Raw genomic sequence first — 57,671 nt, 5'->3', positions numbered from 1 at the left:
GGTTGCTCTTGAGCGCCTGGTCGAGCCGTTGGCCGGTGACCTTCTCGACGATCTTGCCGGCGGTCATGAGCCCGACGCTGGAATAGCGGAACGTCGTGCCGGGCACGGCGCCCGAGACCAACGGCGTGGTGAGCACGGCGTTCCACCGGGCCGCGTTGTCCGGTAGGCCGGTGACCTTGGCGCCGACGGGGAGGCCGCTGGTGTGGGTGAGCAGCATCTCGACGGTGATCCGCTCCTTGCCGGTGCCGGTGAAGGCGGGCAGATAGTCGCGAACCGGAGCACCGAGATCGACACGCCCCTTGTCGACCTGCTGCAACAACAGGATGGCCGTGTACACCTTGGTCACCGAGGCGAGGTCGAAGATGGAGTCCTGGCGCATCGCCACGCGTTGGTTGGCCGGGAGCAGCTTCGGGCCGGCGCCGTAGCGCAGTGCCTCTCCGACCGCGGTGTGCACCGTCATTTTGCCGTTGACCAGCACGAGCGCGACCGCGCCGGGGAAGCCCTTGTGCTGCACGGTCTGCGGGGTGGCGGGCAGGTGTTTACGGAGCAGGGCGGTCACCTGCTGCGCGTAGCCGGCCTGACCGGCTGGCGCGGCACCGCCGCTCGGGGGCGCGGTGACGCCCGGTGCGCCGGACGGCAGATTCCCTGCCGAGCCGAAGCCCACCCGATTCCCGGCGGCGTCGGTCGCGGCCAGCGCGTCGCCGGGGCCGGCCGGGCCGGGGTCCGCGGCGCCGTTGTCGCCGCAACCGGTGAGGGCGGAGGTCGCGGCGGCCAGTCCAGCCCCGAGCAGGGTACGACGCGCAATGGGCATGCCGAAGATCGTGACAGTCGGTCCGCACCCGCGCCACCTGAGTCGTCCGAACGTCGGTCTCGTTCGGCTCATTGGCCAACAGATGGTCATCTGGCGGACACAGCCGGTAGACGTTCCGGCGGTTGTGCGACGATCGGCGGGCATCACGTCGATCGACCGTCCACCGGTCTGCCCGCGCGCGGTCGCGGACAGTAACCGGGGAGGGCACACACCTCGTTACCCCTTGGAGAGCACGATGTCCCTCTCCCCGTCCCGGGTCTTCGTAGAGCTGAACGCTGCTCGACCCCCTGACCAGGCCTCCCCGATGATGGGCACGGCTGTCGTGGTCGGCGGCAGTGTCGCCGGTCTGCTGGCCGCCCGGGTGCTGTCCGACTACGCCGACACCGTCGTCATCATCGACCGGGACGACCCGCAGGTGAGCGGCGCGCGGCCCGGCGTACCCCAGGGGACCCAGCTGCACGCGCTGCTGCCCGGCGGTCTCTTCCAACTGGAGCGACTGTTTCCCGGGTTCCGCGACGAGGCGCTGGCGCGCGGGGCGGTCGAGGCGCCGCCCGCGGCCCGGCGCAACTACCTCGACGGCCGGCTGAAGGTCGTCGTCCCCGACGACGCCGACAGCCTGGCGGGCAGCCGGCCGCTGCTGGAGGGCCTGATCCGTCAGCAGGTGCTTCGACTGCCCAATGTCAAGACGGTCACCGCCCGGGCCACCGGCCTCGTGTTCGACGGCGCCGCGGTCGCCGGAGTCCGCTGCGACGTCGGTGGGGTGCCCGGTGTCGAGCGCGCCGACCTGGTGGTGGATGCCATGGGGCGGTCCAGCAAACTGTCCGACTGGCTGGAGCAGGCCGACTGGGACCGACCGGTCACCCGACGGATGACCGTGCATCTCAACTACGCGACCGCCCTGTTTCGCCGCGCGGAGGTCGCGCCGGCCACGACGGTCGTGTTGGCGCTGCACACCCCGAAGATGGCGATGGACGTGGCCGGCGCCGCGTTCTTCGCCATCGAGGACGGCCGGTGGATGGCCATGATGGCCGGTTACGGCAACGACCGCCCGGGGCGCACCGCGCAGGACTTCGTCCGCCGGCTGCGGGAGCAGTTCCCACCGGAGTTCGGTGCGGTCGCCGACCAGGAGATGCTCGGCGACGTCCAGACCTATCACCACTCCGACAGTCGACGACGGGACTTCCACGCGCTGAAGCGGTTCCCGGCCGGGCTGGTCAGCGTCGGTGACGCCGTCGCGTCGTTCAACCCGGTGTACGGGCAGGGCATGACGGCGGCGGCCCTGCACGCGGCCTGCCTGTCGACGTACCTGCGCTCCGGCCCGGACCTGCGGGCGCCCGCGCGTCACTACCTCGCGCTCCAGAAGGTCGTGGTCGACGCCGCGTGGTCGATCTCGACCTCCGCGGACCTGGCGTTGCCCCACGTCCAGGGCCCCTACCCGCGCGGCTACCGGCTTTCCAGCTGGGCCAGCCGGCAGGTCATCGCGGCGACCGTCACGGACGTGACGACCGCCCGCCGGTTCAACGATGTCGTCTCGATGCGCGAGCACCCGCGTTCGCTGGCCCGGCCCGGCGTGCTTCTGGGCGCCCTGCGCGCCAACCGCCGCGCCCGCTGAGCGGGCAGCCCCCGGCGGCCTCGTCCCGAGGCCGCCGGGCCGGTCCTAGGAGTCCTCTACCAGAAGGCAACCTGCGCGGCCGTCCGCGGACAGAAACGCGAGGGCCACCGGAGCGGCACCGAGGTTGAGATAGAACGGCGTCCAGTTCGTCGCCAGACGCAGAAGTGGCCGCCACGGCCCGCCCGCGGGCCAGTCGTCCGGGTCGAGCGGCAGGACCGTTCCGCCGATCTTGTCGTAGTCGATCGCCTGGGCGTAGCGGTCCTGATCCTCGGACGACAGCGCCAGGTAAGCGTCGGACAAGAGTGGTTCGGGATCCTCGTCGCGAACCAGGTCGACGGTGTACTCCGCGGGTGATCCATCGTCGTGGTAGAGCGTCGGGCCGCTGGCCAGCGGGACGGTTGGCCCGGCGAAGGCGCCGGGCTGGACGACCACGGCGTTCTCGCCTCCGTCAGCGAGGATGACGTCCGGGTCGAACTCGTCGGCATCGCGTCCGTGGTCCCCGTGCGTGACGAAGACATAGGCGAGCCGTCCCGGGCCGTCGCCGACGAGCTCGGGCTCGAGCGTGATCTGGCACAGGAAGCGCATCGGCGTGCCCCAGGCCGCGCTGACCGGCCACTGCGGTGGCCCGAGCCAGGTGGGCTGACCGCCGAACTTGGTGATCGGCTCGGTCACGGGCGTCTCCGCTCGCCGGTAGTCCCCGATTCGCCACACGGCAACCATGGCGCAGGTATGCCCGCTCTAGCGGGGGAGCTTGCGGAGAATGTCGACGACGAAGCGGTGGTCGTCCAGCTGGGGTAGCCCGGAGACACCGACCCAGCCCACCACGCCGGTGCCGCGCACCCGCAGTGGCACCGCGCCCCCGGCCGCCGCGTACCGCGAGGCCGGCAGGCCGAACCGCTCGGCCAGCGTCACCTGCTTGTCCTGGCACAACCGGGCCATGTAGAGCGAGGAATGCTCGAACCGCATCACCACCCGACCCTTGCGGCGCAGCCAGGCGTCGTTGTCCGCCGTCGACCCGGGCAGGCCACAGTGGAACAGCTGCCGCCCGGCCCGCCACACGCCCACCGACACCGGCAGGCGCTGCTCGGTGGCGGCGGCGACCGCGAGCATCCCCAACTCGTACGCGTCGGTCTCGGACAGGCCGGCGAGCTCCAGCTCGCTCTCCTCGCGCAACAGCTCGTCCAGCGTCGGCCACGGTTCACGGTCAACTGACATGTTTTTCTCCTCGTTCAACGGTGGCAATCTCGGTCACCAGGCGCAGGGCGCGTAGTCCTTCAGGAAGCAGCCGTACAGGTCCTCGCCCTGCTCGCCGCGGACGATCGGGTCGTACACCCGGGCCGCGCCGTCGACCAGGTCCAGCGGGGCGTGGAAGCCCTCGTCGGCCAGCCGCATCTTCGTCGGGTGGGGGCGTTCGTCGGTGATCCAGCCGGTGTCGACGCTGGTCATCAGGATCCCGTCGGTCAACATCTCCTGGGCGCTGGTGCGGGTCAGCATGTTCAGCGCGGCCTTGGCCATGTTGGTGTGCGGGTGCCCCGGCCCCTTGTAGCCGCGGCCGAACTGGCCCTCCATCGCCGACACGTTCACCACGTACTTGCGCCGGGCCGGCGCGGCGGCCATCGCCGACCGCAGCCGGCTGACCAGCACGAACGGTGCGGTGACGTTGCACAGTTGCACTTCGAGCAACTCGACCGGGTCCACCTCCTGCACCCGCTGGACCCAGCTGTTGACCGAGTCGAGGTCGGGCACGAGACCCCCGGCGTCGATGGCCGTCGCCGCCGCGATCCGCTCCGGCGAGGCGGAACCGCTGGTGAGGGCCAGCGCGGTCAGCGCGTGCGGGGTGAGTGCGGTCGACTGCGGCCCGGCGCTCAGGCTGCCCACCGGCGTGCCCTGCCCGTCCGGCTTGGCGAACGTGATCAGCTCCGGCAGGGGGCCGTCCGGCAGGGCCGCGGCCTCCGCGGCGATGAGCTGCGCGTACGCCCCGGGGGACCGGCGGACGGTCTGCGCCGCGTTGTTGATCAGGATGTCGAGCGGGCCCTGGCTGCTAACCGAGTCGGCGAGAGCGATCACCTGGGCCGGGTCGCGCAGGTCGATCCCGACGATGCGCAGCCGGTGCAGCCAGTCCCGGCTGTCGGGCATCGCGGCGAACCGGCGGACCGCGTCGTGCGGGAACCGCGTCGTCACCGTCGTGTGCGCGCCGTCGCGCAGCAGCCGCAGCGCGATGTACATGCCGATCTTGGCCCGGCCGCCGGTGAGCAGCGCGCGCCGGCCGGTCAGGTCGGTACGGGCGTCCCGACGCTCCCGGTTGAGCGCGGCGCAGGACGGGCAGAGCTGGTGGTAGAAGGCGTCCACCTCGCGGTAGCGCTGCTTGCAGACGTAGCAGCCGCGCGGGTTGTGCAGGAAGCCCGCCGTCTCGCCCGCCACCGAGGAGGCCAGCGGGATGCCCTGCGTCTCGTCGTCGATCCGCCCCGGAGCGCCGGTGGCGGTGGCCTCGGTCACCGCGCGGTCGGCGGCGAGGATGGCCTCTCGCCGTTCCTCGCGCCGCCGCTGTTTGATCACCTTGTAGAGCCGGGCGGTGGCCCGCTGCACCCGCACCACGTCGGGGTGGTCCGAGGGCAGCGCCTCCAACGCCTCGAAGACGCTGAGGCAGTCCTCCAGCCGGCTTCGGTCAATGCCGCCTTGACCGTTTTCGGTAATGTTGTCCACCGTCATGCGTCGTTGTCTCGTCCCGTATCCCGTGCCGGATCCAGCCGGCCCGCCCCAAGTCCGACCCGAAACGGTACGCGCCCCACGCCCACCGACGCACCTCGCGGCTCTCCGGCTGGGTGTGCGCCGCGCGACGCGGTCAGTCGGCGTCGGCCTGGCCGAGACGCCAGTAGCCCATGAAGGCCACCGCCCGCCGGTCCAGCCCCCGCTCGGCGACCAGGTGCCGGCGCAGGGTACGGATGACGCCAGCCTCCCCGGCCAGCCACGCGTACAGCGGCGCCGCGGCCACCTCCTCCGGCACCTCCCACAGGATCTCGGTGTCCACGTCCACGTTCGGCACGGGCTGGGCGGCCGTCGACGCACCGGGGGCCAGCAACTCGCCGGCCGCGGCGACGACGGCGGGCACCAGCCGGCTGCCGTACCCGTCGGCGCCCCGGGGCAACCAGCGGACCTCGATCCCGGGGGGCGCGACCAGCGGCAACACGTCGGCGGCGTCGGGCACCTCCAGCACGACCGTGCCCCGGGCGTCGAGGGGGAGCCGCTCGCAGATGCTGCCGATCGCCGGCACGGCCGTCTCGTCCCCGGCCAACAGCAGGGTGCCGCCGGCCGAGTGTCGAAACTCGACCCCGCCGTGGTTGCCGTTGTAGCCGGCGTCCGGGCCGACCAGGGCGATCTCGTCGCCGACGCTGACCCGTCGAGCCCAGCGCGTCGCCGGGCCGCTGTCGCCGTGCAGCACCAGGTCGACGTCCACCTCGGCCAGGTGCGGTCGAACAGCCCGCACGGTGTAGGTGCGCACCGGGTTGCGCAGGTGCGCCGGCAGGGCCCGCCACCTCACGTACCAGTCCGCGCCACCCGGGAGGTTCACCCCGCGCTGACCGGGCAGCGGCAGCGCCAGTTTGATCCGCTGGTCGTAACCGTTGTCGGCGAATCGGTCGAGGTCCGCCCCGGTGAAGGTGACCCGGGTGAAGGACGGGCTGAGTCGGCGTACCGCGCGGACGGTGACGGCGAAAACGCGCCACGGGGCAATGGGCAGGGTCTCGGTCATGGTGCCTCTCTCGGCTCGGCCGGTGTCTACCGGGTGGTGCTCGCCACGGCGCGGGACCGCCACAGCAGCCAGACGAAGTACGGGGCGCCGATCATGGCGGTGACCAGGCCGGCGGGGATCTGGGCCGGAGCGATGATCGTCCGTCCGAGGGTGTCGGCGATGCTGACCAGGGCCGCGCCGAGCAGGGCGGCCACCGGGAGCACCCGGGAGTGCCGCCCGCCGACGAGGGCCCGGGCCGCGTGCGGTGCGACCAGGCCGACGAAGCCGATGACCCCGACCGCCGAGACCGCGGTGGAGGTGAGCAGCGCCGCCGCGCCGAGCGCGACCAACCGGGTGCGTTCCAGGCGGACGCCCAGCACCCGGGGGGTGTCGTCGTCCAGCGCCATCAGGTCGAGTTCGCGGCGGGCGGCGACGACGGCCGGGGTGAGCACCAGCAGGGCGATCAGCACCGGCAGCACCTGGGTGGGCATCCGGCCGTAGGTCGAGCCGGACAGCCAGGTCAACGCCTTCCCGGTGTTCCACGGGTCGAAGGCGACGACCAGGTAGGTGATGACCGCCAGGCCGCCCTGCCAGGCGCCGAAACCGATCAGCACGAGACGGTCGGAGCTCAGTCCGCCGCGCCAGGCCAGGCCGTACACCAGCGCGAACGCCACCATCGCGCCGAGCCCGGCGACGCCGGAGACGGCCCACACCCCGGCCAGTGGCACGAACGTGAGCAGGGAGACGGCCCCGAGCCCGGCGCCGGCGGTGATGCCGAGGATGCCGGGCTCGGCCAGCGGATTGCGGCAGACGGCCTGCACGGTGGTGCCGGCGATCGCGAGCGCCGCGCCGGCCAGCACCGCTGCGGCGACACGCGGCCACCGCTGGTCCAGCACAAAGGTGTACGCGGGCCCGGTGCTGCCGTTGATCCAGTTGGCCAGGTCACCGAGCAGCACCCAGGTGTCGCCGGCGAGCATGCCGACCGCCACGGCCGTGACGGTCACCACGGCGGTGACGGCGAGAACGCCTCGGTGGAAGGCGGCGGAGCGGACGGCCGCGTGCCCGCCGGGCGGACGGCGGGTGGGGCCCGCGTCGCGGTGCCGGCGGGCCAGCCAGATGAGGATCGCCGCGCCGAACAGGGTGGTGACCACGCCGGTGGGGATGTCGACCCCGGCCTGCCCGCCCAGCACGGCCCGCAGCAGCACGTCGGAGCCGAGCACGATGATGACCCCGGCGATGCCGGACAGCGGCAGCAGGATGCGGTGCCGGTGCACCCCCGGCACCACGGGGGCGAGCAGTCGGACGATCACCGGGGCGCACAGGCCGACGAAGCCGACCGGTCCGGTGAGGGTGACGGCCGCGGCGGAGAGCAGCACAGCGAGGACCATGACGGTGAGCCGGGTGCGCCGCACGTCGAGGCCGAGCACGGTGGCGGTGTCGTCGCCGAGGGCGAGGATGTCGAGGCGGTGCCCGAGCAGCACCAGCGCGACGACGGCACCGACGATCACCGGGGCGAGTTGGGTCAGCGCGGTGAGGTCGCTCTGCACCAGCGAGCCGTTCCCCCAGGCGAACAGACCGATGGTGGCCTGCTCGAACAGGAGCAGCAGCAGGGTGGTCACCGATCCGAGCGCCAGCGCGGTCGCCGAGCCGGCGAGGATCAGCCGGGTGGTGCCGGCCTGCCCGCCGGAGGACATCGCCATCACCAGGCCGGCGGCGGCCAGCCCTCCGCAGAAGGCGAGGCCGCCGGCGGGCAGCGCGGGCAGCGAGACGCCGAACGCGGCGACGGCGACGATCGCCAGGTGGGCGCCCGCGTTGACCGCGAGAGTGTCGGGGGAGGCGAGCGGGTTGCGGGCGATCGACTGCAACGCCGCCCCGGCGAACCCGAGCGCCACGCCGATGGCCAGCCCGGCGAGCAGCCGGGGCAACCGGGAGGCGATCAGGACGCGGGCCGCCTCGTCGTCGGCGCCGGTCGCGAGCCGCAGCAGGTCGAGGGCGCCGACGTTCGAGGTGCCCTGGGTGAGGTGCACCGCGCCCACCACGAGCAGCAGCAGGATCGCGGCGACGAAGACACCGGCGACGCGGGGCACGGCCTGGCGTCCGCCCGGAGCCGGCCGGGTGGCCGGCTCCGGGCGTGGGGGTGCGCTCAGCACGCTCACACCGCGTACGTCTTGACGAGTTCGTCGATGTACTGCTTGCCGGAGAGCGGACCGCCGAAGGTCCAGATGCCGTTGGGCATCTTGTGCAGGTTGCCCTTCTGCACGAAGGGCAGCGACTTCCAGATGGCGTTGCTGGCCAGCCCGTCGGCGAACACGTCGTCACCGTCGGAGGCGTTGTAGAAGAGGCGCAGGTTCGGATCCTTGAGGACCGTCATGCCCTCGACGTCGGTCTGACCGAGGCCCCACACCTCGTCGGTCTTGCCGGTCCAGGCGTTGGTGAGGCCGAGCTGGATGCCGATCTGGGAGACGAGGGCGCCCGGTCCGAACATCCGGATGCTGACGGTGCTGCCCTCCTTCCAGCCGTCGGCGATGGCGAACGGGCGGCCGGTGGCTCCCGCGTCGGCGATCTTCTTCTTGCCGTCGGCGATGGCCGCGTCGAAGTCGGCGAGCAGCTTCTCCGCCTCGGTGGTCTTGCCGACGGCCTTCGCGATCATGTTGAGGTCCGTGCGCATCCGGCCGAGGTTGTCGGTGGCGTCACTGCCCTTGGCCACCACGACCGGGGCGTACTTCTCCAGCTGACTGACCATGTTCGCGCCCCGGTCGTCCTCCATCACGATGAGGTCGGGCTGGAGGGCGACGATCGAGTCGACGCTGGGCTCGCCACGGTTGCCGACATCCTTGACGCCCGGGTCGAGCTTCGCGGAGGTGACCCAGGTGCCGTAGCCCTTCGGGTCGGCCACGCCGACGGGCATGACGCCCAGGCTGACCAGCATCTCGACCTCGCCCCACTCGAGCCCGACGACCTTGGTCGCCGGGGCCTTGAGGGTGATCTCCTTGCCCCGACTGTCGGTGACGGTGACCGGGCCGCCGGCCGTCGAGGCGGAGGTGTCGGGGGCTGCGGCGTTCTCGGTGGTGCCGCAGGCGCCGAGCGTCAGCGCGGCCACGACGGCGATGAGGGCGGTGAAACGGGTACGGGTCATGACGGTCTTTCTCTGCTGTGGATGGGGGTGTTCAGACCAGGGCGCGGATCTGGTGCCGCCCGACGGGGCGGGTGGTGACCAGTCCGCTGACCGGATCGGTGGTCACCTCGATGCGGATCCCGTAGGTCTCGGTGAGGGCGTCCTCGGTGAACACCGTTGCCGGGGTGCCGGTGGCGCGGACCCGACCCTGGTGCAACAGGACCACCTCGTCCGCGACGGCGGCTGCCTGGTTGAGGTCGTGCAGCACGACGCCCACGGCGACGCCGTGGTCGTTCGCGAGGTCACGGACCAGGTCGAGGATCTCTACCTGGTAGCGCAGGTCGAGAAACGTGGTGGGTTCGTCGAGCAGCAACACCGGAGTGTCCTGGGCCAGGCAGGTGGCCAGCCAGACCCGCTGCAACTCTCCTCCGGAGAGTTCGTCGACGGGACGCTCGGCCATCGCGGCGACACCGGTGACGTCCATGGCGCGGTCGATGGCGGCGGGTCCGTCCGGATCCTCGGTGCGCCAACGCCCCCGGTAGGGGTGTCGGCCGTAGCTCACGACATCACGGACGGTGACCCCGCTGGGCACCGGCCGGCTCTGGGCGAGCAGCGTGACCCGGCGGGCGAACTCGCGGGCCGCAAGGCTCGCGGCCGTGACGCCGTCGGCGAGGTGAACCGTGCCCGCCTCGATCGGATGCAGCCGGGCCAGGGCCCGCAGCAGCGTGGACTTGCCGCTGCCGTTGGGCCCCACGAGCGCGGTCACCGCGCCCGCACGGAGGTTGATCACGGCACCGTGCACCACCGGCACCCCGTGATAGCCCAGACGGAGGTCGACGCCGGACAGGCTGCGCTCCCCGTTGACCGACGCCAACTCGCTCTGCATGAGGTTAGGCTAACCTAACTGATTGGCGGCCTGTCAAGCCGGTCACGCAGCCCTGACCGGCCGCTAGGACCGGCGGTCGTCGAGTCCGCAGCCGGGTGGGGGATGCTAAGTCCGTGCAGATCGCGACCCTCGGCCCACTCGCCGTCGACGGCCAACCCGTTCGGGGTGAACGGCTCGCGGCGGTGCTCCGCGCGCTCATCGACGCGCGCGGGCGGGTGGTCTCCGTGAGCCTGCTCGTGGACGCCGTCTGGGACGGCGCGCCGCCCGACGACGCGACCGGCGCCGTCCAGGCGCTCGTGTCCAGAGTGCGCCGTCTCGGGTTACCCGTGGTCTCGGTGCCGGGCGGATACCGGCTGCCCGCCGAGGAGATCACCGTCGACGCGGTCGAGGCGCGCGCGCTCGTCGACCGGGCGCGCGGCGTGCTCCAGTGCCGTGACGTCCGGGGCGCCCGCGGCCTGGCCGATCAGGCACGTGCCCTGTTCCCCGAGGTGCCAGAGCTGGTCACCGTCGAGGACACCCGCCTGTTCGCGGAGGTCACCGCGCTGCGCGCGCAGGCGGCACTCGCCGGCGTGGGCCCGTTCGACGAGGCCGACCTGCGGCGACTCGTCGCGCGTACACCGCCGGACGAGCCGTCCGCCGCCCTGCTCGTCCGGGTGCTCGCCGCCCAGGGGCGGGAGGCCGAGGCGCTGGACCTGGTCGAGCGACTGCGCGCCGACCTGGCCGACCGGTACGGCGCCGACCCGTCACCCGTGATCACCGACGTTCACCTGGCGCTGCTGCGCGGCGAACTCACCGCCCCACCCGTCGCGGCACCGCCCCGGCCACCGGCGCGGATCACGCTGCCCGCCGCGTGGCGTCGTCCCATGGCCGCCCTCGTCGGACGGGAGCGCGACGTCGAGGCCGTCACCGACGCCCTCGCCGAGACACCTGTGGTGACGATCGTGGCGACCGGCGGGGCGGGCAAGACCCGCCTCGCCGCCGAGGTGGCGAGGCGCACGGCGGCGGCCGGTCAGGCGGTACGCGTGATCGAACTCGCTGGCCTGCGCTCGCCCGACGAGGTGCTGCCCACCGTGCTCGCCGCGCTCGGCGGTGCGGACACCACCGCGACCGGTGCCAACCTCGGTCTGGAACGACGGGTCCTCAGCCCCGAGGAGCGGCTGCGCGCCGTGGCGCCGGACCTGGACGGGCTGGTGGTGCTGGACAACTGCGAGCACGTGCTCGACGCGGTGGCCGTCGTCGTCGCCGACCTGGTCGCGGTGGCCTCGCCGGAGGTCGCGGTGCTCGCGACGAGCCGCGCCCCACTGGGCCTGGTCGGCGAACTGGTGCACCGCCTGACCGCGCTGCCGGACGCCGACGCGCTCGCGCTGGTCGAGTCCCGGGCGCGGGCCGGTGGTGCGGTGCCGACCTGGGACACCGAGCGGGCGCTCGCCCTGTGCCACCGGCTCGACAACCTGCCGTTGGCGCTCGAACTGGCCGCCGCGCGACTGCGGCACATGCCGATCGACGACGTGCTCGCCGGGCTGACCGACCGGTTCGCGCTGCTCGACGACGCCCTGCGCGGCCTGCCCGAGCGGCACGCGAGCCTGTGGGCGTTGGTCGACTGGAGCCGGGAACTGCTCGCCGAGGACGACCGCGAGCTGCTGCAGCGGGTCGCGGTCATTCCCGCGCCGTTCACCGCGGACCTCGCCGCCGCCGTCGCGCAGACTTCGGACGTGCGTCGCGGCCTGGCGACCCTCGTGGAACAGTCGCTGTTGACCCTGGTCGAGGGGGACGGTCCGCCGCGCTACCGGATGCTCGAAACGGTCCGGGAGTACGGCGAGGCCCGGCTGGACGCCGTCGGCGCCCGGGGTCAGGCGATGGCCGGCCTGGTCAGGTGGGCGCGGGAGCAGGCCGTGGCACTCGTCAGCCGCTTCATCGGCCCCGAACAGGTCGAGGCACTGCACCGCTGCGCGGCCGAGCAGGACAACCTGGTCGCCGGCCTGCGGTGGGCAATGGGAGAGGACGACGAGCCCGCCTCGGTCGACGTCGCCACCGCGCTGTTCCACCTCTGGTCGGTGCGCGGCCTGCACCTTGAGGTCCTCGCCTGGGCGCGCGGGCTGCTGCACATCGACAACCCGCAGCTGCGGCTGCGGTCGGCGATCCTGCGCGGCGGTGCCAGCGGCCGACCACTGCCCAACGCCGACCGACTCGCCTGGACGTGTGTGGTGATCAGCGTGAACGCCGGCATCAGCGCCGACCTGCGGCCTGCCGTGCTCGCCCGCCGGGCCCTGCGGACGCTCCAGGCCGAACGGCCCGCCGAGGTGTCGCCCCGGCTGACCGCTCTCGCGTCGGCGTTGCCCGGCTTCGACGCGTCCGATCTGGAGCAGAGCTTGAAGAGCGCGACCGACTTGGTCGCACACCCGGACCCGTACGTGCAGGGGCTCGGGCTGTTCGCGCGCGCGGCGGTACGGGAGAACGGCGGCCAGCCGGAGGCGTCGATCAGTGACGCCGAGCAGGCGTACCACCGCTTCGAGGTTGTCGGCGACCACTGGGGCATGGCGATGGCGGCAGGTGCCGTCGGGCAGTTCCTGGTCCCGGGCGCAGATGCCCGGTCGGCCGAGTGGCTGACCCGCAGCGTACAACACATGGAACTGGTCGGCGCCGCGCAGGACGCGCGGTCGATCCGGCTCCGGCTGGACGTGCAGCTCGCCCTCGCCGGGGACGCGGAGGCGGAACGGCGACTGGGCGAGACGGCCACACCGGGCCAGGCCGAGCAGGTGGACGCAGCGCAGGCGCTGCTCGGCCTGGCGCACCTCGCCTGGCAGCGCGGGCGCTACGACGAGGCGCTCGCCCACATCGACGAGATGACCCGGATCCTCGCCGGCTGGGCTGGGCCGCAGCCACAGCCGCGCGTGATGCTCCGGGCCGCGGCGGCGGTCCTCTGCCTGCGGGTGGCCCAGGCACGGCCGGTGCCGGGAAGCGACGCCGCCGGCCAGGCGGCCGCGATGCTGTCGCTCACCCGCGACGACGCGCTGACCTCACGGGACCTGCCGGTGATCGGGGCGTGGGCGTCGGGCGGCGCGGAACTCGCGGCGTACCGGGATGACGTCGGCACCGCCCGCGAACTGTCCGTACTCGCGAAGCGGATCGGCACCCACATCGAGATGTTCTTCCCCACCGGGAGCAGCGAACGGCTCAACGCCATCCTCGGCGACGAGGAAGAGCGTGAGCCGTTGCTGACCGTGTGGCGCGAGCGGCCGCCCGCCGCGGCCATCAGCCGGATCCGCGAGCTGATGGACGACCTGCTCGCCTGATTCAGATCTTCTTGCGGTACGCCCGCAGTGCCAGCGGCATGAACAGCGCCACGAAGCCGGCGCACCAGGCGAGCGTCCACCAGACGTGGTTGCCGAGCGGGGTGCCGAGGAACAGCCCGCGTACCGATGCCACCAGGTGCGTCATCGGGTTGACCTCCACGAACGCCTGCATCCAGCCCGGCAGGGTGTCGGCGCCGACGAACACGTTGGAGGCGAAGCTCAGCGGCATGATCAACGCGAACATCACACCCTGCACGGCACCCGCGGTCCGCACCTTCATCGACACGAGCACCGGCAGCCAGCTCAGGCAGAGCGCGAACAGCACCGCGAGCAGACACCCGGCGATCGCCCGGAACAGGTCGGTTTCGATCCGGAAACCCATCACGTAGCCGATCGCGAGGGTCGAGACGGTGACGATGACATACCGGACGACGTCGCCGAGGACCGCGCCGACAAGTGGTGCGGAGCGGGGGATCGGCAACGACCGGAACCGGTCGAAGATGCCCTTGGCGATGTCGGTGTTGAGGTTGACGCCGATCGCGATGGCGCCGGTCGCGATCGTCTGCGCCAGGATGCCGGGCAGGAGGAACTGCAGGTAGTCGTGGGTCGATCCGGCGACGGCGCCGCCGAAGACGTACACGAAGATGATGAGGAACAGCACCGGCTGCAGGGTGACGTCGATGAGCGCCTCGGGCGTACGCCAGGTTTTGATGAGGCTGCGCTTGGCGAGCGCCAACGAGTGCCGGACCAACCTGAACGGTCGGGGGTGCGGGGTGGTTGTCGACAGCCCGCGGTTTCTCGTCGGTGCCGTGTCGATCAGGGTGCTCATGCCGCGACCTCCGTGGGGCGGGTGGTGTCGTCTTCGGATGCCGTACGCCCGGTGAGGGTGAAGAACACCTCGTCGAGGCTCGGCAGGTGCAGGGAGAGTTCGGTGACCGCGATGCCGGCCGTGGCGAACCGGGCGACGCTCTCGGTCAGCGCCGTGTCGTCGGTGACCGGCACCGCCAGCACACCCTTGCGGATCTCGTCGGCCTGGGCGCCGGAGCCGACCTGGGTCAGGATCTCCGCCGTGCGGGGCAACTGCGCGGGATCGGACGGTCGGACCTCCAGGGTCTGCCCGCCGACCACCCGCTTGAGCCCCTCCGGGGTGTCGTGCGCGATGACCCGGCCGTGGTCGATCACCGTGATCGCGTCGGCGAGCGCCTCGGCCTCCTCCAGGTACTGCGTGGTGAGCAGCACCGTCGAGCCGTTGTTGACCAGTGAGCGGACGACGTCCCACATGTCCTCGCGCTTGGCCGGGTCGAGTCCGGTGGTCGGCTCGTCCAGGAAGATCACATCGGGCGAGCCGACGAGGCTGGCCGCCAGGTCCAGCCGCCGCCGCATGCCGCCGGAGTAGGTCTTGGCCGGCCGGTTCGCGGCGTCGGTCAGGTCGAACCAGTCGAGCAGTTCGGCGGCCCGCCGCCGGGATCCGACGCGCCCCAGCTCCAGCAGGGTGCCGAACAGCTCCAGGTTCTGCCGCCCGGTCAGGTCCTCGTCGACCGAGGCGTACTGGCCGGTGAGACCGATGCTCTGCCGGACGCGCTCGGCGTCCCGTACCACGTCGAAACCGCTGATTCGGGCGGTTCCGCCGTCCGGGGTGAGCAGGGTGGAGAGGATGCGAACGGCGGTGGTCTTGCCGGCGCCGTTGGGGCCGAGCACCCCGAGCACCGTCCCGCGCGGTACGGCGAGGTCCACGCCCTGTAGCGCCCTCGTCTTCCCAAACGTCTTCACGAGGCCCTCGGCCTCGATCACCAGGTCAGCTGTCATGCGCCCAGTCTGCTCGGGCCCGCTGACACCGCCCTGACACGCCACCGACACGGGCCGACACGGGCTACGAAATCCGTCTGGCTACGTCGGAAGCCACGATCCGCTCATGCGAGATGGATCAGGTAGTCCAGCTCAACGCGGTCAGACCGCATCACGATGTGCGCGACCTCGGCTACCCAGTCGTTCACGTAGGTCTGTCTGGTGATGACGATTACGGGCACTCCACCCGGGATGCGCAGCGCCTCGGTCTCGTCCGGGGTCGGCATCCTCCAGGCGGGACGTTCGCGAATGCTGGTGACGGTGTGCCCAAGACTGTAGAGCTGCGACGTGTTGCCACCAGGCCAAGGCTCATTCTCAGGGTCGGCTACTGGGGTGCCGGCGACCATGTCCAGCAACAGGCGTGAGACGGACATCTGTTGCGGAACGCCGTGGGTGCGGAAAAGGAAGTGACGTTCGAGGAGCATCGTCCCCGGCTCCACGTTGAACAGCTCGGCCACTGCCGCAGTGGCTGGCACCTCCCGGAAGTCCTTGTCCAAGGTGTAGGCCGACCACTTCACCTGCTGATCGGCCGTGAACGACGTGCCAAGCTCGCCACTCCGGACCTGCTCCAGCTCTTTGCGGTACCGCTCTGAGGCCACCCGGCGCACGGGCACGATCGGACGCGCGTAGGTGCCGCGTCCTACCTCCGTCAGCACCAAGCCTTCGGAGCGCAGCAACGCCAGAGCTTCACGAACGGTTCCACGGGCGACTGAGAAGTCAGCCATCAACGTCGACTCACTGGGCAGCAATGACCCAGGCGGGATAGCGCCAGCCTCGATGCGGCGACGTAGCTCGTCGGCCACCTGGCGATATCGACGGGGCTGCTGGTGCGGGGTAGGCACGTTCGTCACCGTACTCCCGATCTTGCCGGAACGTCCTCCGTGCCACGACACGACGGCACCTGTCTAGACAGGTTGCATAGACAGGGATAACGTAGCAGTGGGACCGGTACGGAGAGTGATCTAGGGGTAGGCGCCCGTGCCGGTCTCTCGAAACGAGGGAAGGCCCCCGTGCGCCGATGGAAGTGGTTCCAGCGACCTGATGAGCCGGTCGATGTGGTCGAACGCTCCGCTGCCCAGGCCGTAGCTTGCGGCTCTCCTGCACCGCCTCGGGAGCCGGAGGAGACGACCACCCGGAGACAGTTACTCAAGCGCCGCAACCGGCAGAGCGGCCGACATGATGCTTGAGCAGCCTCGTCCGGAACCCCCGTTCACCGTGATCATGGCTGGGTTCGTCGTCGACCTCCACAATCGCGCCACGTGCCCGCGCTGCCAGCCTGATGGCTGCCCGAAGCTGAGGGCTGCCGGGCTGACGTTGAAGGTGTGGCGTATTAGGAAGCCGGCATGAAGGCAGGTGACATGCTGCGGCTGGACCGCGCCGTCAGTGTTCAGTTCATCCGCCCCATCACCGTACGAGTCATCAGGGTTCTTGACTGGATCACCTACGACGGATGGGCCTGGATCGACTGCTACCAGCTCGGTCCGAGCGGTGACGCCGTCGCGCGGCGCGCGCTGTTCATCCAGCCGGCGCGAGTGCGGTACCTACCGCCTGCACTGGTCCAGGGGTGCCAGGCACGGACGCAGGCCGGCCGGGCTCCCTTGCGGGGAGCCCGGCCGGTGCGGTCGAGGCCGTCCTAGAGCTGCCCGGCGCGCAACGGGGGGCGTGCTGCGGCGGGGGAGGTACGAACGGCGCGACCGCGCTCCGCGCGGTGGTCCGCCTGCTCAGCTCGGTAGGCGGCCCCGCGTGGAGACGAAGTGGTACGACATGACGGCGAACCCGGGATCGCGGACCAGCCGCCGGAAGGCGTTCAGTTGACTGGGCGACAATCCCGCGGCCAACAGATCCGGCTCCAACTGGCGGGAGTTGGTCTCGTACAGGGACGTTCCGGTCGACCCACCGGCCCAGCTCTGCGAGTGGGTGATGGTGTCCACCTCGGTCAGACCGGCGAGGGCCATTTCGGTGTGCACGTCCTGCGCCCACCCGAGATCGGCGCCGTGGTCCTCCAGGACACCCATCATGGCGTCCATGACCTGCGCGAAGAGCTTCGCGGCATCGTCGGTGGGTGCGGTCAGCACCCGCTGCGGCGCGGTGCAGTCGAACTCCTCGACCACCAGCCACCCGCCGGGCGCCAGCGCGCCGGTGAGGGTGCGCAGGACCCGTCGTCGATCGGGGAGGTGCAGCAGCACCAGCCGGGCGTGGATCAGGTCGAACGCGTCCCCGGGCGGTGGTTCGGTGCGCACGTCGTGCTGGCGTACGTGCAGGTTGCCCTCGGCCACGAGGTGGGTGGGGTCGATGTCGGTGGCCAGCACGTGACCGTCGTCGCCGACCGCGCGGGCGATCCGCCGGGCCATCGAGCCGCCCCCCGCCCCGACCTCCCAGCAGGTCGCGCCCGGTTGCAGCACCGGGCGGGCCAGCCGACGCGTCGTGATCGGATCCAGGAAGGACTCCAGCGCGTGCATCTGGGGAACAGCGTCGGGTGCGCCGTTGTCGAACGTGTACGTGTCGTCGCTCGTCGCGGTTGCCATCGGTGTCTACCTCTCCGTGCAGGTCGGGTGACTACGGGGTGTCGGCCCAGAGCCGAGGTGTCGATCGGTTGGCCGGGGGCGGCGGGGCGGCGGCGACGCTCAACATCGCCGCCAGCGGGGCCGGGTCGCGGCGGGCCTCCGCGGTCGGCCGGTCGTAGACCACCCGGCCGTACTCCAGCACCGCCACCCGGTCGGCGATCTCGATGGCGTGCTGGAGTTGCTGCTCCACGAGCAGCACGGTCAGGCCGTCGGCGGCGAGACCAGTGACCAACTCGCGGACTCGCGCCGCCAGATCGGGCGAGAGGCCCTCACACGGCTCGTCGAGCAGCAACACCCGGGGCTGACCGAGCAGCGCCCGGGCTATCGCCAGCATCTGCTGCTCACCACCGGAGAGTTCGCAGCCACGGTGTCGCAGCCGCACCGCCAGCCGCGGCAACAACTCCAGGGTCCGGGCGACCGTCCAACCCGCACCGCTCGAGGTGGGTGCCCGCCACGGCGCGGCCGCCAGGTGCAGGTGCTCGGCCACTGTCAACCGGGAGAAGACCCGCCGGCCCTGCGGGACCAGACCGACACCGGACTGGGCGATGCGATGCGGTTGTCGGCCGGCCACCTGCACGCCACCGATCTCGATGCGACCGCTGGAGGCCCGCACCAGCCCGGCGATGGTGTGCACCAGCGTGCTCTTGCCCGCTCCGTTGCGGCCCACCACGGCCTGGATGCTGCCCGGGCGCACCCGCAGGCTGACGTCGTGCAGGACGATCCCCCCGGCGTAGCCGGCGCAGAGGCGATCCACGGTGAGCATTCAGACCACCCCGTCGGCGTAGGCCTGCCGCACCAGCGGCGAGCTACGGATCTCGTCGGGCGTGCCGGCGGCCAGTGTCTGACCGTCCCGCAGCACGGTGACCGTGTCGGAGAGGGCGTACACCAGGTCCAGTCGATGTTCGACCAGCAACACGGCGACCGACCTGGGTAACGCCTTGAGCAGCTCGACCAGCCGGCCGACCTCGATGGCGGACAGCCCGGCCGCCGGTTCGTCCAGGAGCAGCAGGCGGGGGCGACCGGCAAGGGCCATCGCGATCTCCAACTGGCGTCGTTGCCCGTGTGCGAGGTGCCCGGCGGGCACGGCCGCGACGGCACTGAGGCCCATCTGGTCCAGCAGTGGGCCCGCTCGGTGTTGCGCGGCGCGCCGTCGTCCGCCCGGCCGCCACCGGTGGCGTGGGATGACCCGCGGCAGCGCGGCCACCACGACGTTCTCCGTCGCGGTGAGCGTCGCAAAGACCGCAGGTCGTTGGTGGATCCGGTTGATGCCTCGCCGCGCCCGAGCCGCCGGCCCGAGCCGACCGAGATCCCGCCCGTCGAACCGCACCGTGCCGCGCTGTGGCTTCGTGGACCCGCCGATCACGTTGAGCAGGGTCGTCTTGCCGGCCCCGTTCGGGCCGATCAATGCGTGCCGCTGGCCGTCGTGGACGCACAGGTCCACGCCGTCGAGCGCGGCGAGCGAGCCGTACCGCACGCGGACATCCTGGGCGTCGAGCAGGCAGGTCATCGGCGTAGCTCCGGGACGGTGGCCTGATCATGGGTGGCTGGCGGGTCCGGCTGGTGCGCCGGGGTGCTCGGTGGGCGCAACCGGCCCCGGGCCCGGCCGACGCCGGTGGGCAGCAGGTAGACCGTCGCCACGAACAGCGCGCCCAGCACCAGCGGCGCGTGGCCGGGCAACACCCCGAACAGCCAGTCCCGGACGGCGATGACCAACGCCGCGCCGACCAGGGCGCCGCCCACCGAGGCGGTGCCGCCGATGACGACACCGAGCAGCAGCAGGGCGGATGTGTCGAAGCCGAAATCGGCGGGGGAGATGTACTGCTGGGCGACGACCAGGAGTGAGCCGGCCGCACCGGCGATCGCCCCGGCGGCGATGTACGCGCCGGACAGGTGCAGCGGCACCCGGTGACCGCTGGCGCGCAGTCGCGTCTCGTCGTCGCGGCCGGCCCGCAGCAGCAGCCCGGCCCGGGTACGCAGCAGCACCAGCACCGCGCCGACCAGCGTGGCCACGACGACCAGGGCGTACAGGTAGCGGGCCTGGTCGCTGGCCAGGGGCGGGAGCCCCCAGAACGGGCGGACCGCGGGGATGCCGGCCAACCCGTCCGTGCCGCCGGTCACCGATCGCCACCGACCGAGCAGGATGACGGCGAGTTCGCCGATGGCCAGGGTGATCATCAGGACGATCACCCCTCGGGCGTGCACGACCAGCGGCACGGTGAGCGCGGCCAGCACCGCCCCCGCGCCCGCCGCGACGACGAGCTGCACGACCCCGACGTCGGAGATCCGGCTGCCGACCACGGCACAGGCGTAGGCGCCCGCCGCGTACGGTGCGGTCTGACCGAGGGTGGGCATGCCGGCGACACCGGTGAGCAGGGCTACGCTCACCCCGACCAGGGCCAGCGCCAGCGTCCGGGCGAGGATCGACGTGGTGTAGTCGTCGACCGCCCACGGCGCCACGACCAGGCCGGCCAGCACGAGTGCCGCGATGCCGCCCCGCGCCCGTCGGATCACCTCGTCCCTCATGCCGCCCTCCAGCTGCCGAGCAGGCCGCGCGCCCGCACGGCCAGCACGGCCGCCATGGCGGCGAACAGCAGAAACGGTGCGGCGGACGGTAGTAGCGCCACGCCCAGCGTCTGGATCTCGCCGATCGCGAGCGCGGCCAGCAGGGTGCCCGCCATGGATCCGAGCCCACCGAGGACGACGACCACCAGGGACAGCAGCAGCACGGTGTCGGCGGTGTCCGTGCCGGGGCCGATGATGGGCGCACCCAGCACTCCGGCCGCGCCGGCCAGCGCACCGGCGGCGGCGAGCACGCCGGCCCGGATCCGCGCCGGACTCACCCCCAGACAGGCGACCATCTCCGGGTCGTCGACGGCCGCCCGGACCAGCATCCCGGCCCGGGTGCGTCGCACCACCAGGTAGAGCGCGGCGGCGAGCAGCGCGGCGACGACGATGAACACCAACCGGTACGCGGCGTAGCGGTGGCCGGCGACCAGCACCGATCCCTCCAGTGTGGCGGGCACCCGGACGTGCGGGTCGTCGGGCCCGAAGGCGGCGACGAGCAGACTGCCGCCGGCCAGGGCCACGCCGAACGTGAGCAGCGCCTGACTCAGGTGATTGCCGGTGGCGACCGGGGTGAGCAGGCCGGCCAGGAGCACCCCCGCCGCGGCGGCGGCCAACACACCGACCGCCAGCGCCAGCGCCACACTGGCCCAGCCGCCGTCGAGCAGCGCCGCGGCCGTGTACCCGCCGATCGCGTAGAGCAGGCCGTGCGCCAGGTTGAGGATGTTGGCGACGCCGAAACAGAAGACCAGACCCGACGCGGCGACGAACACGAGCAGCCCGTAGGCGACCCCGTCCAACGCCGGGATCAGGTACGGGTCGATCCGGTTCGTGCCGGCCGCCACCGCTATCACCGGCCGACGGTCGCGAGATCGCCCACGACGGTGTTGGACAGCGCCCGGCCGTCCTGGCGGACCTGCCGCAGGTACCACTTCTGCACCGGGGAGTGCGTCGTGGTGGAGAACTGCCAGGTGCCGCGCGGGCTGGCGATCTGGCCGAGTTGGCCGATGGCCGTGTTGATGGCCTCCGGGGTCGGGTCGCTTCCGGCGGCGCCGATCGCCCGGTCCAGCACCGCCGCGGCGTCGTACGAGGCGAGCGCGTAGGTCGTCGGCGAACCGTCGTGCTTGGCCTTCCACGCCGCCACGAAGGCGCGGTTCTCCGCGTTGTCGAGGTCGGGCGAGTAGTTGAGCACCGAGTAGATGCCCCGGGCCGCCTCGCCCTGCGCGTTGAGCACACCGCCCTCGGTGAGGAACCCGGCCGCGTACAGCGGAACGTCCTTGATCTCGGACTGCGCGTACTGCTTGACGAAGTCCACAGCGGCGCTGCCGGCGTAGAAGGTGTATACGGCCGCCGCGCCCGAGGCCTTGATGCGGGCGAAATACGGAAGGAAGTTGGTGGTGGCCGGGAACGGGGTGAACGTCGTCTTGCCGTCGGCGTTGGCGAGCTTCCCGCCGATCTTCCCGAACGCGTCGGTGAAGCCGCGCAGCTCGTCCCAACCGCCCTGGTAGTCCGGGCCGATCGCGTACACCGAGCCCTTCACGTTGTCGCGGACGTGCTGGGCGATCGCCGCCCCGGGCTCGTCGGAGAGGTACGAGGTGTGCCAGACCCGGGACACGTCCTTGAGCTCCGGTCGGCCGTTGGAGCCGACCAGCGGCACTTTGGTCTCGTTGAGCAGAGGGGTGACGCCGGCGACCGAGCCGCCACCGACGATGCCGGTGAGCGCGGACACCCGGTCCTGCTTGAGCAGTTTGGTCGCCGCCGGGACCGCGGTCTGTGCCCCGTTGCCCTCGTCGGCGACGACGAGGTCGACCTGTCGACCGCCGAGCTTGCCGTCGTGGGTGTCCAGGTAGAGCTGGAAGCCGTCACGGATCTCCGTACCGACCGCCTGGTACGTCCCGGACAGCGACGCGAGCAGGCCGATCTTTATCGTGCCGCCGGCGCTCGTGCCCGCAGCGTCGTCACCGCAGGCCGTGCCGGTGGTCAGCACGGCCGCGAGCAGCGCTGCGGTGAGGGCACGGCTGCGCCAAGGGGTGGTGAGAGGCATCTCTTACTCCAGGGGAAGGGGAAGGGGTCTCCGGCGTGGGGGCGCCGGGGTTGTCAGCGACTGCGGGCGAGTGCCGCTCGGGCAGCCGGGGTCAGGGCGTCCCCGATGCGGTTGGCCAGCTCGGTCATCTCGTAGGAGACCTTGCCCACGTCGCACTCGGGCGCGGCGAGCACCAGCAGCGAGGCACCGTCGTTGAAGGCCATCGAGAACATGAATCCGCCCTCGAGCTGCGTGACGTTGGAGATCACCGCGCCGGCGTCGAAGAAGGCCGCCGCCCCCCGCAGCAGGCTGACCAGTCCGCTACCCGTGGCGGCCAACTGGTCGGCCCGGTCCGGTGGCAGGTCGCGGGTGGCGGCCACCATCAGGCCGTCGCTGGAAATGGCGATCGCGTGGCTGACCTCGGTCGCGCGCGCGGCGAAGTTGTCCAGCAGCCAGCCGAGATCCTGTTGGTCGGTCACGTGCTCTCCTGTCGCGTCATTTGTTGCCGAGGTTGATCGGGGTGCGCCGTCGGTTCGCCACGCCTCGCGCGTACGCGGCCATCGCCGTCGCCACCTGCGCCGGGTCGCGGTACTCGGACCGTTGTTGCTGCTGGGGCACGGTCACGCCGCCGGGCACCAGGTGCCGTTGCGGCTGCCGCTTGGGCAGACCGGAGTTGGTGGTCGTGGCGACCTCGGGGGTCTGCGCCTGGGCGGCGGTACGCCAGGCGTCGTCGGCGGGGCTGGACCACTGCTGGCCGTTCTGACCGTTCTGGCCATCGACGACATCGGTCTGGAACCAGTGGTTGACCTGCTCGAAGATGAGGAGCTCCTCGGTGGGCGCGTCACCCCGGTCCGGAGATGGGGGAGTCGGTCGGAAGACCGGAGCCGCCGGCAGGGTCCGCTCGGCTGGGGGACGTCCGGCGGTGGGTTCGGGGCGCGGCTGGTACGGCGGCGGAGGGCTGGCCGTCCGCGCTGCCCGCCGCGACAAGCGGCCCGGTGCGAGCAGGTACTCCTCCGGTGGCAGCGATCGGATGATCGCCGCAGGCAGTGTCGCCTCGGCGAGGATGCCGCGTCGGGGGCCTCGTCGTAGTTGGACGGTGGCGCCCAGCCGGGCCGCGAGCTGACCGACGACGACCAGCCCCATGGCGCGGACGGCTGCCACGTCGATGGCCGGTGGGTGGGCCAGCAGGTCGTTGAGCTGCTGCATCCGCTGCGGCGACAGCCCGACACCCTCGTCGCTGATCTGGACGATGACGCGGTCACCGAGGCTCCGGCCGCTGACCCAGGTCTCGCTGCCCGGCGGCGAGTACGTCGTGGCGTTGTCCATGAGTTCGGCGAGCAGGTGCACGACCTCGTCGACGGTCTTGGCGGCCACCGCGACGTCCCCGTCGATCATGCCGAGTCGGACCCGCGCGTAGTGCTCGATCTGGGACAGCGCGGCCTGCAACACCTGTTGTAGCGGCACGTCACGCTGGCGTACGCGACCGACGCCGACGCCGCCGAGCACCAGCAGACTGGCGTTGATCCGACCCATCCGGGTGGCCAGATTGTCCAGCGTGTACAGCTGGTCGAGCCGGTCCGGATCGGTCTCGTCCCGCTCGACCAGGTCGACCTGAGCCAGGACGGCGTCGACGAGTCGCTGTTCGCGGCGGCTCAGGTGGATGAAGATGTCGGCGGTGTTCGCGCGCATGACGGCCTGCTCGGCGGCGGTCCGCACGGCGGCCTGGTGCACCGCGCTGAACGCCTGGCCCAGCTCGCCGATCTCGTCGTCGCTGGACGGTTCGAGGGCGGCACTGGACTGCTGTCGGGCCAGTCGGTGTGGGTCGACGGTGGCGCTGCCGGGCTGCTGGAGCTGGGCCACCACGGCGGGCAGCTGCTCGAACGCCACGGCGTTGGCCGCGTCCCGTAGGCGGCGTAGCCGCCGGGTGATCTGCCGCGCGACGGCCCAGGTCACCAACGCGGTCAGTACCAGGGCCAGCAGGACACCGGCCGCCTCGGCCACGGCCCGGCGGCGCTGGTCGGCGTGCGCGGCTCGAACGTCGTCGCGGACCGCGTCGTCGACCCGGGCGCGCAGGTCGGCCAGGCGGGCGGCACGCGTCTGCGTGGTGGACACCCAGGCGCTGGTCTCCAGTTGCAGCTGCGACCCCGGCTGGGCCCGGGCAACCTCGTCCTGCATCCGTTGCAGGGCGAGCGCCTCCTTGCCGGTGCCGGCCTGCTCCCACCAGATGCTCCACTCGGGCGGGGCCAGGGCCAGGAACGACAGGCTCGACTCGGTGTAGCTGGTCCGGGCGGCGGTGATGTCCTGTTGCATGGCCGGGGTCAGCTCGCCGCCGGCGACGGCGCGCAGCACGGCCACCTGCTGCTGACCGATGGCCTCGGCGGTCTTGGACAAAGCCGCCGAGGCCCGGATCCCGTCGGCGAGTCGGGCGTTCACCACCCCGTGTGAGACGTTCTCCCGGAAGTTGATCAGATCGGCGATCGCGATGCGGTAGCTGAACGTCATCGCCGACACCGACGCGTGCGTCGCCGTGCGCACCTGGGTGCGCAGCGGGGCGAGGCCGTCCAGCGCCGCGTCGATGCGTCGCAGGAGGGCCGGGTTGGTGTCCACGTCGGCGGAGAGCCGGTCTCGCTGCGCGCGGTAGCGGGCGACGGCGTCGTCGGTGGCCGCCATCTCCGCGCCGAAGGCGTCCTGCTGCTCGGGTCGGGCGTAGGTGAGCAGGTCGGCGGCGGCGATGCGCTCGCGCTGTAGCCGATAGGCCAGGTCGCCGGCCTCGGCGCCGAGCTGCGCCAAGACCTGGAGGTCACTGGCCCGGGCCGTCTGTCGTGCGCTCTCGGTGAGCGCGAGACCGGCGAAGCCGATCACAGCGACGAGCGGGGCCGCGACGATGAGGCGCATCCGGCCGGCAATCTTCCAACCGCGTCGCCGGGTCGGGTAGGGTCTGGCCGCGTGGGACCGGTTGCTCGACGCCAAGATTGACTCCCACGACTCGTCGATGACGGTCTATCCGCACGTTGCCGAATGCAAGTCCCATTCGGCCGGAAGCCGCGCTCGTAGACCAGACCTGGCCGTGGTACAAACTGCCCGTACCAGCATCTGTACCCAACGTCAGCGCTCGGTGACGCCGCGAGGTCGCCCGCGGGCTCGTCGGGTCAGCGTCGGTCGTCGAGCTGGCCGGCCGGTGGGTGCGGCCGCTCCGGATCGTCCGGTTCGGGTTGGCCGTTGAGCACCTGGCCGATCAGTTCCCGCAGCTCATCGATCGCGTCGACAACGGCTCCCGGGTCGCGCGCGTCGCGTCGACCTCGCTGACGCGGCACTGGCCGCTCCGGTCGAGCCGTCTCGGGAGCGCGGGGGCCTCGGCGACCGTCGGCCGCCAGTTGCTCGGCCGCGACCTGTGGCCACAGCGCGGCCAGTCGGCCGCCGGTGCCGAGCACGTCGTCGCAGCGCAGCGCGAACTCGTGACTGCCGAACCGGCGACCCGACTCGACCGCGGCGACCGTCTCCCGGCTGAATCGCACCAGATCCGCCAGTGCCCGCTGGGTCAGGCCGCGTTGGACGCGGCAGTTGCGCAACTCCCAGCGGAACCGCTGACTGGCCGCAGAGTGAGCCGAGCTCGACGAGGACGTGTGCTCCATGCGCTCACCTTCGTGGAACGGACATTCAGCAGCAGGCGCCAGATCGTGATTGGCCGATGAGCTGAACATTCACAGAGGGCAATTCTTAACCCAGGATGCGATGGGTGTGAAGACGTTCACCGGCATGGATTCCGGCGAAAGCGGGAAAGGTGCGGGCCGGACGCGTTGCGGGCGCGGCGGTGCGCCGACCGGGACGGGCAACGCCGTACCGCCCCGACGGTCGACCGGTCCGTAGGTCAGCACCGCCGGCCCTCGCGTCGCTCAGGCGGCGTGCGCTTCGGCCGTCGCGCCATCGCGTGCCGCCGGTGCGTGCGCGGGCGCCGCGATATCGATTATCGCGAGCAGTGTATGGTGCGCGCGAAACGCGACGTTGGGTTTGTACGAACGATGTTGCTCCGGCGACAGCCGCAGGCCGGGAATGGCTTCTGCGAGCCGGGTGAGGGCGATGCCTGCCTCAAGTCGCGCCAATCCCGCGCCGATGCAGAAATGCGGACCATGACCGAACGAGAGGTGATTGCCCGCGTCCGGCCGGTGCGGGTCGAACCGGTCCGGATCGGCGAACACCGCTGGGTCCCGGTTCGCGGCTCCGATCAGCAGCAGGCAGCGCGCCCCCGCCGGGATCGTCACCGCCCCCACGGTGACGTCCCGGGTGGTCACCCGGAGCCAGCCGTCGATGGCGGGCGCGAAGCGCAGCGTCTCGCCCACGAACGCGGGAACGACTCCCGGGTCCGCCGCGATCGCCGACCACCGTCCCGGCGTGGACAGCGCTTGGTCGAGGGTGTGCGCGAGCAACCCGGCGGTGGTCTCGTGGCCCGCGACCAGGAGATTGAAGGCCAGGCTCGCCACCTCGGGTACCGTCAGCACCGTGTCGTCGTCGTCCCGGTAGGCCAGCGCCCGACTGATGAAGTCGTCGCCCCGGTCGCCACTGTCCATCCGCTGGCGGACCAGATCCTCGCAGTAGTGCCAGAACTCCAGCAGGCCCTGAGCCAGGCGTACCTGCTCGGTCGGGTCGGGCTGCCCCCAGATGAGGGCGATCTGGCCGTCCGCCCAGCTCCGGATCCGACCGATGTCGGCGTCGGGCACCCCGAGGATGTCCAGGACCACCAGCAGGGGCAGCTCGGTGGCGAACTCCGGGATCAGGTCGACCTGGTGACCGTCGCGGCCGGCCAGGCGGGACACCAACTGGTCGACCCGGCGCCGCACGATCGCCCCGTACTCGGCCTCGACCCGTTCGGCGGTGTTCGCGAAGGTCGCCCGTAGCGCCCGGCGGGTGCGCGGGTGCGCGGGTGGGTCCGCGGCGGCTGTCGTGGGTGGCGCGTCGATCTGCATGATCACGTTCAGCGCCGGCGCGCTGACCTCGTAGACCGGCGCGAGGGTGAGGGCGTTGGCGAATGTCGTGGCGTCGGCGAGGGCGCGCCGGACGTGGGCGTGCCGGCTGATCAGCCAGAGGTCCAGATCCTCGGCGTAATGCACGCCGTCGGGATCGTCAAGAATGCGCCGCCACATGCTTGCGGGATCGGTGAGATAGACCCCGGCGAACGGATTCAACCGCATGGAACGCCTCCTGATGCACGCGGCGCGAAACCGGCAGCGCGCCCATTCGGCGATCCACTTCAGCTGGGCCGAAAATGGTGTGCATCTGCCTCTGGCTCTTTACGGTGCGCTGGCCGGCCGTACAAGTCAAGATTGGTCTTCGTCTATTTATTTCTCGACATAATTGCGTGTTGCAACAGACGAGCGGATCTGGCCAACTGCAAGTTGCGCCGCGATCGTTGCCACCAGTCGACCCAACTCGGACGGTGGAGTCGACTCGCCGCTTTCCCCCATGACCGGAGAAACGACCCCCGGGACGGCGAGTGACGGCGTGGCCTGGCCGGGATGAGCCAGCCCGCGACGACGCCGAACCGTCGCGGGAGGCTCCAGCCCAGGCCGGAACCCCCCGCGACGTATGTGTCGTGACGACCTGCCAGCGCAGCGGTCAGGGCGTCCACGGGGCCGCGGTGGCCCAGGTGCTGTCGGCGGTCCACAGCGTCGGCGTGTTGTACGCGTCGCCGCCGGCGCCGTTGCTAAGCCAGACCTCCGAGTTGTAGTGCCGCAGGTACTTCCCGCGGAAGTTGTACGACTCCAGCGACACCCCCGACCCGGTCAACCCGGTGCGGGCACACCAGGTGGCGTCGGCGCGCAGCAGCGCGGAGCCGTCGTCCGGCGAGTTGCGGACCCGGGAGTTCTGGTGGCGGAGGTACTGCCCGGGAAAGTTCACCGATTCGAACGAGTAGCAACCGGTGCCGGCCAGGCCGGGCCGGATGGTGTACGTGGCGTCGGCCTTGAGCAGGCTGGAACTCGCGGCGTCGACCACCTCCGTGTAGGCCAGGCTGTCGCGGTGGCGGAGATACCGGTTGGTGAAGCCGGGCGTGGTCACCTGCAACGACCGTCGCGTGTTGACCGGCAGGGCGACGGGACCTGAGCCGCCAAGGGTCTTCGAGGCGTTGATCAGGGCGGTGTTGGCGGCGCGGACCCGCGCCTGGTCCATCTTGATCACCTGCCGGTCGTAGGTGAGGAAGCCGTTCAGCTCGCCCTCCAGGTCGGTGATCTCGGTGTAGATCGAGGCGCTGAGCCCCGTGCCGAGCATCAGGTTCTGGGTGCCCTGCACCAGCCCCACGTACCGGTCGGTGAGGGCGCTCGCACTGGTTTGCCACTCGTACGCGAAGAAGCTGCCGTTCGGGCTGTACTCGTGCCCCGGCGTGTGCAGCCCCAGGCCACCGAACTCACCGAGCACCGCGATCCGGCTGCTCGACGGCACGGGGGAGTCCGGTCCGAGGTAGACGTGCCAGTCGTCGATGTCGCCGTTGCCGGGGTTGCCGAGGGACTGGCAGCAGTTGTGGCCGCTGTGCGGGTTGACCAGGCGGGTCGGGTCCTGGTTCTTGATGTTCTGCGCGACCCGGCGGGTGTCGGCGAGGGAACGCTCGCCCCAGCCCTCGTTGTAGGGCGTGTACGCGACTACGGCAGGCGAGCTGCGGTGCTCGTCGACGATCTCGCGCGCCTCCGCCTCGAACTGCGCCTGCTGAGCATCGGTGGGGTCGATGTCCTGTGCGGTCAGCGACGGGATGTCCTGCCAGACCAGCAGGCCGAGCCGGTCAGCGTGGTAGAACCAGCGCTGCGGTTCGACCTTGATGTGCTTGCGCACCATGTTGAAGCCCAGGTCCTTGTGCTTCTGCAGATCGAAGGCGAGGGCGGCGTCGGTCGGCGCGGTGTAGAGCCCGTCCGGCCAGAAGCCCTGGTCGAGGGTGCCGACCTGGAACACGAACTGGCCGTTGAGCTTGGGGCGCAGCACGCCGTTGACCAGGCCGGTGGTGATCTCCCGCATGCCGAAGTAGTGGGTGATCCGGTCCACGGCGGCACCTGCGCCGTTGCGCAGGGTGATCCGAAGGTTGTAGAGGAACGGGTCTTCGGGTGACCAGCGGCGGGCATTGGGCACCGGCACGCTGAAGTCGGTGAAGCCGCCGGTGGCCGAGCCGACCACGGTGCTTCCGTTCAGCGCCTCGGCGAGCACGGTGTGGCCGCTCACGTCGCCCCGGGTGAAGACCCGGACCCGCAGGGAGTTGGTGGCGAGGTTCGGGTAGACGTCCACGCTGCTGATCGAGGCGGTGGGCACCGGCTCCAACCAGACCGTCTGCCAGATGCCCGAGCTGGGGGTGTAGAAGATCCCACCGGGCGTCTTGGTCTGCTTGCCGATGGCCGGCAGGCTGCCGTTCTGCCGGGTGTCGGTGGGATCCCAGACCTTGACGACGATCTCGTTCGCCCCGGCGGTGAGCTGGGGTGTCACGTCGAAGGTGAAGGCGTCGTAGCCGCCGGTGTGCGCGCCGACCCGGACACCGTTGACCCAGACGGTGCTCTGCCAGTCGACGGCACCGAAGTGCAGCAGGGTCCGCCGGCCCGACCAGTTCGCCGGGATGGTGACGGTGCGTCGGTAGAACAGGTAGTTGCGGTTGTCGTTGGCGGCCCGCCCGATGCCGGACAGGGCGCTCTCCACCGGGAAGGGCACGTTGACCCGCTCTGGCAGGGCGGTGCCGAACTGGGGGGCGTCGTCGGTGGTCGACTGGCGGAGCTGCCACTCGCCGTTGAGGTTGAGCCAGTCCGGCCGCGTCATCTGCGGTCGCGGGTATTCGGGCAGTGGTGTGCCGGTCAGGGCCTGACCGGTCCAGGGGGTGGTCAGTGGCGGCGTCTTGGCCGGTGCGGCGTACGCGGACCGGGTTGGCGCGGTGAGAACGCCGGCGACCAGGGCGAGGATGAGCAGCAGTGGCAGGGCGGGGCGGATGGGGACGTGACGTGTCATGCCGTCTCCGGGGGACGAGTCGCCGCGGGCGGTGCAGCCAGGCCCGAAGCGCGCGGGTGGTGGGCATCGGGTGGTCATTGACGAGGGACGGGGCGTCAGCGACGGATGTCGGTGGGATCTCCACGCGCCGAACGGCGACGAAAAATATTGACATCCATCATCGCCTGTATAACGTTATAGAGCCGTGCCGGGTGTTCCGTCAATGCTTGTTCGTCAATGTTTCGACGGTCCGCCGGCCGAATTCGCGAAAGGGTGGTGGATGGGCGTCAATCTCAAGGACATCGCCCAGCGCGCCGGCGTGTCACTGGCCACCGTCTCGAACGTGGTCAACGGGTACCGGCCGGTGGGGGAGCGGACCCGGCAGCGCGTGCAGCAGGCGATCGACGAGCTCGGGTACAGCCCCAACCTCGGCGCCCGACACCTGCGTCGGGGTCGTACCGGCCTGATCGCCCTGGCCATCCCGGAGCTGACTAACCCGTACTTCGCCGAGCTTGCCGAGATCGCCATCGCCGAGGCCGCCGCGCTCGGCTACACCCTCGTCATGGAGAACACCGCCGCGGACCGGGGGGCGGAGTTGGCGCTTCTCGACGGCTCGCGGCGACGCATCATCGACGGCTTGATCCTCAGTCCGGTGCGCGTCGGTCGGGAGGAGGTGCTGGCCCGGACCGCCGACGGCCCCCTCGTGCTGATCGGCGAGGGCGTCTACGACGTCCCGCACGATCACATCGCCATCGACAACGTGGCCGCCAGTCACACGGCGATCCGGCATCTGGTCGCGATCGGCCGTCGCCGGATCGCGTTCATCGGCGCCACCCCGGGCGGTGACCGGCAGTCGGCGCACCTGCGGTTCCGTGGCTACCGGGAGGCCCTGGCTGCCGCCGGCCTGCCGTACCGGCCGCGGCTGGTCGCCCGCACCGACGCGTTCGGCCGGCTCGATGGCAGGCGGGCAATGCGGGACCTGCTCGCCCTCGGTGACCCGCCGGACGCGGTGTTCGGTTACAACGACCTGGTCGCCATCGGTGCGCTGCGGGCGTTGGCCGAGGCCGGTCACCGGGTGCCCGAGGACGTCGCGGTGGTCGGGATCGACGACATCGAGGAGGGGCGGTTCAGTGCCCCGACCCTCACCACGATCGCGCCGGACAAGCGGGAGATCGGCCGTCTCGCGGTGCGCCGCCTGATCGCCCGCATCGAGGGCGCCGAGGTCGCGGGACCGCTGACCGTGCAGACGCCGTTCCGGCTCATCCGACGGGAGAGCACCGGAACGCCGGGCGACTGACGCCCGGCGCGGCCGAGCCGCCGAGCCGCCAAGCCGCCAAGCCGCCGAGCTGCCGAGCCGCCAAGCCGCCGGGCCGTCGCGGCGCCCCGGCGATCCATAGCGCCGGTGGTACGACCCAGAGAGGATGACCCGCTAGATCCATATCCCTCAATATGATGACCGCTATCTCGATCTGCGGTGCGCTCACGAGGCGTGCCATCCTGATGCGGAGGAATGCATGGTTCGCTGGCGTACCCTCACTGGCCTGCTGGCCACCGCGTTGGCCGCGGTGACCGCGGCCAGCCTCACCCTCACCGCGCCGGCCGCCGCGGCCGACAGCCCCGTGACGCCGAACGTCGTCGGCGGCACCCGCGCCGCTGAGGGCGAGTTCCCGTTCATGGTGCGCCTCTCGATGGGCTGCGGCGGGGCGCTGTACAGCCCCCGGCTGGTGCTCACCGCGGCGCACTGCGTGGGCTCGACCGGCACCAACACCAGCATCACCGCGACGCTCGGGGTGGTCGACCTCCAGTCGTCCAGCCGGATCACCGTCCGGTCCAACTACGTCTACCGTGCCCCCGGCTACAACGGTGCCGGCCGGGACTGGGCGCTGATCCGGCTGGCCAGCCCCGTGACCGGGCTGAGCACGCTGCCGATCACCACCACGACCGCCTACGACAGCGGCACCTTCACCGTCGCCGGCTGGGGTGCCGCTCGCGAGGGCGGCGGCCAGCAGCGGTACCTGCTCAAGGCGACCGTCCCGTTCGTCAGCGACTCCGTCTGCAACGCCAACTACGGGGGCGACCTCATCCCCGCCCAGGAGATCTGCGCCGGCTACGCCAGCGGCGGCACGGACACCTGTCAGGGTGACTCGGGTGGCCCGATGTTCCGCCGCGACGCCAGCAACGCCTGGATCCAGGTCGGCATCGTCAGCTGGGGCAACGGCTGCGCCCGGCCCAACTACCCGGGTGTCTACACCCAGGTGAGCTACTTCGCCTCATCGATCGCCTCGGCCGCGGCGAGCCTCGGCGGCTGACCGTACGCCCGCTCGGGCGGCCCGGACCACGCGGTCCGGGCCGCCCGCTCGTGCCTCCCGTAGAGGGCGGACGGCGAGTGCGCCACCGGAGCACAACGGTGGACGGCGAGTGCGCCGTCGGAGCACAACGGCGGGCGGCGAGTGCGCCACCGGAGCACAACGGCGGGCGGCGAGTGGGCCACCCGACAGAAACGGCGGGCCGTGCCTGCGGCGGCGGCCCCAGCGGCGATGATGGGCCGGTGAAGATCCTGTCCATCCAGTCGTCGGTCGCCTACGGTCACGTCGGCAACTCGGCGGCGGCCTTTCCGCTGCAACGGCTCGGTCACGAGGTCTGGCCGGTCCTGACCGTGCACTTCTCCAACCACACGGGGTATGGCGCGTGGCGGGGCCCGATGCTGCCGGCGGCCGACGTCGCCGAGGTGATCGCGGGCATCGAGGACCGCGGCGTCCTCGGCGGCGCCGACGCGGTGCTCTCCGGCTACCAGGGCGACCCGGCCATGGGCGCGGTGATCCTGGACGCGGTGGCGAAGGTCAAGGCGACCAATCCGGCGGCGGTGTACTGCTGTGACCCGGTGATGGGCGACGCCGGTCGGGGGATGTTCGTCCGGCCGGGCATCCCGGAGTACCTGCGCGACACCGTCGTGCCGCGCGCGGACATCATCACGCCGAACCACTTCGAGCTCGACTTCCTCGCCGGCCGTACGACGAACTCGCTGGCCGAGGTGCTCGACGCGGTCGACCTGGTGCGCGCCACCGGGCCGCGGCACGTCCTGGTGACCAGCGTGCTGCACGGCGACCTGCCGCCGGACTCGCTGGAGGTGGTGGCGGTCTCCGACGAGGGCGCCTGGGCGGTGACCACGCCGCTGCTGCCGATCAACCCGAACGGCGGAGGCGACGTCACCGCCGCGCTGTACCTCGCGCACCTGTGCACGACCGGCTCGCCCGCGACCGCGCTGGAACGCACCATCGCCTCCGTCTTCGCCGTCCTGGAGGCGACGCTCGCGGCGGGCACCCGGGAGATCCAGCTGATCGCGGCGCAGGACGTGATCGCCGACCCGCCGGCCCGGTTCACCGCCCGCCGGCTGCGCTGACGGGCGGGTCGCGGGCCGGCGGCGGTCAGCGGCCCTCGGGGACGGCCATCTCGCCGAGCAACGACCAGTCCTCCTGCGGCACGGTGGCGTTCACGATGCGCGGCGTCTCGGCCAGGTGCGGTGGCAACGTCTCCTGGGCCGCGCGGAAATGCGCGGACTGCACGTGGGCCGCGCCGGCGTGATCGTCACGGAATGCCTCGACCAGCACGTACTCGGTCGGGTCGTCGACGCTGCGGGACCAGTCGAACCACAGGCAGCCCGGCTCCGCGCGAGTCGCCTCGGTGAACTCGGCGGCGATCTGCGGCCACCGGTCGGCGTGCTCGGCCAGGACCCGGAACTTGGCGGTAATGAAGATCATGGCCTCAGGCTACCCAGCCGGGCGGGCGCGGGCGACAACCTCCTCCGGGCTCAACGGAGCCTTCGGATGGTGGGTGAGGCACAGCGGGGTACGGACCTTGACGAACGAGAACCCCTCCCCGGCGGCGTAGAACTCGCCGCTGTTGAGCAGGCCGATGTCCGGAATTCGACCGCCCTTGGCCTCGGCCAACTGTCGGGCCGCGTCGATCTGCGCGGGTGCGTTGAGCAGCCCGAAGAACTGGGTCGTCGCGTTGCCGGAGATCTGGTTGTGCAGACCCTTGGGCGCCTGGGTGGCGAAGACCAGCCCGAGCCCGTACTTGCGGGCCTGCGAGGCGAGCGCGATCGAGCTCGCGGTGCAGGCGGTGGTGCCGGTCGACGGCGCGAGCGTCTGCGCCTCGTCCATCACGAACAGCCCGCCCAGCGGCCGGTCGCCGGCCGGGTGCCGTTTGATCCACGCGAAGAGCGCCATCTGCAACTGGTTGACGAAGCTCTGCCGCTCCTGGTCGGAGGTGAGGCCGACGAAGCTGATCACCGAGACCCGGGCCCGTCGCCCCGGCGAGGGCGTCAGCAGCAGCCCCGGGTCGGCCGGCGCGCCGACCCCGCCGAAGAGCGGATCGGTGACCATCGCCGCCTTGAGCGCTTCGGCCAACTCCTCGGCGAGCTTCCCGGCACGAGCCAGCCGGCTGACCCCTTCGGGCAGCTCGGTGAGGAACTCGGTGAAGCCGGGCAGGCCCACCAACCCGCTGCGCGCGTACGCCTGCAGGGCCTCGGTGAGGACGGCCTTGCCCTGCTGCGCGAGCCGGCCCGACCGGTCCACGCCGGCCCGGGGCGCGAGCGCCTCCACGGCGGAGCGGACCGCCTGGTCGAACTCGTCGGGCCAGTCCCGCAGTGAGGTGAAGTCCGGCAGCGGCTGGAAGCTCAGCGGCCGGCCGGCGGTGACCCGGGGCGTCCACACCACCACCTCGGTGTGCGCGAGGTAGTCGGTGGCGCGTTCGGCGTCGCCAGGAGCCCAGCCGCTCGGCGGTTCGGGCCACGCGTCACCGAGCCGGGCGAGGTCGTTGTTGGGGTCGAGCACGATCGCGGAGACGCCCTCGCGGGCGCACTCCTCGACCAGGCGACGGATGAGCACCGTCTTGCCCGAGCCGGACCCGGCGAACACCACGGCGTGGCGGCGCAGCGACTCCAGGGGCACCGTGAACGGGTGACCACCGTCGACGGTCCGCCCCAGGCCGATGGCCCGACCGTCGGTGCCGACCGTGCGGTCGACAGCGCTACCGGGTACGGGCACCACGGCCGCACCGGTCGACGGCCCACCGGCCTCGTCGGCGACCGGCGCGCTGGTCGGATCGGGACCGCCGCCGCGCCACAACGGGTCACCCTCGTCGGGCGGTGCCGGCGGGTCGGGCGGTGCCGTCGGGTCACCGTCGTCGGGCGCCGCCGGCCGGTCGTCGCGCGTACCGTCGGGACCGGGCAGGACCGCGCGGAACAGCTCGGTGCCGCTGGCCGGGCGTCGGGCCACCAGCCACTCCTGCAAGGCCGTGGACGGCTCGGTCGCCATCACCCGCAGCGCCGCGAAGACCCGCAGGTCCGCCTCCGACACGGCGCACCGGAGGCCGCCGGCCGCGTCGAAGCCGGTCAACACCTCGGTCGTACGCTTCCCGGTCGGCCACGGACCGTTGCGCAGCAGGATCAGTCGTCGTTGTGGCAGGTCCCGGTCCAGCCCGGCGAGCGTGCACGCGGCCTTCACCCGGGCGGTGACGGCGACGGCATTGGGGTGGGCGATGGCCCGGAAACACCAGTGCGCCTCGTTCTCGGTGGCCTCGTCGAGCACCTCGATCAGCCGCCCGTGCAGCGCGGGCTTGCGCCCGGGCGGCGGATCGTACTTGTAGGTGGCGCCGGTCGGCGCCTGCTCGGCGATCCAGGCGGCCAGGCCGGCGGCGAGCAGCGGTGGCATGTGCTCGTCCTCGCTGGCCGGGTCGACGGCGGCCGACACGTCCGCGGCCTCGACCAGCTCGGCGAAGCGGGCGTCCAACTCGTGCAGGCGGCGTTCGTCCGTGGTCGGCTCGCCGGCCGCGCCGCGCCCGGCGCCCGCCGTCGGTGTCGACTCGGCGCCGTCGATGAGCCGGTCGAGCTCGACCACCTCGTCGCGGTCACGGCACCAGGCGAGGTGACGGTCCACCCGGCGAAGCAGGGCGCGGGGCGTCAGGGTGGGGGCGTCGGCGAAGGCGGCGGGGGCGATCGGCCAGGTGGGGTGCGGTGGCCCGAAGTACATACCCGCGAACGCGGCAGCGAGGCGCTTCGCCACGATCGCCTGCCCGATCTCCGGGGTGGGGATCCGGTCCGGCAGGGTCGACGTCCGGAACCGGTCACCGACCGGAGTGGGCACGGTGCGGGTCATCAACACCCAGGTGTCCGGCAGGCACGAGACGACGACCAGCGTGCGTCGGGTGATGTCGCGGAGCTTGAGCAGGCCGTCGGCGATCGGGCCGAGCACCTTGGCCTGGCTGTCCTCCAACCCGTGGTGATGGTTGAGCAGTGAGGTGCTGGTCTGGGCGAACAGCGTGTCGAGCTGGTCCACGGCGATGACCGTGGGGTCCAGCGTCAAGGCCATCAGCCGGGAGACGTCCTGCACGATCTGCTGCGGGGTGCGGATCGCGGCGCTCAACCCCCACGCCGCCCGCGCGGCCGGGTCGCCGGGTTCGGAGATCAGGTGGGCGTAACCGACGTCCTGTGCCTCGAAGTCGATGGCTCCGTGCAGGACGAGCGCCCGCGCGGTGTCCTGGGCGTCCCGTCCGACCTCCCGATCGCGTTCGCGCAGCGCCCAGATGAAGGTGTCGAGCTGCGCACGGGTCACTGGTCGGGCGCCGGCGACCGCGTCGCGGACCTCCACCGGCAGGCCGAGCTGGGGGGTGAGTCGACGCAGGAAGGTCTTCAGCTGGGTGCCCCAGCCGACGTGGGGGCGGCCCATCCCCTCCACCAGGGCCAGGGCGACGCTCTCCCAGAATGTCTTGCCGCTGACCATGTCGACCAGGAAGAAGTAGCCGCCGTCGCGCTGGATCCGTTCGCGGACCGCCCCGAGCAGGTGCGTCTTTCCGGCGCCCGCGCGGCCCTGCATGGCCACGCCGAGCGGCATGCTCGTGTCGTCGGTGCGGGCCCGCGCCACCCCGCGCAGGATCTCCGCGACCACCTTCTCGTGCAGCTCCGGCACGTTGTGCGGGCTCGGTCGCCAGACGTCGTCCGGGGTGACCGCCGGGTTGAGACTCACCGCCTCCAGCGCGGCTCGCTGGTCGTCGGAGATCACGCCGGGCCGATCGCCAGGGCGTGGTTGTCCTCGTTCCCGATCCGGACGGCCGCGGCCCGGTCCCGGGCGGTCAGTGACTTGGTGTTCGCCACCGGGATGATGCGGACGTCCTCCCGGCCGACCATCGCCCGCAACGCCGCGTCCAGGGCGGCCCGATCGGTGTCGGCGAGCCGGTCCCGGACGTCGGCGAGGCCGACCCAGGCGCCCGGCGCGGTGGCCAGGTCCCGGTACGCTGACCGAACCAGCGCCTCCACCTCCACCGCGGCTGCGGGTGCCGCCGCCGGTGCCGGTGCGTCGTGGCGCGACTCGCCGGCCGGCGGGGCCGTCGCCCCGGTCTGCTTGAAGAAGTCGCCGTGGCTGACCCGCAGCCGGTCCAGCGAACGGTGCAGGTTGGACAGGACGACGAACAGCGACCGGGTGGTCGACCCGCCCTGCTTCGGCGGCACGGTGGTGTGCAGTTGACGTGCCACCCGCCAGCCTTCGTCGGTCAGCTCGTGGGCGAACGTCCGGCGGGACTTGTCGGTGTCGACCAGGCCGAGGTCGACGAGCTTGCGATTGTCCTTGCCGGTCAGCGTGAAGCCGGCCAGCTCCTTCAGCTCGACGTTGGTGAGTCGGCGCGCCTCGACCATCAGCACCACGAGGGCGTTGATCTGGTTCGGCGTCAGGTGCGGGACGTCCGCCGGGCTCGTCATGATGTCTCATCTCCGTGTGGGTGCGTGCCGTCCGCGCGTCGCCGGGCCAGCAGCCGACGGATCCCGTCGACCACCGCCGGCACGTCGGTGAGCACCTGCTCGTTGGTGAAGCGGAGCACGTCCAGCCCGAGCAGTTGCAGCTGCACGTCCCTCCGCCGGTCGTTGGCGAAAGCGATTCGCCCACGATGCTCCGGGCCGTCCACCTCGACCGCAAGACCCTCCGTGGGCCAAAACAGATCCAGGCGGTACGCGGTACCCAACACGTGCCACTCGTAGGTCTGGTTCCACCGCCGGCCCCGCGCCCAGTCGTGCGGTGCGAGCGCACGCTCCAACGCCTGCTCGGCGGCGCTGTCACCGCGTGGCACGCCCGCGATCGGCGGCCAGGGCAGCACCGTCGGCTCCGGTTCGGCGGCGGTGGCCGGCATCCGATCGAGCGCGGTGATCAGCCCGGCGAATCGCGCCGGCACCATCATCGACACCGAGCGCACCCGGTCGGCGTGGCGCAGGGGTGCGCCGGCCAACCACACCGTGAAGCCGCCGTGCCGCACCAGCCACTCGGCGGCGGCCACCAGTGCCCGCTCGGCATCCGCACCCAGCTCGGGCAGGGCGACGACGAGTACGCAGCCCTCCCGGCCGTACGCGTCGGCGATCACTCGGGCGAGCCCGGCGGCGCGGACTCCCGGTGCGAAGCGGGACCGGCCGACGGGTGGGCGGGGCCCGCGCAGCCCACGCTCGGCGAGGTCCGCGAGGAACGGGCCGAAGTGCCGGGAGCGGGCGGCGGCACGGGCTGCGAGGGCGCGCACCGCCGCCACGCCGAGCGTGCCGCCGCTGTCGACACCGTCGGCGCCCGCCAGCCAGCTGGGAAACATCGCGAGCGCCGCGTTGTCCAACTGGTCGAGCAGGTCGTCCAGCAGGTCACCGAGCGAACCCACCACCCTGGGCCGGAAGTGCACGATCGCGGGCGCCGCCAACGGCAACGGGTCGAGTGCCACTCGCAGCAGCTCCGGGTCGACGGCTGGCAGGTGACTCACCCGCCGCATCGGCGGGGCGGCCCACCAGGCCCCGTTGGCCTCGCCTTCGGCCCGGACGGGGTGCGCCATGCGGGCACCCTACGACACGGGCGGACGGGACAGGTGACCCATCGGTGCCGGCCGGGCTCCCGGGGGCGAGGCGACCGCCGTTCAGCGCAGGCGGCGGATGTCGCCGTACGCCCGGTAGAACCCGCCGCGGCTGGACTCCCGCACCTCGGTCACCAGATAGCGGGCGCCCGGCTCGCGAATCCCCTTGGGGAACTGCACCGACCAGTCGCGCCGGTAGCCGTCGGACAGCACCTGAACCCGCAGCCGCCCGCGGTCGTCCAGGCACTGCACGACCACGCCCGCGCCCGCGTCGGTGGTCACCTCGACGATCGTCGGTCGCACCGCCTGGGGTGCCTGACGTGGGGCCTTGATGTCGCGTACCTGCGGCACCTCGCCGGCCTGGGCCGCCCGGATCGCCGGCTCGCTCGCGTCGATGCAGGCCAGATGGCCGCCGGTGGTGACGATGTAGAGCCGGTCGTCGTGGTACTGCATGGAGTATGCCGAGCCGCAGCCGGTGCCGAGTTTCCACAGCCGGGTGCCCGCCGCGTCGAAGCAGTAGATCGAGGACTGGCTGTCACCGGCGAAGACGTACTGCCCGCCCTCGGCGGTGGCGCAGGAGAAGACCGGGGCGTCGCAGCGGTAGCTGCGTTCGAGTCGACCCGCCTTGGACAGGCGCACCACCTCACGGGTGCTCGTCCCGGCGAACACACTGCCGTGCTCCTGCCAGCCGAAGAGCACCGAACCGGTCGTGGTGTGCCACAGTTCGCGGCCGGTACGCCACTCGTAGCCGGTCACGCCCCGCGAATGGCCGTGGTAGACGGCGTCGTCGTCGCACCGCACCATCCAGGCCGAGCGACCCCGCCCGGGTCGACGCCACAGGAACTCGTCCTCGTGGTCGACGGCGGTGATCCCGCCGTCGGCGTCCGAGACGCCGAGGACGCCGTCGTGGATGTCCAGCCAGTAGATGTCGATCTCCGGGGCGATCGCGTACGCCACTCGGGGCACCTTGCCGGACAGGTCGTAGACGTTGCCGTCGTCGCAGCCGGCGTAGATCCAGGCGTCGTCGGCCACGATGCACTTCACCCCGTCAGGGAGGCGGACCTGGCTGCGCACCTGGGCGTCGTGGTCGAGCGTGGTGATGACACCGTGCTCGTTGCCGACCATGCAGTGCTGCCCGTCGACGAAGATGCCGAAGGCGGGGGCGCCCGAGTCGTAGCGCCAGAGCACCGGGGCGGTGTGGGCGGTGGAGCGGGTGCTGACGATCTGCCGTCGGGACACGGTGCGCTTCTGCCGGACGCCGGGGATCGCCGGGGCGTAGCCCTTGCGGACCTTCTCGCCGATCTTCTTTGCCGCGGCGGCCCGGGCCCGGGCGTTGTCGGGATAGGCGCTCGCCTTGATCTGCCCCTGGTCGCCGATCCGGCCGTAGCGCACCGTCAGGGTCGCGTTGTCGACGATGACCTCGTAGAACTTGTGCGCACCGTCCACTTCGGACAGTTCGAGGTAGGTCGTCTCCTGGGACATGGGGGGCCTCCGAGGGTCAGCGAGCGGCGCGATCCGGCCGGCGCGGCGACAGTGACCACACGCTAGCCACGACCCCCGACAGAATCGGCGTCCGGCCAGCGCAGCGCGTCGTCGCGGAGCACCGCGTGCGCGCCGACGGCCTCGTTGACGATCTGCGTCACCCGCACGTCGACCGCGATGCTGGCCAGCGCCACCGCGTCCGCGCGGCTGAGGTCGTGCAGCCGCTGCATCAGGGTCAGCATGGACTCCAGCGCCGTGAACGTGGCGTCGTCGAGGGTCGCACCGACGCCCAGGGTCAGCCACGCGTCGGCGGTACGGGCCACCGGGCCGGTGATCGGGAAGTCGTCGCGGACGTCGAAGGTCAACGTCACCTCGTCCATCGGGCACTCGATCGCGGTGCCGCCGACCTCACCGTCGCCCTGTGCGGCGTGCCCGTCCCCGACGGAGAACAACGCGTCGTCCACCGGGATCGGCAGCAGGAGCGTGCTGCCGGCGGTGAGGTCCCGACAGTCCAGGTTGCCACCCCAGCGGCGCGGCGGGACCGTGGAGTGCAGTCCCGGCTCGGCAGGTGGCATGCCGAGCACCCCCATGAAGGGTCGCAGCGCGAGGGTGTGGCCGTGCTGGTTGCTGCCGGTCATCGTCTCCGGGTCCAGCGTCCAGACGTGCACCACCTGTTGGTCCTGCACCCCGTAGCGCTGGTTGAACCCGCTCGGCCAACCGCCGGCCACGGTGGTCCCCCAGGTGGCCGGGACGATCGCGTCGATGCGTACCGCGAGGGTCTGGCCCGCGCGAGCACCGCGGACCGCGACGGGACCGATCAGGGCGTGTCCGTGATCGGGCCGATGCTGCGCGACCCGGGGCCGGTCCCGGTTCGCCCCGCCGGGGTACGGGCCGGCGGACCACCAGCAGTCCAGGGTGCGATAGGTGACGGTGTCGCCCGGTTCGATGGTGAGCACCAGCGGGAACTCGGGGGAGAAGTGGCCGTGCAGGCTGTCATCGCCCGGGGTGAGGGTGTGTCGCATCCGTGCAGGCTAATGGCACCGGAGCGCGCGCCGGGTGCGCGGCGGGTGCCGGGCACACCCGCCGCGCACGATTCATCCCCGGCGGTGTCAACCCGAGGTGCAGGAGCGGATCTGCGGGCGAGCGCTGCTGTTGCCGTTGGTCATCGTGGTGAAGCCGAAGGTGTTGCCGCTGCCGTTGGACCGCATCGTCATGACGGTGCCGCTGCTGTCCCAGGTGGCGGTGCCGTTCCAGCTGGTGGAGACCCGCTGGGGTGCGGTGATGGCCAGGACCACCGCCCATGTGCTGGCACCGCTGACCGTCACCGACGTGTTGTACCGGTCGCCCCAGACGTTCGTCGTCGTCGCGGTGGCGGTGCAGGTGCCGCCGGCCGGCGGCGGGGTGGTGGTGGGCGGCGGGGTCGTGCCGTCGGGCGCGACCGCGCGGCCGGTGGACGGCGAGATCATGCCGGGGCACAGGTTGCGGCTGGTCAGGTTGGCCATGATCTGAGGGATCGCGTCGCGGGTGTTCTGGATCCCGTCGTGCATCAGGATGACCTGACCGGCTTGGAGCCGGCTCGCGTTGGCCACGATCTGGCTGACGCTCGCGCCGTTCCAGTCCTGTGAGTCCACGTCCCAGAGCACCTGGCGCATGCCGAGCGACGACGCGACGGACTGGAGGGTGGAGTTGGTCTCGCCGTAGGGCGGTCGGAACAGCGTCGGTCGGCTGCCGGTGGCCGACTGGATCGCCGAGCTGGTCTGGGACAGGTCCGACTGCATCTGCGCCTGGCTCATCGACGTCATGTGGGCGTGGCTCCAGCTGTGGTTGGCGACCCACATGCCGGCGGCCACCTGGGCCTGCGCGGCCGACCGGTTGTTCTGGACGTTCTGGCCGACGTTGAACATGGTGGCCCGGACGCCGTTGCTACGCAGCACGTTCAGCAGCGCGCTGGTGCTGCCGGTCGGCCCGTCGTCGAAGGTGAGGCCGACGTAGCCGTTGCAGGCGGCGGCGCTCGACGGGGTCGAGGTGGCGGCGAGGGCGACGCCGCACATCGCGACGGCGGTGGCGAGGACGGCGAGCGCCGCGCGCAACCGCCTCGACCACAGGGCCGTACGGGGGAAGAACCTGCTCATCTGGTGCCCCTTCGCGCAGGCCCGGACGCGCCGGCGGGCAGCACAGTCCGGACAGGTGTGGGTGAGCGGGTGGGTCGAGCCGAAACCGCCAGGAAGCCGATCGCATTGACCTCAATGGATCGGAGTATTACAGCGGGAATTCCAACGCGTCAACAACTTCCGGAACGACTCCGGAACGAATCAAGCGGCGGCTTGAGGCAAAAGGCCCGCCTCGTCAGGGATATCTCGACAGGGGTGGATCCTCTCCGGTGAGATGATCATGCAGACCGGTGCCTCCACACTCGACATGATCCGGAAAGTGGCCGGAAATATCGGCCGTCGCGCGCCAGGCCCTCTGGCCGGATCGCTAGCGCGAAATAGTAAAGGTTGTGAACAGAAGATGTTACAGTCACTTCCGTCGATATCCGACTCGGGTTTCGGCTACCGAGTCCCAGCAGGGAGTGATCACATGACGAGACTGCGCGCACTGGTCGCGCTGGTGGCACTGATCGTCGCCGGTGGACTGGTTGCGGTCATCCCGCCGACCCCCGCGTCGGCGGCGGCCTGCTCCGCGGCATGGCAGGCATCGGCCGTCTACTGGGGAGACGCCCAGGTGTCGCACAACGGCCGCAACTACCGGGCGAAGTGGTGGACCCAGAACGAGGCGCCGCCGGGCACGACCGGCGTCTGGGAGGACCTCGGCGCGTGTGGCGGCGGCACCACGCCGCCCACCGGGGGGACCTGCGCCTACCCGAACTGGGTCGCCGGGACCTGGTACGCCACCGGCGCCGTCGTGCGGTACACCAACGGTCTCTACTACATTGCCGAGCACGACAATCCCGGGTACGACCCGGTGGTCAGCACCTGGTACTGGGAGCCCTACACCTGTGGCGGTCAACCACCGACCACCCCGCCTCCCGCCAACCCGGGCGGTTTCGTGGTCACCGAGGCTCAGTTCAACCAGATGTTCCCGAGTCGCAACTCGTTCTACACGTACTCCGGGCTGGTCGCCGCGCTCAGCGCCTACCCGGCGTTCGCCCGCACCGGCAGTGCCACCATCCAGCGCCAGGAGGCCGCGGCCTTCCTCGCCAACGTGTACCACGAGACCGGCGGGCTCGTGCACATCGTCGAGCAGAACACCGCGAACTACCCGCACTACTGCGACCCCGGTCAGCCCTACGGCTGCCCCGCCGGGCAGGCCGCGTACTACGGACGCGGGCCGATTCAGCTCAGTTGGAACTTCAACTACAACGCCGCCGGAAACGCCCTCAACCTGCCCCTGCTGACCAACCCGTGGCTGGTGCAGACCGACGCCGCGGTGGCCTGGAAGACCGGTATCTGGTACTGGATGACCCAGAACGGGCCGGGCACGATGACCGCGCACAACGCGATGGTCACCAGCGCCGGGTTCGGTCAGACGATCCGCAGCATCAACGGCTCGATCGAGTGCAACGGCGGAAACCCCGCCCAGGTGCAGAGTCGCGTCACCAGGTACCAGCAGTTCGTCGGCATCCTCGGCGTGTCCGCCGGAGCCAACCTCTACTGCTGATCCGTGGCCGGGCCTCGGCGTCCGTCACCGAACGACGTCGAGGCCCGGCATGCGGCCGCCGGTGGTCCGCAGGGGGCGGCGGACTGTTTCATCGCGATCACCCGTTGACACGGCCGAGGTGCGCCCGGAACTATCAGCGACAGTTCACAGCCTCGAACCTCGTTGCTCACGAACTCCTATGACAACGATGTCAGGGGTCGGCCCCACCACCCGCTCCACTCTGTCCAGATGATCGACGCACTCGACCCCGGTTCGAGTCGAAAGGCCCCGTCCCCCATGTCGCATACCGCCCTTGCGCGTCCCCTCTCACCACGCCTGGTCGCGGTGACGACAGCCGCCCTGCTCCCGCTGGGCCTGCTCGTCGCCGCGCCCCTGGCGAACGCCGCTCCCACCACGGCGGCACCCGGCAACTTCGCCTCCTCGTTCGAGGCCGCCGACCCGCAGCCCGCCACGAGCACCGCGGAGGTCGGCGCGAACGGAAAGCCCCTCCAGGGAAACCTGAGCGGTAAGGTCACCACCCTGCCCGGCAGCCTGCTCGGCCAGGTCAGCGCCGTCACCGCGAGCGACGAGTACCAACCGCGGGAGATCGCCGCGAACCTCAAGGACGACGATCCGTCGACCAAGTGGCTGATCTTCCAATCGACCGGCTGGGTCACCTACCAGCTCGCCAAGCCGGCGACGGTGGTGCGCTACGCACTGACCGCGGCCAACGACGCACCAAAGCGAGACCCGCGGGACTTCGTCATCCAGGGGTCGAACGACGGCAGCACCTGGACCGACCTGGACAAGCGCGCCGGCGAGACGTTCAGCGGACGCTTCGCCACCAAGACCTACAGCTTCACCAACACCAGCGCCTACGGCTACTACCGGTTGAACGTCACCGCGAACTCCGGTGACTCGCTCGTGCAGCTCGCCGACTGGAACATCAGCGACGGCTCGGACGTCCGCCCACCGGCGACCCCCATGGTCAGCGAGGCGACCGCCGGCCCGAACGGCGGCTACACCACGAAGCCGGACGTCGGGTTCACCGGACAGGCCGCGCTGCGCTACTCCGGCGGCGCCGAGGGCACCGGCCGCTCGTACGCGACCAACAAGCTGTTCGACGTCAGCATCCCGGTCGGGCCGAAGACCCGGCTGTCGTACAAGCTCTTTCCTGAGTTCACCGGTGGGGACGGCCGGTACCCGTCCACCTACACCGCCGTCGACCTGCACTTCACCGACGGCAGCTACCTGAGTGGTCGCTCATCCACCGACCAGCACGGCTACCCGCTCACCGGCTCCGGTCAGGGCGCCTCGAAGGTGCTGGTCGCCGACCAGTGGAACCTGGTGCAGGCCGACCTCGGCACCGTCGCGCGCGGCAAGACGATCGACCGCATCCTGCTCGCGTACGACAATCCGCAGGCCACCGGGGAGACCCGGTTCCAGGGTTGGCTCGACGACATCGAGCTGACGGCCACGCCGGCGTCGATCGACGGCTCGAAGCTGACCAACTACGTCGACACCCGACGGGGCACCAACTCGACGAGCGGTTTCTCGCGCGGCAACAACCTGCCGATCACCGCCGTGCCGAACGGGTTCAACTTCTTCACGCCGGTGACCGACGCGACCTCCGACTCCTGGGAGTACGAGTACCACCGGATCAACAACGACGCCAACCTGCCGATGCTCCAGGGCCTCGCGATCTCGCACGAGCCGAGCCCGTGGATGGGTGACCGCAACCAGATGTCGGTCATGCCGGTCGTCGGCGGCGGGTCGCTCACCGGTCAGCCCGCCAGCCGCGCGCTCGCCTTCCGGCACGACGACGAGACGGCCCAGCCGGACCTCTACCGGGTCACGCTCCAGAACGGCCTGGTCGCGGAGGTGTCGCCCACCGACCACGCCGGGATCATGCGGTTCACGTTCCCCACCGGGCAGGCGACCGGAAGCCTCGTCTTCCACAACGGCACGTTCACCATCGGTACGGACGGCACGTTCACCGGGTGGGTCGACAACGGAAGCGGCCTGTCGGCCGGTCGGAGCCGGATGTTCGTGGCCGGCGCGTTCGACCGGGCACCGACGGCCTCGGCCGCGACCTCCGCCACCTTCGACGTCTCCGCGTCGCGGGAGGTGACGATGCGTCTCGCGACGTCGTTCCTCTCCGTCGACCAGGCACGCCGCAACCTCGACCTGGAGGTCACCGGTAAGAGCTTCGACCAGATCCACGCCGCCGCGACGGCCGCGTGGCAGGACCGGCTCGGCCGGGTCGAGGTGCGCGGCGCCACCGAGGCGCAGCTGGTCTCGATGTACTCGAACCTGTACCGGCTGAACCTCTACCCGAACTCACAGTCGGAGAACACCGGCACCGCAGCCGCACCGCGCTGGCAGTACGCGAGCCCGGTCTCGGCGCCGACCGGCGCGTCGACCCCCACCCAGACCGGCGCGAAGATCGTCGACGGGCAGATCTACGTCAACAACGGCTTCTGGGACACCTACCGCACCGTGTGGCCCGCCTACGCGCTGCTATACCCGGACATCGCCGCCAAGATCTCCGACGGATTCGTCCAGCACTACCGCGACGGCGGCTGGATCGCCCGCTGGTCGTCCCCCGGCTACGCCGACCTGATGACCGGCACCAGCGCGAACGTAGCACTGGCCCAGGCGTACCTCACCGGGGTCAAGCTGCCCGATCCGCTCGCGGCGTACGACGCGGCCGTCAAGGACGCGACCGTCGCGTCCGGACGCAGCGCAGTCGGGCGCAAGGGCATCGAGACCTCCCTGTTCCTCGGCTACACGCCGACGTCCACCGGAGAGTCGGTGTCCTGGGCGCTGGAGGGCTACATCAACGACTACGGCATCGGCAACATGGGTGCGGCGCTCGCCAAGGACCCGGCCACGCCGAAGTCGGAGCGTGCCCGGCTCAAGGAGGAGTCGCGGTACTTCCTGGAGCGGGCCCGCAACTACGTCCACCTCTTCGACCCGAAGACGAAGCTCTTCCAGGGCCGCGACGCCGCCGGCAACTTCCTCGCCGGTGACCCGCTGGACTGGGGTGGCGTCTACACCGAGACCAACGGGTGGAACTTCGCCTTCACCGCTCAGCAGGACGGTCGGGGCCTCGCGAACCTGGCCGGCGGGCAGCAGGCGCTGCGCGACAAGCTCGACACGTTCTTCAGCACCCCGGAGAACGCCGACCGCCCCGGCGGGTACGGCGGGATCATTCACGAGATGCTCGAAGCGCGCGCGGTGCGGTTGGGTCAGCTCGGCATGAGCAACCAGCCGTCGCACCACATCCCGTACATGTACAACTTCGCCGGCGCACCCGCCAAGACCCAGGCGACGGTACGGGAGATCCTGCGGCGTCTCTACGTCGGCAGCGAGATCGGCCAGGGTTACCTGGGCGACGAGGACAACGGTGAGATGTCGTCCTGGTACATCCTCAGCTCGCTGGGCATCTACCCGCTGCAGGCCGGCTCGTCCGAGTGGACGATCGGCTCCCCGCAGTTCACCAGGATGACCGTGCACCGCCCGACCGGCGACATCGTCGTCAACGCGCCGAACAACAGCACCGAGAACGTCTACGTGCAGGGCGTCACGGTCAACGGCAAGAAGCAGCGCGGCCTGTCCCTGGACGTGACGGCGCTCACCAAGGGCGGCACCATCGACTTCCAGATGGGCTCCAAGCCGTCGTCGTGGGGCAGTGGCAAGAATGACGCGCCGCCGTCGCTGACCAAGGGTGACCAGGCGCCGAAACCATTGCAGGACGTCACCGGCCCCGGTCTCGGCACCGCCACCGCGACCGGTGGTCAGGACGCGTCGAAGCTGTTCGACGACTCGTCCACCACGCAGCTGACCTTCGCCTCGGCGACCCCGCAGATCACCTGGGCCTCCCGCGGTGGCAAGCAGAAGCCGACGTACTACACCGTCACCTCCGGGGCCGGTGCGGGCGATCCGGCGGACTGGCGCCTGCAGGGCTCCAACGACGGCATCACCTGGACCACCGTGGATTCCCGCGCCGGTCAGGTGTTCCCGTGGCGCAACCAGACCCGCCCGTACTCGATCGACAAGCCGGGACGGTTCGCGCAGTTCCGTCTCGTCGTCACGAGGACCGTCGGCGCCGCGCAGACCAACCTCGCCGAGGTCGAGCTGCTCGCCGGGGGCGACCTCGACCTCGGGGGCGGCGACATCACGGTCACCGCCGAGGACGGCGTGCACGCGAGCACCGGCGTACCCGTCTCGGTGCCGCTGGCGACGGTCACCGGCGGCGACGCCGCCGGCTACCAGGCCACCATCGACTGGGGCGACGGCACGCCGGTCACCGCGGGCATCGTGACGCTGAGCTCACGGGCCGTCTACCACATCGGTGGGTCGCACACCTACGCCACGCCGGGCTACCACCAGGCGAACGTCACGGTGAGCGACGGCGAGAGCCAGAGCTCCGCGACGGTCGGCGTCGCGGTGGCGTACGTCCCGACCGCCGGCCTCACCGCCGCGTTCGACAACGTCTGCGTCGGTGACGAGGGAAGCCTCGCGGCCGACTGCGACGCCAAGTCGTGGGCGTACTCGCGGGCCGCTCTCGCGGCGGGTGGGGTGACCCAGGGCCAGCCGCAGCAGGTTCCCGGAACGGGGCTGCGGTTCACGCTGCCGGTGATCCCGGCCGGGCAGCCGGACAACGCCACCGGCAACGGGTCGACGGTCGTCCTCGACCTTCCGCAGGACGCCCGGAGTATCTCGTTCATCGGCGCCGGAACGCAGGGCAACCAGAGCACCACCGGCACGGCGACGTTCAGCGACGGCAGCACGGCCAGCATTCCGATCCAGCTGAGCGACTGGACGCTGGGTGGCAACGCCAACGGCACCCCGTCCTACGGCAACATCATCGTGGCCAGGACGGCGTACCGGTTGCACGGCACGAGCCGCGACGGCGCCCAGCCGTTCCTGTTCGCCACCGCGCCGTACCAGATCCCGGCGGGCAAGACGCTGGTGTCGGTGACCCTGCCGACGCAGACCGGTGACCCTCGTTCGGCGGGTCGGATCCACGTGTTCGCCGTCGCCAACGACGGCACGCCGGCACCCGCTCTGTCGACCGTCGCCCCGAAGGACCAGACGGCCCACGCCGGCCAGGCCCTCACGGCGAACCTCGGCTCGGTGACCGGCGGCGTTCCCGGTACGACGGGCTACCGAGCCCGCGTCCAGTGGGGTGACGGCACGGTTCCGAACGACGTGACGATCGGTGCGTCCGGCACGATGAGCGGCCAGCACACCTACTCGCGAGAGGGCACCTACACGGTGCGCGTGACCGCGTGGGACACGCTGTCGAGCAGCACCGAGTCCTTCACCGTGACCGTGGCGCGGGGCGGCTCCCAGCCGACGATCGCCCTGTCCGCGTCCGGCACCGTCAGCACCGGTGGCGCGATCACCGTCGACGGCAGCGGCTTCGCCGCCGGCGAGCAGGTGACGGTCAGCGTCGGAACCGACCCGGGCCGAACCATGAAGGTCGCGGCCTCCGCGACGGGAACGGTTCGCGCCTCGGTGCCGACGTCCGGTGACGCGGAGCCCGGCCGGTACGCCGTGACCGCGACGGGTGCGTCCTCGCGGACGCCGGCCACGGCCACCGTCCAGGTGACCGAGCAGGCGCAGGCGCGGGCCTACCAGCCGCGGGTGGCGTTGCTGACCACTTCGGGGCCGCGCGGGACGTCGATCATGATCGACGGTTCCGGGTTCGCACCGAACGAGGCGGTCACGATCACCTTCGGGAACGGACTCGCGGTCAGCTCCGTGCACGCGAACGGTGACGGCGTCATCTCCGGCGCGACGGTCAGCGTTGCGGGTGCGGCGAAGGCGGGCGCGACCAGCGTCACGCTCAAGGGTGCGACATCGGTGACGACGGTGTCCCGACCGTTCACCGTCACCGGCTCGAACTGAGCCGGGGGTAGTACCGCCGCGTGGGGCGGGCCGTACGCACGGCCCGCCCCACCCGAGCGGGACCGATGCCCGCGTGGCGCCGACGGGCGGGCGCAGGCCGTGGGCTAACTCAACCCACTCGCGGCGCGCTCAGCCGGAGTTGCCAGCGCGTGCCCTGGCCGGTGAGCCGGACGACCGCCAACGGCTCCACGTCCACCTGCCGGTACGCCGCCATCGGCAGATCGAGGGCATGGACCACCGCTACCCGGATCACCACTGGGTGGGTGACCGCGATGATCCGTTGGCCGAGCCCGCGCTGCTCGTCCAGCCAGCGACCGACCCGATCCCGCACCGCGTGGACGGATTCACCGCCGTGCGGGGCGCAGTCCGGTGCGGAGAGCCAGTCCTGCAGCGCCTGCGGCTGCGTGACGGCGATCTCCTCGAGTGGCCGTCCGGCCCAGTCGCCGTAGTCGCAGTCGGCCAACGCCGCCTCGATGGTCGGCACCAGACCGAGGGCGTCAGCGGTCTCCCGGGCGGCTGCCGCCGGGCTGGACAGGCAGACGTCGTGCACGCCGAGCGGCCCACGCCGGTCCCCGCTCGCGTGGGCCTGGGCGAGGGCGGCACGCAGGCCACCCTCGTCCAGGCTGTCGTCGGTCCCGCCGAAGTGAGTCCGGCGCAGGGCGGTGGTGTGAGCGTGGGCGACCAGCCGGAGGCTGGTGCTGGTCACGTGCTCGGCAGTGCGGTGGCGGCTCGGCGACGCCGTTCCTGGTGCATCAGGGCCGCGAACAGCAGACCGATGCCGGTCCAGAGCACGACCTGCGTGCCGAGTGAGGCCAGCCGGAAGTCCCACAGCAGGGTCGCCGGGAAGTCGGCGGGGACCTCCTGGAAGGACGGCATCACCACGTACGACACGACCGTGACCAGCAGGAACCCACCCACCGCCGCGGCGGCGCGCAGCCACGTCGGCGCCTGGGCGCCGACCGACCGGTAGCCCAGCGAGCCGGCCCACACGGCCACCAGGCCGAGCACCGCCATCAGCAGGTAGGTGACGGTCCGCTGGTTGATGGTGGCCGGATCGCCGACGGCCGGCGGGTTCGCCGGGTACTTGAGGAACGGCACGATCACCGCGCCGAGCAGCGCCGCGCCGGCCAGCAGCAGACCGGCCCGCCCGTCGTCGTCACCGCGCCGCCGACGGGACAGCAGGACGTACGCCGTGGCCAGCAGGCCACCCATCGCGGCACCGAACAGGCTGGTGGCCAGGAACAGGCCGCCACGCTGGCCGGTCCGGCTGACCAGGGCGTCCTCGTGGTCGTGCGCACCGGCGGAAGGCTCGGCGTGTGTCGCCGCGTCCTCGATGGCGATGGCCGCCTCGACGTGCGGCTCACCGGCGACGTACGCGAACGCCCCGGCGAGCAGGCCGGCGATCAGGCCGGCGAGGAGCCCACGGACGAGGACGGCGACGAACGGGGGAGCGGTGGTGGTGTTCAGTGGCACGGGACACCCAGGAGGTGCCGGCCGTCGTGCATCAGCTCGTGCAGGTACATCCCGCTGCGCGACACCGCCCCCTGATCGAAGGCGACAAGGTACGCCAGCAGGGCGAGCACGGTGACGGTCGCCAGGACCGTCCACAGCAGACGCGTGGTGCCAGCGGGGTGCACCACCGGCTGGCTGGAAGCGGAGCTAGACATGAATACACGAACCTCCCCAGGGATGACGCGTCCCCATCGCAAGGCTGCGGACGACCGAGCGTCCTGGCTCGCGGCCCCATTGGAATGGGGACCGCTTACAGTGGCGCGACCGCGCCGGATTCACACCGGCTTCCCTCGCGTCGCCGCAGATAGTGGGTCGACGGTATCGGTGCCGCCTCGGGCGGTCAACCCGGGCCCCGCGTCCCGGAGGCGTCCGCCCACCGGTAGGTCGGTGCCGCACCTGCCAGCAGATTCGTCAGACCATAAAATGACCTGGTCGGCGGCCGGTTCCGGCGCGCGTTCCGCGACCGGCCGGCAGTCTGTTACCGCTAACAGCGTCGACCTGCCAGCCCGGCTCGGTGAGCTCCTGGGCGCTCGCGGGTGGGCGGCGGTCGGACGGCGGACCGCAGGCCGGGTGGTCGGCTGGCCGCAGCGCGATTCCGGGCGGGTTTTCGACCCGAGGGCATAGCGGGTTATCGATAACATGCTATCGGCAGTGACTGGTGTCGGGTTTGGTCGGACCTATGCCTCCACTTGCGCCGGGTAACGATGACAAAACATGGTCGCAAGACCTTGGCAACACACGTGAATGCGTGGCAAGGTAACGCCTGGTCGTGGGAAACATCCGACCTATCTCTGATGGGCGGTGCGGGTACGAGACCGTCTTCCCATCGAGTGGGCTCAGTTGCTCGCAGGTGCTTGGCTCGTCGGCGGGTCCCCGTCGCGTGTCGGCGCCACGCTTGGGGAGGTCAGGTCCGACGATGAGTACCGTCGAGGCAACCGCCGGCACGCAACGCGGCGAACTCAGTGACTGGTTCCGGGAACGGATCTCCCATGCCGTCTCCGAGCTGACTGCCGCGACCGCGCTCGTCGTGCTGTTCATCGCGTTGACCTTCGCCAGTCCGTACTTCCTGACCGCGGACAACCTGTTCAACATCGGGGCGCAGACCGCGGTGATCGCCATCATCGCCACGGCGCAGACCGTGGTCATCATCACGAAGGGCATCGACCTGTCGGTGGGGTCGGTCGCCGCACTCGCCGGCGTCGTCGGAGCGATGGTCGTGCGTGACCTCGGCTTCTCGCTCTGGGCGGCGACGGTGGTCGCGATCGGCGTCGGCGCGTTGGCCGGGCTGCTGAACGGCCTGCTGGTGACCGTGGCCCGGATTCCACCGTTCATCGCGACGCTGGGCACGATGTCCGTGGGCCGCGGACTCGTCTTCATCATCACCGGAGCGGTCGGCGTCTACGGTCTGCCCCGATCCTTCCAACTGCTCGGCAACGGGGAGATCATCGGCATCCCGTTCGCCGTGGTGATCACCGTCCTGGTCGCCGTCGGGGCCGCCTTCCTGCTCTCCCAGACCCGATTCGGCCAGTACACCTACGCGATGGGCTCCAATCTGGAGGCGGCCCGCCGCTCCGGCATCCGGGTGGGGCGTCACCTGACCGGGGTGTACGTGCTGGCCGGCGTGCTGGTCGGGCTGGGCGGGATGATCGCCGCCTCCCGGGTCAACTCCGGCCAGCCGAACTACGGGATCTCGCTGGAGCTGGACGTCATCGCCGCCGCGGTCATCGGTGGAGCCAGCCTCTTCGGCGGGCAGGGCCGCATCGTCGGAACCATCATCGGCGCGTTCCTCATCGCCCTGGTACGCAACGGCGCCGTCCTGCTCGACATCAGCATCCACTACCAGCAGGTGATCGTCGGCGTGATCATCTGGGCCGCCGTCTACTTCGACCAGTACCGCCGCCGGCGGCTGGAATCACGGGGTTGACCTGCCATTCCGAGAGTCCGAACGAGGAGGACAACACCATGGCACACACCACCACCAGCCGGCGGACGCGAGGGCGACTCCTGCGCGCACAGGCGATCCTGGCCGCGGCCGCGGCGACCGCGCTGCTCAGCGCCTGCGGCGGAGTCGAGGTCCGGGACGGCGGCGACGGCGCGACCAAGGACGCGAGCGGTCCGTTGAAGCTCGCCGTCGTACCCAAGGCGGTCGGGGCCGACTACTGGAACACCGTCAAGGCGGGCGCGGAGTGCGCCGCGCAGCGGGCCGGAAACGTCACCGTCCAATGGGACGGGGTGACCACCGAGACCGATGTCGAGGGCCAGGTCAACCTGATCCAGAACTTCGTCACCAAGAAGGTCGACGGCATCGTCTACGCGGCGACCGACTCCAGCGCCCTGGCACCGGCCACCGACCAGGCGCTCGGCGCCAACATCCCGGTCGCGATGATCGACTCTGGCACCAGCCCGCAGCCGTCGAGTGTGCCCCTCTTCGCCACCGACAACCGTGCGTCGGCCACCGAGGCGGCGAAGCTGCTCGCCACCGAACTCGGCCCCGGCAACCACGAGGTGGCGCTCGTCGAGTTCCAGCCCGGATCGCAGACCAACACCGAGCGGGTCGAGGGCTTCAAGGCCGGTCTCACGCAGTACCCCAACCTGAAGCTGGTCGGCCAGCAGCCGAGTCGCAGTGACGTCAACGAGGCGCGACGCGTCACCGAGAACATCCTCACCGCCAACCCCAACCTCGCCGGTGTCTTCGCGGCCAACGAGCCGAGCGTGCTCGGCGCCGCACAGGCCATTCAGGCGGCGGGCAAGTCCGGCAAGGTGGTCATCATCGGCTGGGACGCGGCCCCGGACGAGATCGCCGGGGTCCGCAGCGGCCAGATCTCGGCCCTGGTCGTGCAGAACCCGTTCAAGATGGGCTACTTCGGGGTCGACAAGATGGTCAAGCACCTCCGGGACAAGGCGCCGCTGGCATCGGCGGACACCGGCGTCACGTTCGTCACGAAGGAGAACATCGACTCCGCGGAGATCAAGGCGGTGCTCGAACCCAGCTGCGCCAACCCGCCGGTGCAGTGATGGGCGCCACCCCAACGGCCACCACCGACGGCGATCAGCAGACGACCGCCGAGGAGCCGCCGGTCCTCGAAGCGCGGGGCATCGTCAAGCGGTTCGGGCACGTCGAGGCGCTGCGTGGTGCCGACTTCACGGTGCACCGTGGCGAGGTCGTCGCGCTGATCGGTGACAACGGCGCCGGAAAGAGCACCCTGATCAAGACGCTGTCCGGCGTGCACCTGCCGGACGAGGGGGAGATCCGGGTGGGTGGTCGTCCCGTCCAGTTCTCCACCCCGGTCGACGCCCGACGCGCGGGCGTGGAGACCGTCTACCAGGATCTCGCCGTCGCCGACGACCTCAGCGTGGCCGCCAACCTGTATCTCGGACGGGAGATCCTGCGCTCCGGGCCGCTTGGTCGGCTGGGGCTGCTCGACAAGCGCGCCATGCGGCAGGGCGCCGCCGCCGCCCTCGACGAGCTGGGCGTACGGATTCCCCGGGTCACCACCCCGATCGCGATGCTCTCCGGTGGGCAGCGGCAGTGCGTGGCGGTGGCCCGCGCCATCATCTGGGCGACCAACGTGGTCATCCTTGACGAGCCCACCGCGGCGCTGGGCGTGGTCCAGACCGGGCGGGTGCTCGACGTCGTCCGGCGCGCCCGCGACGCGGGCATGTCGGTGGTGCTGGTGAGCCACAACATGCCGCAGGTGCTCGAAATCGCCGACCGCGTCGAGGTACTACGCCTCGGTCGGCGGGCGGCCCGGCTTCGCGCGGACGAGGTCACCACCGACGACCTGGTCGCGGCGATGACCGGGAGCACCGCCCTGGAGCGCGACGAGCGGTGACGGTGGCCGCGCACCGGGGCGCGCGCGATCTCACGATCGGTCGGCGCGCCCCGGGGCCGTCGGGCTAGCCCTGCGCGTCAGCGTCGTCGGGTAGGCCCTGCAACGACTCCTCGACCCCGATCAGGTGGTTGGCCATCCGGGTGCGGGCCCGCTCCGGGTCACGGGCCAGGAGAGCCTTCAGGATCGCCACGTGCTCGTCGTGGGTACGCCGGTCCGCGCCCTCCTCGTGCAGGCTGCGCCAGAGCCGCCCGCGGACGGTGCGCCCGGCGAAGGCCTCGATCAGGCCGACGAGCACCGGATTCCCGGCGTGTACGGCGATGATGCGATGGAAGGCGATGTCGATCTCGAGGATCCGTTCGTGGTCCTGCGGTGACTGGCCAACCATTCGGGCCGCCTCGTCGAGCAGATCCCCCGCCTGGACGAGGGCCTCGTCGGTGATCCTGGTCGCCGCCAGCCGGGCCGCCTCGCACTCCAGCAGCCGCCGGACGGTGTGGATGTGCCGTGGGTCGCCCTGGCCCTGGAAGTCCACCACGAAACCCATCGGGGCCAGCAGTTGCGGTGCGTCGAGGTTGGTGACGTAGGTGCCGTCACCCTGGCGGATGTTGACGATGCCGAGGATCGACAGGGCCGACATCCCCTCGCGCAGCGATCCCCGCGAGACGCCGAGCGACTCGGCGAGGTCCTTCTCGATGGGCAGTCGGTCTCCGGGCTTGAACCGCCCTTCGAGGATCATCCGCTTGATGCCGTTGACCACTTCGTCGGTGCGAGACATGACTCCCCTAGCGGCCGGCGGGCGTGGCCGTCCCACGCGCGATCACGTACGGCTCCGGAGATGACACGGTAGTCGGGTCTGCCGTCGCCCAGTAGTGGCCGTCGGGGAACCGGTAGCGCGCGACCGACTCGGTGCGCATCCGGGTGGAGTAGCCGGGCTGGCTGGGCAGGACGTAGCCGCTGCCCGAGCCGGTGTCCCGGATGACGCACGGGTCGGTGAAGTGCTCGTGCAGGTGGTCGACGAACTCGGTGACCCGGTCGGTGAGATCGCCCGAGATCGAGACGTAGTCGAGCACCGACACGTGTTGGACCATCTCGCACAGCCCGACGCCGCCGGCGTGGGGGCAGACCGGGATGTCGAACTTCGCGGCGAGGAGCAGCACGGCGACGATCTCGTTGATGCTGGCCAACCTGCCGGTGTCCAGCTGGCAGAAGTCGATGGCCCCGGCCTGGAACAGCTGCTTGAACATCACCCGGTTGTGGCAGTGCTCGCCGGTGGCGACGCCGATGGGAGCGACGGCACGGCGGACGGCCGCGTGGCCCAGGATGTCGTCGGGGCTGGTCGGCTCCTCGATCCACAGTGGGGTGAACTGGGCGAGGGCCTTGACCCACTCGATGGCCTGATCGACGTCCCACACCTGGTTGGCGTCGATCATCAGGTTGCGGTGCGGCCCGAGGATCTCCCGCGCGATCCCACACCGCCGGATGTCGTCGTCGAGGTTGGCGCCCACCTTGAGCTTGACGTAGCCGTAGCCGGAGTCCACCGCCTCCTGGCACAGCCGGCGCAGCTTGTCGTCGCCGTAGCCGAGCCAGCCCGCCGAGGTGGTGTAGGCGGGGTAGCCGGTCCGGTCGAGCTCGGCGAGCCGGTCGGCCTTCGTGCTCTCCTTGGCGCGCAGGATGGCCAGCGCCTCGTCCCGGGTCAGCGCGTCGGAGAGGTAGCGCAGGTCCGCGATGTCGACAAGCTGCTCCGGGGACATGTCGACGAGCAGCCGCCACAGCGGCTTGTCGGCGGCCCGCGCGACCAGGTCCCACGACGCGTTCAACACGGCGGCGAGGGACAGGTGGACGACACCCTTCTCCGGACCGAGCCACCGCAGCTGCGAGTCGGAGGTCAGCAGGCGGTAGAGCGCGCCCATGTCCGCCGCCATCGTCGCCACGTCCAGCCCGACGAGGCGCTGTGCCTGGTGGACCGCCGCCGCCACGACGATGTCATTGCCGCGACCGATGGTGAAGGTCAGGCCGTGGCCCGCGAGCGGGGCGCCCTC

At 71.3% G+C, this 57,671-nt stretch carries 44 protein-coding genes and 1 riboswitch (2 of these 45 only partly in view); of the genes, 10 read left to right on the top strand and 34 right to left on the bottom strand.

Features of this window, described 5'->3' with window-relative positions; translation table 11 throughout:
* Positions 1-811 carry the 5' portion of a serine hydrolase domain-containing protein gene (locus ACIBF8_RS27605; RefSeq protein ID WP_396786829.1) on the bottom strand. 569 nt of this gene lie to the left of the window's left edge, so 811 of the gene's 1,380 nt are visible here — the first part of the coding sequence; its start codon is at positions 809-811; its stop codon lies beyond the left edge, outside the window.
* Positions 812-1,046: 235 nt separating this feature from the next.
* Here ACIBF8_RS27605 and ACIBF8_RS27600 point away from each other — a divergent pair, with 235 nt between their 5' ends.
* Positions 1,047-2,423, top strand: a complete 1,377-nt coding sequence (locus ACIBF8_RS27600; protein ID WP_396786828.1) for an FAD-dependent oxidoreductase — start codon at positions 1,047-1,049, stop codon at positions 2,421-2,423.
* Positions 2,424-2,468: 45 nt separating this feature from the next.
* On the opposite strand, the gene ACIBF8_RS27595 is transcribed toward ACIBF8_RS27600, so the two are convergent.
* From ACIBF8_RS27595 to ACIBF8_RS27565, 7 genes are all read right to left on the bottom strand, one after another.
* The gene (locus tag ACIBF8_RS27595) at positions 2,469-3,095 is read right to left on the bottom strand and encodes a hypothetical protein (RefSeq protein ID WP_396786827.1); all 627 of its coding nucleotides are present in this window, start codon (positions 3,093-3,095) and stop codon (positions 2,469-2,471) included.
* Between the two features lie 66 nt (positions 3,096-3,161).
* Positions 3,162-3,638 carry a heme-degrading domain-containing protein gene (locus tag ACIBF8_RS27590; RefSeq protein WP_396786826.1) on the bottom strand — a complete coding sequence of 159 codons (477 nt, stop codon included), beginning with the start codon at positions 3,636-3,638 and terminating at the stop codon, positions 3,162-3,164.
* A gap of 33 nt (positions 3,639-3,671) precedes the next feature.
* Positions 3,672-5,132: an SDR family NAD(P)-dependent oxidoreductase gene (locus ACIBF8_RS27585; RefSeq protein ID WP_396786825.1), complete on the bottom strand. Its 1,461-nt coding sequence runs from the start codon at positions 5,130-5,132 to the stop codon at positions 3,672-3,674.
* A 133-nt stretch (positions 5,133-5,265) separates the two neighbouring features.
* Entirely contained in the window at positions 5,266-6,171 is a 906-nt protein-coding gene (locus tag ACIBF8_RS27580) for a siderophore-interacting protein (RefSeq protein WP_396786824.1), read from the bottom strand.
* Positions 6,172-6,197: 26 nt separating this feature from the next.
* The gene (locus ACIBF8_RS27575) at positions 6,198-8,297 is read right to left on the bottom strand and encodes an iron ABC transporter permease (RefSeq protein WP_396786860.1); all 2,100 of its coding nucleotides are present in this window, start codon (positions 8,295-8,297) and stop codon (positions 6,198-6,200) included.
* Between the two features lie 5 nt (positions 8,298-8,302).
* Entirely contained in the window at positions 8,303-9,286 is a 984-nt protein-coding gene (locus tag ACIBF8_RS27570) for an ABC transporter substrate-binding protein (RefSeq protein WP_396786823.1), read from the bottom strand.
* A 31-nt stretch (positions 9,287-9,317) separates the two neighbouring features.
* Positions 9,318-10,151 (bottom strand): ABC transporter ATP-binding protein, encoded by an 834-nt coding sequence (locus ACIBF8_RS27565; protein ID WP_396786822.1) that lies wholly within the window; start codon positions 10,149-10,151, stop codon positions 9,318-9,320.
* Positions 10,152-10,264: 113 nt separating this feature from the next.
* On the opposite strand from ACIBF8_RS27565, the gene ACIBF8_RS27560 reads away from it, so the two are divergent.
* A complete protein-coding gene (locus ACIBF8_RS27560) occupies positions 10,265-13,444 on the top strand; it encodes a BTAD domain-containing putative transcriptional regulator (protein WP_396786821.1) in 3,180 nt (1,059 codons plus the stop codon).
* 1 nt (position 13,445) lies between these two features.
* Here the strand turns inward: ACIBF8_RS27560 and ACIBF8_RS27555 are convergent, their stop codons facing one another.
* From ACIBF8_RS27555 to ACIBF8_RS27490, 14 genes are all read right to left on the bottom strand, one after another.
* Positions 13,446-14,273: an ABC transporter permease gene (locus tag ACIBF8_RS27555; protein ID WP_396786820.1), complete on the bottom strand. Its 828-nt coding sequence runs from the start codon at positions 14,271-14,273 to the stop codon at positions 13,446-13,448.
* A complete protein-coding gene (locus ACIBF8_RS27550) occupies positions 14,270-15,250 on the bottom strand; it encodes an ATP-binding cassette domain-containing protein (RefSeq protein WP_396786819.1) in 981 nt (326 codons plus the stop codon). The genes ACIBF8_RS27555 and ACIBF8_RS27550 overlap by 4 nt, the downstream gene beginning before the upstream one ends.
* 104 nt (positions 15,251-15,354) lie before the next feature.
* On the bottom strand, positions 15,355-16,131 hold the full coding sequence (locus ACIBF8_RS27545) for a GntR family transcriptional regulator (RefSeq protein WP_396786818.1): 777 nt from the start codon (positions 16,129-16,131) through the stop codon (positions 15,355-15,357).
* 879 nt (positions 16,132-17,010) lie between these two features.
* Entirely contained in the window at positions 17,011-17,814 is an 804-nt protein-coding gene (locus ACIBF8_RS27540; RefSeq protein ID WP_396786817.1) for a class I SAM-dependent methyltransferase, read from the bottom strand.
* A 31-nt stretch (positions 17,815-17,845) separates the two neighbouring features.
* Positions 17,846-18,616, bottom strand: a complete 771-nt coding sequence (locus tag ACIBF8_RS27535; RefSeq protein ID WP_396786816.1) for an ABC transporter ATP-binding protein — start codon at positions 18,614-18,616, stop codon at positions 17,846-17,848.
* Entirely contained in the window at positions 18,617-19,360 is a 744-nt protein-coding gene (locus ACIBF8_RS27530) for an ABC transporter ATP-binding protein (protein WP_396786815.1), read from the bottom strand.
* Entirely contained in the window at positions 19,357-20,376 is a 1,020-nt protein-coding gene (locus tag ACIBF8_RS27525; protein WP_396786814.1) for a branched-chain amino acid ABC transporter permease, read from the bottom strand. The genes ACIBF8_RS27530 and ACIBF8_RS27525 overlap by 4 nt, the downstream gene beginning before the upstream one ends.
* The gene (locus ACIBF8_RS27520; protein WP_396786813.1) at positions 20,373-21,269 is read right to left on the bottom strand and encodes a branched-chain amino acid ABC transporter permease; all 897 of its coding nucleotides are present in this window, start codon (positions 21,267-21,269) and stop codon (positions 20,373-20,375) included. Before ACIBF8_RS27520 ends, ACIBF8_RS27525 begins: the two co-directional genes overlap by 4 nt.
* Positions 21,266-22,459 carry an ABC transporter substrate-binding protein gene (locus ACIBF8_RS27515; RefSeq protein ID WP_396786812.1) on the bottom strand — a complete coding sequence of 398 codons (1,194 nt, stop codon included), beginning with the start codon at positions 22,457-22,459 and terminating at the stop codon, positions 21,266-21,268. The genes ACIBF8_RS27520 and ACIBF8_RS27515 overlap by 4 nt, the downstream gene beginning before the upstream one ends.
* Before the next feature lie 53 nt (positions 22,460-22,512).
* Entirely contained in the window at positions 22,513-22,917 is a 405-nt protein-coding gene (locus ACIBF8_RS27510; protein ID WP_030490280.1) for a roadblock/LC7 domain-containing protein, read from the bottom strand.
* A 16-nt stretch (positions 22,918-22,933) separates the two neighbouring features.
* Positions 22,934-25,333 carry a nitrate- and nitrite sensing domain-containing protein gene (locus ACIBF8_RS27505; RefSeq protein ID WP_396786811.1) on the bottom strand — a complete coding sequence of 800 codons (2,400 nt, stop codon included), beginning with the start codon at positions 25,331-25,333 and terminating at the stop codon, positions 22,934-22,936.
* Between the two features lie 254 nt (positions 25,334-25,587).
* Complete coding sequence (locus ACIBF8_RS27500) at positions 25,588-26,070, bottom strand: helix-turn-helix transcriptional regulator (protein WP_396786810.1); 483 nt, start codon at positions 26,068-26,070, stop codon at positions 25,588-25,590.
* Positions 26,071-26,331: 261 nt separating this feature from the next.
* Positions 26,332-27,624, bottom strand: a complete 1,293-nt coding sequence (locus ACIBF8_RS27495) for a cytochrome P450 (protein ID WP_396786808.1) — start codon at positions 27,622-27,624, stop codon at positions 26,332-26,334.
* Positions 27,625-28,048: 424 nt separating this feature from the next.
* Entirely contained in the window at positions 28,049-30,403 is a 2,355-nt protein-coding gene (locus tag ACIBF8_RS27490) for an AbfB domain-containing protein (protein ID WP_396786806.1), read from the bottom strand.
* Positions 30,404-30,662: 259 nt separating this feature from the next.
* On the opposite strand from ACIBF8_RS27490, the gene ACIBF8_RS27485 reads away from it, so the two are divergent.
* From ACIBF8_RS27485 to pdxY, 3 genes are all read left to right on the top strand, one after another.
* Entirely contained in the window at positions 30,663-31,679 is a 1,017-nt protein-coding gene (locus ACIBF8_RS27485; protein ID WP_396786804.1) for a LacI family DNA-binding transcriptional regulator, read from the top strand.
* A gap of 217 nt (positions 31,680-31,896) precedes the next feature.
* Positions 31,897-32,691: a S1 family peptidase gene (locus ACIBF8_RS27480; protein WP_396786802.1), complete on the top strand. Its 795-nt coding sequence runs from the start codon at positions 31,897-31,899 to the stop codon at positions 32,689-32,691.
* Positions 32,692-32,930: 239 nt separating this feature from the next.
* Positions 32,931-33,782, top strand: a complete 852-nt coding sequence (pdxY, locus tag ACIBF8_RS27475; protein ID WP_396786801.1) for a pyridoxal kinase PdxY — start codon at positions 32,931-32,933, stop codon at positions 33,780-33,782.
* 25 nt (positions 33,783-33,807) lie between these two features.
* Here the strand turns inward: pdxY and ACIBF8_RS27470 are convergent, their stop codons facing one another.
* The 7 genes from ACIBF8_RS27470 to ACIBF8_RS27440 all read right to left on the bottom strand — a co-directional run bounded on the left by ACIBF8_RS27470 (position 33,808) and on the right by ACIBF8_RS27440 (position 42,864).
* Positions 33,808-34,140, bottom strand: a complete 333-nt coding sequence (locus tag ACIBF8_RS27470) for a putative quinol monooxygenase (protein WP_396786799.1) — start codon at positions 34,138-34,140, stop codon at positions 33,808-33,810.
* Positions 34,141-34,149: 9 nt separating this feature from the next.
* On the bottom strand, positions 34,150-37,440 hold the full coding sequence (locus tag ACIBF8_RS27465; protein WP_396786797.1) for an ATP-binding protein: 3,291 nt from the start codon (positions 37,438-37,440) through the stop codon (positions 34,150-34,152).
* Positions 37,437-38,132 carry a hypothetical protein gene (locus ACIBF8_RS27460; protein ID WP_396786795.1) on the bottom strand — a complete coding sequence of 232 codons (696 nt, stop codon included), beginning with the start codon at positions 38,130-38,132 and terminating at the stop codon, positions 37,437-37,439. Before ACIBF8_RS27460 ends, ACIBF8_RS27465 begins: the two co-directional genes overlap by 4 nt.
* Complete coding sequence (locus tag ACIBF8_RS27455) at positions 38,129-39,232, bottom strand: endonuclease domain-containing protein (RefSeq protein ID WP_396786794.1); 1,104 nt, start codon at positions 39,230-39,232, stop codon at positions 38,129-38,131. Before ACIBF8_RS27455 ends, ACIBF8_RS27460 begins: the two co-directional genes overlap by 4 nt.
* A gap of 81 nt (positions 39,233-39,313) precedes the next feature.
* Complete coding sequence (locus tag ACIBF8_RS27450) at positions 39,314-40,732, bottom strand: PQQ-binding-like beta-propeller repeat protein (RefSeq protein WP_396786792.1); 1,419 nt, start codon at positions 40,730-40,732, stop codon at positions 39,314-39,316.
* 62 nt (positions 40,733-40,794) lie between these two features.
* Positions 40,795-41,754 (bottom strand): acetamidase/formamidase family protein, encoded by a 960-nt coding sequence (locus tag ACIBF8_RS27445; protein WP_396786790.1) that lies wholly within the window; start codon positions 41,752-41,754, stop codon positions 40,795-40,797.
* Positions 41,755-41,841: 87 nt separating this feature from the next.
* Positions 41,842-42,864 carry a polysaccharide deacetylase family protein gene (locus ACIBF8_RS27440; RefSeq protein ID WP_396786788.1) on the bottom strand — a complete coding sequence of 341 codons (1,023 nt, stop codon included), beginning with the start codon at positions 42,862-42,864 and terminating at the stop codon, positions 41,842-41,844.
* Between the two features lie 448 nt (positions 42,865-43,312).
* Here ACIBF8_RS27440 and ACIBF8_RS27435 point away from each other — a divergent pair, with 448 nt between their 5' ends.
* A complete protein-coding gene (locus ACIBF8_RS27435) occupies positions 43,313-44,392 on the top strand; it encodes a glycoside hydrolase family 19 protein (RefSeq protein WP_396786786.1) in 1,080 nt (359 codons plus the stop codon).
* A 324-nt stretch (positions 44,393-44,716) separates the two neighbouring features.
* Positions 44,717-50,290 carry a GH92 family glycosyl hydrolase gene (locus tag ACIBF8_RS27430; protein WP_396786784.1) on the top strand — a complete coding sequence of 1,858 codons (5,574 nt, stop codon included), beginning with the start codon at positions 44,717-44,719 and terminating at the stop codon, positions 50,288-50,290.
* Between the two features lie 109 nt (positions 50,291-50,399).
* Here ACIBF8_RS27430 and ACIBF8_RS27425 read toward each other — a convergent pair whose 3' ends face one another.
* From ACIBF8_RS27425 to ACIBF8_RS27415, 3 genes are read right to left on the bottom strand one after another with little or no spacing between them, the layout of a single operon-like run.
* Positions 50,400-50,996: a histidine phosphatase family protein gene (locus ACIBF8_RS27425; protein WP_396786782.1), complete on the bottom strand. Its 597-nt coding sequence runs from the start codon at positions 50,994-50,996 to the stop codon at positions 50,400-50,402.
* Positions 50,993-51,763, bottom strand: coding sequence for a CbtA family protein (locus ACIBF8_RS27420; RefSeq protein WP_396786780.1), 771 nt, complete (start codon positions 51,761-51,763; stop codon positions 50,993-50,995). Before ACIBF8_RS27420 ends, ACIBF8_RS27425 begins: the two co-directional genes overlap by 4 nt.
* A complete protein-coding gene (locus ACIBF8_RS27415; RefSeq protein ID WP_396786778.1) occupies positions 51,754-51,957 on the bottom strand; it encodes a CbtB domain-containing protein in 204 nt (67 codons plus the stop codon). The genes ACIBF8_RS27420 and ACIBF8_RS27415 overlap by 10 nt, the downstream gene beginning before the upstream one ends.
* Positions 51,958-51,991: 34 nt before the next feature.
* Positions 51,992-52,143: riboswitch (cobalamin riboswitch) on the bottom strand.
* Between the two features lie 575 nt (positions 52,144-52,718).
* On the opposite strand from ACIBF8_RS27415, the gene ACIBF8_RS27410 reads away from it, so the two are divergent.
* The 3 genes from ACIBF8_RS27410 to ACIBF8_RS27400 are packed head-to-tail and all read left to right on the top strand — an operon-like array spanning position 52,719 to position 55,635.
* Positions 52,719-53,726 (top strand): ABC transporter permease, encoded by a 1,008-nt coding sequence (locus ACIBF8_RS27410; protein WP_396786776.1) that lies wholly within the window; start codon positions 52,719-52,721, stop codon positions 53,724-53,726.
* Positions 53,727-53,764: 38 nt separating this feature from the next.
* A complete protein-coding gene (locus tag ACIBF8_RS27405) occupies positions 53,765-54,817 on the top strand; it encodes an ABC transporter substrate-binding protein (RefSeq protein WP_396786775.1) in 1,053 nt (350 codons plus the stop codon).
* Entirely contained in the window at positions 54,817-55,635 is an 819-nt protein-coding gene (locus ACIBF8_RS27400) for an ATP-binding cassette domain-containing protein (RefSeq protein WP_396786774.1), read from the top strand. Before ACIBF8_RS27405 ends, ACIBF8_RS27400 begins: the two co-directional genes overlap by 1 nt.
* A 64-nt stretch (positions 55,636-55,699) precedes the next feature.
* On the opposite strand, the gene ACIBF8_RS27395 is transcribed toward ACIBF8_RS27400, so the two are convergent.
* Together ACIBF8_RS27395 and ACIBF8_RS27390 are read right to left on the bottom strand one after the other, a co-directional pair.
* The gene (locus ACIBF8_RS27395) at positions 55,700-56,407 is read right to left on the bottom strand and encodes a FadR/GntR family transcriptional regulator (protein ID WP_396786772.1); all 708 of its coding nucleotides are present in this window, start codon (positions 56,405-56,407) and stop codon (positions 55,700-55,702) included.
* Between the two features lie 7 nt (positions 56,408-56,414).
* On the bottom strand, positions 56,415-57,671 hold the 3' portion of the coding sequence (locus ACIBF8_RS27390) for an enolase C-terminal domain-like protein (RefSeq protein ID WP_396786770.1). It continues 138 nt past the right edge of the window; 1,257 of the gene's 1,395 nt are visible here — the last part of the coding sequence; the start codon falls outside the window, past its right edge — the gene reads right to left on this strand; it ends in the stop codon at positions 56,415-56,417.

Source organism: Micromonospora sp. NPDC050276, from assembly GCF_044459545.1.
Lineage (GTDB): Bacteria > Actinomycetota > Actinomycetes > Mycobacteriales > Micromonosporaceae > Micromonospora.
The sequence above is the reverse complement of the archived record's forward strand: the minus strand, read 5'-3'. Positions and strand labels throughout refer to the sequence as shown.

What these genes read in the sequence shown, in the direction of transcription:
- ACIBF8_RS27585 (WP_396786825.1), bottom strand. Translation starts at nt 5,132, where the DNA reads ATGACGGTGGACAACATTACCGAAAACGGTCAAGGCGGCATTGACCGA.
- ACIBF8_RS27525 (WP_396786814.1), bottom strand. Translation starts at nt 20,376, where the DNA reads ATGAGGGACGAGGTGATCCGACGGGCGCGGGGCGGCATCGCGGCACTC.
- ACIBF8_RS27570 (WP_396786823.1), bottom strand. Translation starts at nt 9,286, where the DNA reads ATGACCCGTACCCGTTTCACCGCCCTCATCGCCGTCGTGGCCGCGCTG.
- ACIBF8_RS27535 (WP_396786816.1), bottom strand. Translation starts at nt 18,616, where the DNA reads ATGCTCACCGTGGATCGCCTCTGCGCCGGCTACGCCGGGGGGATCGTC.
- ACIBF8_RS27490 (WP_396786806.1), bottom strand. Translation starts at nt 30,403, where the DNA reads ATGACACGTCACGTCCCCATCCGCCCCGCCCTGCCACTGCTGCTCATC.
- ACIBF8_RS27495 (WP_396786808.1), bottom strand. Translation starts at nt 27,624, where the DNA reads ATGCGGTTGAATCCGTTCGCCGGGGTCTATCTCACCGATCCCGCAAGC.
- ACIBF8_RS27540 (WP_396786817.1), bottom strand. Translation starts at nt 17,814, where the DNA reads ATGGCAACCGCGACGAGCGACGACACGTACACGTTCGACAACGGCGCA.
- ACIBF8_RS27485 (WP_396786804.1), top strand. Translation starts at nt 30,663, where the DNA reads ATGGGCGTCAATCTCAAGGACATCGCCCAGCGCGCCGGCGTGTCACTG.
- ACIBF8_RS27435 (WP_396786786.1), top strand. Translation starts at nt 43,313, where the DNA reads ATGACGAGACTGCGCGCACTGGTCGCGCTGGTGGCACTGATCGTCGCC.
- ACIBF8_RS27600 (WP_396786828.1), top strand. Translation starts at nt 1,047, where the DNA reads ATGTCCCTCTCCCCGTCCCGGGTCTTCGTAGAGCTGAACGCTGCTCGA.
- ACIBF8_RS27500 (WP_396786810.1), bottom strand. Translation starts at nt 26,070, where the DNA reads ATGGAGCACACGTCCTCGTCGAGCTCGGCTCACTCTGCGGCCAGTCAG.
- ACIBF8_RS27555 (WP_396786820.1), bottom strand. Translation starts at nt 14,273, where the DNA reads ATGAGCACCCTGATCGACACGGCACCGACGAGAAACCGCGGGCTGTCG.
- ACIBF8_RS27580 (WP_396786824.1), bottom strand. Translation starts at nt 6,171, where the DNA reads ATGACCGAGACCCTGCCCATTGCCCCGTGGCGCGTTTTCGCCGTCACC.
- ACIBF8_RS27470 (WP_396786799.1), bottom strand. Translation starts at nt 34,140, where the DNA reads ATGATCTTCATTACCGCCAAGTTCCGGGTCCTGGCCGAGCACGCCGAC.
- ACIBF8_RS27550 (WP_396786819.1), bottom strand. Translation starts at nt 15,250, where the DNA reads ATGACAGCTGACCTGGTGATCGAGGCCGAGGGCCTCGTGAAGACGTTT.
- ACIBF8_RS27505 (WP_396786811.1), bottom strand. Translation starts at nt 25,333, where the DNA reads ATGCGCCTCATCGTCGCGGCCCCGCTCGTCGCTGTGATCGGCTTCGCC.
- ACIBF8_RS27480 (WP_396786802.1), top strand. Translation starts at nt 31,897, where the DNA reads ATGGTTCGCTGGCGTACCCTCACTGGCCTGCTGGCCACCGCGTTGGCC.
- ACIBF8_RS27410 (WP_396786776.1), top strand. Translation starts at nt 52,719, where the DNA reads ATGAGTACCGTCGAGGCAACCGCCGGCACGCAACGCGGCGAACTCAGT.
- ACIBF8_RS27590 (WP_396786826.1), bottom strand. Translation starts at nt 3,638, where the DNA reads ATGTCAGTTGACCGTGAACCGTGGCCGACGCTGGACGAGCTGTTGCGC.
- ACIBF8_RS27460 (WP_396786795.1), bottom strand. Translation starts at nt 38,132, where the DNA reads ATGACGAGCCCGGCGGACGTCCCGCACCTGACGCCGAACCAGATCAAC.
- ACIBF8_RS27515 (WP_396786812.1), bottom strand. Translation starts at nt 22,459, where the DNA reads ATGCCTCTCACCACCCCTTGGCGCAGCCGTGCCCTCACCGCAGCGCTG.
- ACIBF8_RS27455 (WP_396786794.1), bottom strand. Translation starts at nt 39,232, where the DNA reads ATGGCGCACCCCGTCCGGGCCGAAGGCGAGGCCAACGGGGCCTGGTGG.
- ACIBF8_RS27445 (WP_396786790.1), bottom strand. Translation starts at nt 41,754, where the DNA reads ATGCGACACACCCTCACCCCGGGCGATGACAGCCTGCACGGCCACTTC.
- ACIBF8_RS27530 (WP_396786815.1), bottom strand. Translation starts at nt 19,360, where the DNA reads ATGACCTGCCTGCTCGACGCCCAGGATGTCCGCGTGCGGTACGGCTCG.
- ACIBF8_RS27405 (WP_396786775.1), top strand. Translation starts at nt 53,765, where the DNA reads ATGGCACACACCACCACCAGCCGGCGGACGCGAGGGCGACTCCTGCGC.
- ACIBF8_RS27395 (WP_396786772.1), bottom strand. Translation starts at nt 56,407, where the DNA reads ATGTCTCGCACCGACGAAGTGGTCAACGGCATCAAGCGGATGATCCTC.
- ACIBF8_RS27400 (WP_396786774.1), top strand. Translation starts at nt 54,817, where the DNA reads ATGGGCGCCACCCCAACGGCCACCACCGACGGCGATCAGCAGACGACC.
- ACIBF8_RS27450 (WP_396786792.1), bottom strand. Translation starts at nt 40,732, where the DNA reads ATGTCCCAGGAGACGACCTACCTCGAACTGTCCGAAGTGGACGGTGCG.
- ACIBF8_RS27440 (WP_396786788.1), bottom strand. Translation starts at nt 42,864, where the DNA reads ATGAGCAGGTTCTTCCCCCGTACGGCCCTGTGGTCGAGGCGGTTGCGC.
- ACIBF8_RS27415 (WP_396786778.1), bottom strand. Translation starts at nt 51,957, where the DNA reads ATGTCTAGCTCCGCTTCCAGCCAGCCGGTGGTGCACCCCGCTGGCACC.
- ACIBF8_RS27565 (WP_396786822.1), bottom strand. Translation starts at nt 10,151, where the DNA reads ATGCAGAGCGAGTTGGCGTCGGTCAACGGGGAGCGCAGCCTGTCCGGC.